We start from the raw sequence: 57,671 nt of genomic DNA, 5'->3' as shown, positions 1-57,671 counted from the left end.
CACCCACCATGAACCCACAGAACCGCATGATCACAGCGTATGCGACCATTGAGCCGAATAACCAAGCTCGTGCTGGCATGTTTGCCACTGGGACGCTTCAACTCAATAAAACATCAGCACTTGTTGTACCCGCTGCCAGCGTGGTAATCCGTGATGGCCGCAGCTATGTGTTTGAGCTGGTTGCGGCAACCCAGCAAGTAATACAACGCCCTGTCGAAGTAGCACGCCGTCAAGGCGATTTTATCGAGGTCACAGGTAACATAAAGGCCGAGGCTACCATCATAAATCAAGGAGCAGGCTTTCTTAGTGAAGGCGACATTGTAAAAGTAGTAAGTGAAAACACATCAAGCACTGACTCTGCAATACCTCAAAAGCAGGAAACACTATGAGCAAGTTGACTGAAAATTTCGCTACTTGGTCTATTCGTAACCCTATTCCGACCATTTTACTGTTTGTTTTATTATCTATCGCAGGCATAAAAAGCTTCCAACAACTGCCTATCGCTGAATTACCTGATGTTCAATTACCCACTATTTTAGTGACACTATCACAGCCAGGCGCGGCACCAGCCCAGCTTGAAACTGAGGTAGCTAGAAAAGCAGAGGATGCATTAGCGACATTATCGAGTTTGCGCCACATACAAACAGCTATCTCCGACGGAGTAGTCAGTATCCGCGTTGAATTCATGTTAAAGAAATCACTTTCTGACGCATTAATTGAGTCTCGTAATGCGTTGGATAGAATCCGTTCTGACTTACCCGATGATTTACTTGAACCATCCGTAAGTGCTGAAACAGTAGATGCCGACACATTACTTACCTATGCAATCAGTACGCCACATATGAATGAAGAGGCACTCTCTTGGTATGTCGACAATACAATTAGTAAAAGGGTTCTAAGCGTTCCAGGACTAGGACGTTTCGAACGGGTCGGAGGTGTACAGCGCGAAATACACATCGAACTGGATCCAACTAAGTTAACAGGACTTGGCGCGACAGCAAGTGATGTGTCCCAAGCTCTTCGCAATGCGCAGTTGGAATCATCTGGCGGCAGAATGCAGCTTGGAAATACGGAGCAATCGGTTCGTACCATATCAACTGTTAAAACAGCGGCAGAATTGAACGCCTTTTCGATTGTATTGGCGGATGGCCGTCAATTACGACTAGACCAAGTGGCCAACGTAAAGGACACAACTGCAGAGCGCAGCCAAATAGCGCTTTTAGATGGCAAAGCCGTCGTGGGCTTTCAAGTTTATCGAGCAAATGGTTTTGACGAGACAAAAATCGCGGCAGGCATTAAGAAAGAACTTGAAGACCTAAAAGCTAAAGACGCGGTTGACTTCACTTTGGTTTATGACAAGGTTTCTGAAACGGAGGAGCAATACAAAGGTTCAATCAATATGCTTTTCGAAGGAGCCTTTCTCGCAATATTAATTGTCTGGTGGTTTTTACGTGACTGGCGCGCAACACTAATCGCTGCTACCGCATTACCTTTATCAATCCTCCCTACTTTTACCGCGATTTACTTTCTCGACTATTCATTAAATACCTTAACTTTACTGGCGCTTGCAGTCATTGTTGGCATCCTAGTAGACGATGCCATTGTTGAAATAGAAAATATCGAACGTCACGCTAGCATGGGGAAAGACATCAAGAAAGCAGCGGGAGACGCTGTTACGGAAATCGCCTTAGCGGTTATGGCAACCACCATGACACTTGTTATGGTATTCGCCCCAACCGCCATGATGAGCGGTGTAACAGGACTGTTCTTCAAACAATTTGGCTGGACGGCAGTGGTCGCCGTGTTGTCATCCTTGTTGGTCGCGCGGTTATTAACGCCTATGATGGCCGCCTATTTACTAAAACCCAAAGTACATAAAAAAGACAAAAAACAAAGCAAACTGCTGACGCTTTACTTGTCTATTGTGCAGTGGACTTTAGCCCATCGCCTTACCACACTGATCGCTACTTTTGTGCTTTTTGCAGCCTCTATTTCCTTAGTGCCACTGTTAAATACCGGGCTTATGCCCGCCTCCAACACAAATTATACCAGTGTTAATATTGAACTCGCGCCAGGCAGTGCCTTCAATAAAACGTTGGAAAAGTCAGAGGAAGCGAGAAAAGCACTCATGGAAGTTGCTGGCATTGACCACGTATTTACAACCGTTGGTGTTGCCGGTGGCGAAGACTCAAGTGGTGATATCCGCAAGAGTAAATTGACATTGATTTTAAAAAAACGCGGTGAGCGAGCGACACAAAGTGAGATTGAAAAAACCTTACGTAGCGTTTTAATTAATGTACCGGGTGCAAGGTTTTCTGTCGGTGGTGGGCTAGGACAAGAATTATCACTCATTCTTGCCAGTGACGACAACGCTGCACTTAAAGCCAATGCGGACAGTCTTTTAAAAGAATTACGTGGTGTAAGCGGCATTTCAAACATTGAATCTACAGCAAGTTTAGAACGCCCTGAAATCATTGTGCGACCCAACTTACAGCGTGCTGCAGAACTTGGTGTATCAACTTCCGCCATTGGCGATACGATCCGCATTGCGACCAGTGGTGATTACAACTCTCAGCTTGCTAAACTGAATTTAGATGCTCGACAAGTTTATATTCGTGTGCAGTTGGCTGACAGCCATCGACTCGATATAGAGACACTGAATAATCTGCGTGTGCCAGGACGTGACGGACGCCTTATCCCTCTTTCCAGTGTGGCCTCCCTTTCCTTTGAAAGCGGGCCATCGCAAATAGATCGATATGATCGTGAGCGCTTTATTACCATCAATGCAAAACTCAATGGACGCGCATTAGGCGATGTGGTCAGTGCTGTTTACGAGTTACCTACCATCAAAGGACTGCCTGACAACGTACACCTCACTGAAGCGGGTGACGCAGAACTGATGAACGAACTCAGTTCTGGTTTTAGTACCGCTATCATAACCGGTTTACTATGCGTGTTATGCGTACTTATCCTGTTATTTAAAGATATGGTACAACCAATAACTATCTTATCTGCCATACCTTTGTCTTTAGGTGGTGCTTTTGTCGCCTTATTGTTAACAGATAGCGAATTAGATATCCCCTCAATGATTGGGCTCATTATGTTAATGGGCATAGTCACTAAGAACTCTATTTTGCTTGTGGAATATGCAGTGATGTCGATAAAACAGCATGGGGTAACCATGCATGACGCTTTGCTAGATGCCTGTCATAAAAGAGCAAGACCTATCATCATGACCACCGCGGCAATGATTGCCGGCATGTTGCCGATTGCCATTGGTTTAGGCGCTGATGCAAGCTTTCGACAACCCATGGCAATTGCTGTTATTGGAGGGTTAATCACCTCTACTCTCTTGAGTCTAATTGTTGTCCCTGTGGTATTTACCTATATGCATGGCTTAGGAAAAAAAATCACAACCTTCTTCAAAGGCGAGCCACCTATAAACAGCAAGAATTCCAATAATGGAACGACTAAGACAGAAAGCCCGTAAAAGTAATTCAGATTATAACTCTAAAAAACAAGCTCGTAAGTGTTCCGTAATATTCTACGACTTACAGTAAAAATTCGTCTTTCAAGAATTGAGGAAAACATGAAAAACAAGGCTAAAACAAAAGAAAAACACACAAAATCCATTATATATGCTCGATTAAAACGAAATAGACTATTTTTTAAATATAGCCTTGCATCTTTTGCATTGACACTTTTGACAACAGGGGAGGCGCTAGCAGATGGCACAACATCAGTTGCGTTAGGGATTGCCGCTGGCGTTAGTGGTTCTGAATATCGTGAAGTAGATAGCGACCTCGCAGCTATACCAATAGTGTTGGTTGATAACTCTTGGATATATCTTCTGGGTTCGACGTTAGATTTAAAAGTCGCCGAGACCAATAGCATCGCTTTTACTATACGCGGTAAATATGGACTCGGTGATGGTTATGACAGCTCAGATTCTTATATTTTTGATGGCATGGACAGCAGAGATTCTAGTCTCTGGGTTGGTCCAGCAATGACATGGAGTAACCCTATGTTTGATTTAAAACTTGAAGCTCTAGTAGACGCAATGAACAACAGCGACGGTCAACAGGCCTCCTTTTCAATTTCAAAAGGCTTTAGCATTAGTGAGCGCCTACAAGTCGAGCCGAGCATTGGCACAACATGGTATAGCGATAAATACGTTAACTATTACTATGGTGTAAAATCCTCTGAAGTAAATGCAAACAGATCACAATACGATGGAAAATCTACAACAGTTTTAGATGCTGGCGTTCGTTTCAATTACGCTATAGATAAACAGCAGTCATTAGCATTAGATGTTAGTGTAAAACAATTCGGTGATGAAGTTGAAGATAGCCCCTTGACCGATAAAAAGACGACAGCGGCGGCCTATCTAGGCTACATTTATCGCTTTAAATAATGCTTCTTTGACAAAAAATAGAAGCTAAAAAGAAGAACAGCCCTGCTTTATGACATCGTTCGTTATAAAGCAGGTTTTTTATTTTTACCTAGTCGTTTATTTTTATGAATCGAATCATCTTAGTTGAAGACAATGCTCGCCTAGCTCAAATGGTATCAACGGCATTACAAAAGGTCAGTATCGAGTTGGATATTTTCGCTAATTTAGCGATGGCAAAACATGCCCTAGAAGCACAAGATTATGGCTTAATCGTACTTGATAGAGGGCTTCCTGATGGGGATGGATTAAGCTTACTTAAAACCTTACGTCAAAGAAACGTAACAACCCCATGCCTCGTATTAACCGCCAGAAATGCTGTACATGATCGAATAGAAGGCTTGGAAACAGGAGCAGATGACTATCTTGTAAAACCTTTTGCCATGGATGAATTAGTCGCCAGAGTTCGGGCTCTGCTACGAAGGCCTACCGCTATAAAACCCCTATCTCCCATTTATGAAGATATTACCTTAGACGTAGACAACGCTCAGCTTAAATGCGGCACTCAATCTGCCACTCTCGCAACTGCAGAAGTTCAAATTCTATACATTTTGATGCGGTCTGCAGATACAACAATAAGTCGAACGAAGCTTGAACAAGGAGCATGGGGCTTAAATCAAGCAGTCACTCCTAATGCGTTAGATGTCGCACTACACAGAATACGCAAAAAATTAAGTACCTTAGGCTCACAGGTAGTCATCTCAAACACTCGAGGGCTTGGTTATGCTGTCTCTAAAAAATCGCTTTAAACACAGCCTCAAGTATCGATTAATCATTACTTTTTTTGCCGCACTAACATTATTAATCAGCGGTATTTACAGCTATTTATTTGTCATGAACCCTAATCTGCTTATTAATCATATTTTAAATGAACAAGCAGAATTTTTAATCGATGAAATTTACACAAATAGCATGGGAGCACCAGAACTCTCCATACAAAAAAACAACCAAGATGAGCACTGGGTATGGATTTATGAGACATTAAGCGAGGATCTTTTTTACCAAATTATCAATCCACAAGGAGAAGTTATATTAGCATCAACGACGCACACAAAAACATTCGCTCCAGACAATATTTCATACAATAAAAACACAAGCTATTTCACGTTCACCCATAATAACAAGCTTTTCTATGCCCTTAACGAGCCTTTGAGTGCGATGTATACTGGCTATTACATACAAGTAGCAACAAGCCTAAGGCTTCTAGAAGTATTTCAGATAACAAAAAGATCGCCTATATCAAAAACCGTTTTACTCGTCTCTATACTGTCGTTATTTATTGTCAGCTTTGCAGTCATAATTACCATACATTTCATGTTACGACCGTTAAGAGAGGCTTCTAACATTGCGACCAAGATAACACCCCAAAATCTTCAAGGTCGCTTATCCATGATAGAAATGCCAAGCGAGTTAGTACCGCTAATCAGCGCCTTCAATGCAACGCTTGAGAGATTAGAGCAAGGCTATAAAGTTCAGCAAGAATTTTTGGCAACAGCAGCACATGAATTAAAAACACCTTTATCACTCATTCGTGGCGAAATAGAAATGCTTGAAGGGGTCAACTCTAAAAATATAATGCTTGAAGACGTTGATCATATTTCACGCCAAATTCACCAATTATTGCACCTGGCTGAAGTTCGTGAATCACACAATTATGCTTTTCAAAAAGTAGCGCTTATTGATGTGGTCAATGATGTCTCTCATTATTTATCACGTCTTGCCAAAAAACACGACACTTCCATTCAAATACTTGATGATGTCAAAAGCCTTCATCTCAACGCAGACGCAAGTACACTTTTTATACTGCTCAAAAACCTCATTGAAAATGCCATTTATCACTCTCCCGCCGGAACCACTATCGATTTAACTATGACACAAAGTACAGTGAGCGTTCGAGATTATGGCCAAGGAATTGACGAACAAGACATGGCTTTACTCTTTAATAGATTTTGGCGTGCTCCCAAACAAAAAATTAACGGCGCGGGTTTAGGTTTGGCTATTTGCTTGGAAATTGCTTCGATTCATGGCTGGAAAATCACCGCACATAATTCATCGCCAGGTGCTTCATTCGTTTTAGATACGTCACCTCAAGAGCCAGAAAACGAACCAACGAGAGAGCCCTAATCTAATTTTACGTAATCTTTAGTGATATCTCCGTATACTGTATAATCGCGTTCCATCTTTTATTGATCCAGATACGCGAATGACTCTAAAGTCTTATCTTGCCTTAATTACTCTCTCCACCATTACTCTTATAGTACTGGCAGTCGGTGTGGTGCTGGGCTATTCCCTACAAAAAAGCTATCTTGATAGCATTAGCCAACGAGGCTTAGAACTCGGCCGAGTCATAGCGCACAATGAAAAGGTCATTCAGGCCGTCGAGTTAAGCAATCAAGATAAAGCCAATGATATTCAATCCTACGTAGAAATGCTTCGCGCTCAAACCGACGCATCTTATATCGTTGTGGTGAATAAAGACGCCATTCGTTTAAGCCACCCAGAACTAAATAGAGTGGGTAAACACTTTGTCGGTGATGATATTTATCAAGCATTGAGGCAAGGTAAGGATTACACAAAAGTCGCCGTTGGCACGCTAGGTCAAGCGATTCGAAATTCAGTCACCATCCGAAAAGATGGCCAAATCATTGGGGCCATTAGCATTGGTTATCTGTCCCAACCCACCAGCGAGTTAATCTTCAAACATTTGCAAGAAGCAGGACTGCTAGTCGGCTTTGTGTATCTTCTTGGTATCGTCATAGCTGGCTTTTTAATCCTAAAACTAAAACGGACTTTTTTAAGCTTAGAGCCAGAAGAAATCGTTCAGAAATTCAAAGAACACGAATTAATTTTAGACAGTATTCGTGACGGCATTGTAGCCATTGACCATGAGCAAAACATTACAGCGATCAATAGTATGGCCATTGAATGGTTAACCATGAATGTACTCAGTGCGTCTCAGGTTGTCGGAAAGCCGTTAAGCAATCAATCTCAAAGCCTTTCTCATTTTGCCCTAGAGGCTCAAGGGCAAATTACGCAAAACCGTTTCAATTTAGGCAAGCTAGAATTCATCGCGACCTTATACCCAATAAAGGTAAAAAATGGTGATGTGGGTTACGTTATTGTATTTTTTGCAGATCATGGAGAAAAATCACTAGAACAAGAACTAACCGCCACAAAGAACTACGCGGACTTATTACGCGCTAAAACCCATGAATATTCAAACCATCTCAATGTTTTGTCAGGTATGTTACAGGCAGAGCGCTATGTGGATGCTATCGAATTTCTTCAACAAGAAAGTGACGGCGACCAAGTCGTGCTAAGACAGATTATTAAAACCATTGAAAATAGCGCGGTAGCCGGCCTTATTTTCGCCAAACACAACAAAGCTAAAGACCTTAAAGTCGACATGCTTATTGAAAGCGATTGTCAGCTTGGTCGATATCCCTCCACAACTAATGAAGCCCTCGTCACATTGGTAGGGAACCTTATAGATAATGCCCTATTAGCCGCATGGTCAAACAGATTACTTACGTCACCTTTTGTTAAGCTGTATATTAGTGATCGTAATGCTCACATCATGATTCAAATAGAAGACAGTGGAGCTGGTGTAGATGAAAAATTAGAAAGTCGGATTTTGGACTTTGGTGTCAGCAGTAAGCACAACTCTGAACAACATGGTATCGGGCTTTATTTAGTGAAAAAGGTTGTCGATCAATATCACGGCAGCCTTGATTGGGAACGCAGTGAGATGAATACCACTGTTTTTAGTATTTATTTAGACAAACGAGCGCTAACAAGATGAATCGCATTCCGGTCATGATAGTGGAAGATGATCTACGTGCTAGCTACGTATTAGAAAACACCATCAACCAACACTCAGATTTTTATGTAGCCGCTGTCTGTGAAAGCATGCTAGAAGCAGACCTAAAAGCAGAGGCTTTTGACCCTGAACTTATTATGGTAGATATTTCCCTACCCGATGGTAGCGGCATCGACTTAGTAACATCCTTAAAAAGCAAAGGCATCAGAGCCGCTTTTATGATGACCACAGCGGAAAGAGAAACCGCCACTATCGAAAAAGCCATCCAGCTAGGCGTAATGGATTACCTAGTAAAGCCCATTCGAATGTCACGAGTGCTGCAAGCCCTCGACGATTATTTAGACTTCAGAAAGCGGATAACGAAAAACGATAAAATAGATCAGCAAGACATAGATGCTTTATTTAGAAAAAGCGCATCGATAGACAGCACTCGAAAAACACCAAAAGGCATTGATGAAAACACGCTAGAAAAACTAACTCAGCATCTTGATACTATGGGGAACGCCCCATTCACAGCTGAAGAAATAGGTGATGCCATTAACCTCAGCCGCATTACCGCCAGACGCTATCTTGAATACTTAGAGGCCCAAGGCCAAGTCAGCATGGCATTAGATTACAAAACCGGTGGCAGACCTAAGCAACGCTACACCAAGACTGTGTGATCTGACATGTTTCAAGCAATGCAGCTATTAAAACAATTTTTCAGGTATAGAATCGCGCCCAAAAAAGTTATTTTTATTGGTATAGATTACCTGTGTTTTTCTTTGTCGAAATCCTTAATCGACAACAATAAAAGCTCGAAACAACCTATTGAAATCACGGCATTTATTGATGACGAACCTTGGAATAATCGCACTCAAGTTCACGGTGCAACCGTTTTCTCACCAAGTGAAATATCTGCACTTGTTCGAAGGCACGATGTTGCCTTGATCATACAAATAGAGGGAGAATCAATCAGCATTGCTGACAACATTTGGGAAGGCATTTTAAAAACAAACGCTACACTTGTCACCTTGAAGCAAAACCAAGACCTAACAACAATGCAACAAACGGTTTATCAAGCATGCCTAAAGAGCTAACGTAAGCCCTAAACGAAAGACAGCATCCATCAGCTTAAGACTCAAACCCTTTATAAATTAACCGCTACCCTTCTAGTTTAATAGCGGCTAACTGTGTTTAATAATTTAATAGGCCTTAGCAGAAGCAACTTGCTCGTTAGACATATTCATAGCGGTTTTAAGAGATTGAGTTGAAGACATCGCCATCACATTCAATTTATCTGTGTAAGCATCCTTTGGCAGTTTAATATCGCTACGTTGTGCTATTAAGGTTTTAAACTTTTCAACATCTATTGAGTCAGGACCATTTTTAATCGAGTTCAACTCATCTTCGGTTAAACTTGCCATGCCACCACCAGGTAAGTAAATAGCACCGGTAATAAAGTCCACACCAAATGCAACAACGCCAGGAACAAAGAAAAACAATAAGCCGATAGCATCCAATGCAGCGACGCCGACATCGATTTGACCATTTGTTTGACCGCGACGCTCAGGGTAAAGCAAAGTACCACATGCCGTCACTTGCGTAATAAGCAGCGCAGCGGCAACACCTCGCGCTAAATGAGTAAAGCCTCGATTTTTCTTCAAACCTGTCATACTTATTCCTTATCAATGATTAGCACTCTCTTACTCTAGCTTGAATAAGCTACAAAGCACAAACCTCATCATTTTTATTTCACAATGCTTTCGTACTAAACAAACAGGGCTTACTTATGAAATACAGAAAATAGTAGGATATGACGAAAAAGGTAACACTACGAAAGTGCCTAGATACACTTAAAAACACTATTAATTATTAACGCTGAATATGGAGAATCCCCCAAGCCTACTAGCTTGGGGATTCTCCATTCCTATCAGATATCCCCCATACACAAGTATTTGATTTCTAAATAGTCTTCTAGTCCATATTTTGAACCTTCGCGCCCCTGACCTGATTCTTTTACGCCACCAAAAGGTATCATTTCAGAACTGATGGCAGTTTCATTGATCCCCACCATACCGTACTCAAGCGCCTCACCAACACGCCAGATACGTGCGTGATCCTTAGTGTACATATAAGCTGCAAGTCCAAATTCAGTATCATTAGCCATGGCAACGGCTTCTTTCTCTGAACTAAACTTAAACACAGGTGCGACAGGACCAAACACCTCTTCTTTGGCAAGACGCATTGAAGCGCTTAAATCTCTAAGAACTGTTGGCTCAAAGAAATAATCTCCATTACTGCCAACACTGCCCCCGATACAAACCTTCGCCCCGAGACTTACCGCATCATCCACCAAAGAGACAACACCAGCCACCGCCTTTTTCGTAATTAAAGGTCCCATTGTACTAGTAGAAGAGAGTCCATCGCCCAGTACAAACTCAGATACACGTGCCGTAAAACGACGGATAAACTCTTCGTAAATAGAGTCCTGAACCAAAATACGATTGGCACATATACAAGTCTGACCTGCATTACGAAACTTCGCTATCAATGCACCTTCAACTGCTTTATCTAAGTCAGCATCTTCGAATATCAAAACAGGTGCATTCCCACCCAGCTCCATTGATGTTTTCTTAACGGTTTTTGCAGATTGTTCCATCAATATCTTGCCTACTGCCGTAGAGCCCGTAAATGTGATTTTTTTCACAATAGGGTTAGATGTCAGTTCTGCGCCAATCGCCTTTGAATCCGTTCCTGTTATGACATTAAATACACCCGCTGGAAAACCAGCTCGATCGGCCAATTCAGCCAATGCCAAGGCTGAAAGCGGTGTTTCAGATGCGGGCTTTAATACAATCGTGCAACCTGCCGCTAATGCTGGAGCCACTTTACGAGTGATCATAGCATTGGGAAAATTCCATGGTGTAATCGCGCCGACCACACCGACAGCTTGCTTAATCACTAGTGAACGTCGGTCTGAGGTAGTGCTTGGAAGAATATCACCATAGATACGTTTCGCTTCTTCAGCAAACCATTCAATATAAGAAGCACCATAAGCCACTTCACCACGAGACTCTGCAATCACTTTCCCTTGTTCAAAGGTCATAATTAAAGCCAGATCTTCTTGATTCTCCATAACAAGGTCAAACCAGCGACGCAAAAGAGAAGACCTTTGCTTGGCAGGTACTTCTCGCCACTTTTCAAAAGCGGCTTGAGCAGCATCAATGGCCAGCTGTGTTTCTTTAACCCCTAGATCCGCGACATTGGCAACCACATCACCAGTCGATGGATTAAACACCTCAAATACTTTTTCAGTCTTGGTTTGCACCCACTGTCCATTGATAAATCCTGCGCATTTAAGTAATGAAGGATCTTTTAATTTTTGTTGTAACATATTTGCTCCATTGAGAAATCATCCTCAGTAAATAGCTTAATTTGACGCAAGCTCTTCTTTTGAAGAAACAGACTTTTCCTGAGAACCACTACCTGCAAGATCATTTTGGTTGTAACGGATGCCATTAGCTTCATCAGCCAAGCCTTTCACCAACGCCCAACACATAAACAATAAAACAACAGAGAAAGGTAAAGCGGCGATAATTGACGCAGTTTTTAAAGAGTCCAACCCACCAGCAATCAATAGAATAGCTGAGACAGCACCAAGCCCGATCCCCCAAACAAGACGCAACACTTTAGATGGGTTCTTATCACCAAGTGACACTATTGTACAAATGACCAAGGTTCCTGAATCCGCAGAGGTCACAAACCATGTAACAATAAGGAAAGTAGTAAGACCTGCCACCAAATTCGTTAAAGATGGCACATTGATCGCCTCAATGGTGCTGTACAAAGCCAATGTAATATTGTCATTCACAACGCTAGCTAGAGAACCATCACCAAGCACCTGAATATGAAGAGCTGTTCCACCGAACACAATAATCCAAATAAAACCGCCTAATGGAGGAATGACTAAAGCAGTCAATAGGAACTGGCGAATAGTGCGGCCACGAGAAATACGCGCAATGAACATCCCAACTAATGGGCCCCAAGACAACCACCAGCCCCAGTAAAATATTGTCCACCAGCTCTGCCATTGACGATTAGGATCCGTATCAACCCAAAACCCCATAGGAATGAAGTTAGTAAAATAGTCACCTAAACCTGATACGGTCATTTTTAGTAAAAACACCGTAGGGCCAGCTAGAACGAAAAACGCAATGACGAGTACGCTTAATCGAATATTCCAAATACTCAATATTCGAATACCTCTACCTACCCCTGAAATAGCGGAAATAGTCGCTATAATCGAGACAATGGCGATTAATATTACCTGAGATGTAGAAGATATTTCGATTCCAAAAAGATAATTCAGGCCGGCGTTCATTTGCGACACCCCAAGACCTAACGTAGTAGCAGTTCCGAAAAGCGTGCTGAATATAGCCAAAAAATCGACAGCATGACCAATAGGACCATAAATTCTATCGCCCAATAGCGGGTACAATCCAGAACGGACGGTAAGCGGCAGCCCTCTTCGGTAGCAAAAATACGCTAAACAAAGACCCACTAAAATATAAACAGCCCAACCGTGAAGTCCCCAATGAAACATGGTTATACGCAATGCCACTCGTGCTGCTTCTAGCGTATTAGGTTGTATCTGCTCCATATCCAAAAATGGATTGCCCTGTAAATAGGTAATAGGCTCTGCAATACTCCAGAACAATAGCCCAGTACCAATCGCACAACTAAACAACATTGAGAACCAGGCGGTAAAACCGAATTCAGGTTTCTCATCATCCCTACCAAGACGAATATTACCGTAGCGACTGAATGCCACCCATACTGAGAAAAATAGTACAAAGCAGACAACCGCTATGTAATACCAACTCATATTAGTTTGGATCCAATGATTAATTCCATTAGCTATATCGTTAGATAGCTTTACATTTAAAACCGAAAAGAGAACAAACGCCCCGACCATCAAAATGGAACCGTAGGACATAATGTTGCGCATTCTCTTATGACTCATATCTTGTTCTGTACTGCTTGGTTTCATTACAACTCCTAAGCATAAGCCTTCAAATATAATATTTGAGTTTATTTTTATTGATTTAGGCTGTTACAGCGCTTTCTTTCTAACATCTTTAGAAGCTATTTATTAGCAATCACATGGCGATGAATGCTTGAATTCATTGCAAATCGAATTCGATTCATTACAAACACCATCCACTCGCTAAAATGCAGATTCAAGATAATTAAAAGGCACAAATAACCTGTATTTATCGCATTACAAATGGATTACCCATAGGTTCACTTGATGTACTAATCCAAGTGGTACGAACCCTGATGTAATCCTGAATAGCTTGAATACCCGCTTCACGTCCATAGCCTGATTGGTTAACACCGCCAAAAGGAGCCATGGGCGAAACGGCCCGATAAGTATTCACCCAACAGATACCAGATTTAATTTGTTGGGAAACACGCATCGCACGAGCTAAATTCTCGGTAAAAAGGCCTGATCCAAGCCCGAACTCAGAGTTATTTGCTAACGTAATCGCTTCTTCTTCCGAATCAAAACAAGCGATAGATAAGACAGGGCCAAATAGCTCGACATGCAGTGTTTCAATATCGTAAGTCGGACACTCAACGATAGTGGGTGCGAAATAATAATCAGACCCAAGATCCTTTAGACGTGTTCCTCCTGTTAAAATTTTACCGCCTTGATTTTTAGCTTTATCCAACGCTCGCTCAATGCCTTCAACTTGTGCCAAGGTGCACAAGGGACCGATATGACTTGTCGCATTCAAAGGATTTCCAACAACAATAGCTGCGGCTTTTTCTAACAAACGCGCCAAAATTTTTGGGTATATATCACGTTGAACATAAACACGAGAACCCGCAACGCAAGACTGGCCAGATGCACCAAAATTTCCTGCGATAATGCCATTTGCAGCACTTTCAATATTGGCATCATCAAAAACTAAAATCGGTGATTTACCACCTAACTCTAATGACGTCACGGCGAAGTTGTTTGCGGTATTTCTAACCACATGTTTTGCTGTTTCTGGGCCACCAGTAAAAGCAAGACGATCAATATCAGGATGGGATGTCAGTGGAATTGCACACCCTTCAGCATCCCCAGTAATGACAGAGACAACACCACTTGGAAACCCTGCCTTTTCAATCAATTTAGCAAATTCTAAAATGGCAATTGGAGCAACTTCTGACGCTTTAATGATCACCGTACAACCTGCAGCTAACGCAGGCGCCAACTTAGTAGCGGTTAAAAACATTTGCGCATTCCAAGGCACGACGGCAGCAACCACACCGATCGGTTCAGGCTTGGTAAAGACATGCATATCTGGCTTGTCGATTGGTAATGTATGGCCTTCTATTTTGTCGGCTAGTCCGGCGTAATAACGGTAATAGCTCGCTACGTATTTGGCTTGACTCTGTGTTTCTGCAGCCAGCTTGCCACTGTCTGTGGTTTCAATTTCGCCTAATGCTTCTGAATGCTGCTCCAATAGATCAGCCAACTTATGCATTAAAACACCACGCTGCGTCGGGCTTAATCCGCCCCATTCTTTCTTAGAAAGCGCATTGCGTGCCGCTTTAACGGCGCGATCAACATCTTCGGCTTCCGCCATGGCAAAGGTTGCCCAAGCTTCACCCGTTGCAGGGTTCGTTGTTGTCATAGAACGAGCATTGGCACCATCGGTCCAGACACCATCAATAAGCAACTTAAAGTGCGGTAATTTATTTTTATTAGACATGAGCCTATTCCTTATTTAAAAGCTGGCATTACTTCATCAATAAAGCGACGTAAAGACGCTTCTTTTTCTTCACGAGTCATGCCGGAATCAGACCAATAAGCAAATTCATCATAACCAAGTGCTTCATAATGCTTGAGACGCTCAATAATCTGTTCAGAAGTGCCTATCATGAGATCGTTTTTAATGGCTTCTTTTTTATAGAATGGGTGATTATCAATTTCCTCTTGAGTAAGAGACTGAATCAATCCCTGATTAATTGGGCGTTCATTCTTAAACCACGCGCCAAAATAACAATAGAATTCATGCAACTTAGTCGCTGCTTTGTCTGCTTCAATCTCATCCTTTGCGACATACGCATGCTGCAAAATCATAATTTTGGTACGACGATCAAACTTGGTGCAGGCTTCGTTGTACTTTTCGATAAGCCCTTCAACTTCCTCTAAACCCAGCCAAAGAGGAGTTACTTGCACATTACAGTCTTGGCTAATAGCGAATTCATGGCTATTAATGTCTCGCGCTGCAATCCAGATTGGAGGACCGTCTTGTGTTAATGGCTTTGGTGAAGACGTGGTTTTCGGAAAGTTATAATGCTTACTTTCTTGTGTGTGATTCCCTTTCCATAACCCCTTGATAGCAGGTACCATTTCTCGTAAACACTCACCGGCTCCCCAAGCGTCCATTCCACCTGGAACCATACGCTCGTACTCAAAAGAATAAGCACCACGTGCAATACCTAATTCAAGACGGCCTTTAGTGATGATGTCTGTCATCGCCGCTTCGCCCGCCAGCTTTATTGGGTGCCAATATGGCGCCACTACAGTTCCTGTTCCCAAGCGAATATTTTTAGTTTGATGAGAAATATCAATTAAATTCAAGAATGGGTTTGGCGCAATAGTAAAGTCCATGCCGTGGTGTTCACCCGTCCAAACCGTCGTCATTCCGCCTTCATCCGCCATTTTACAAAGCGACATAAATTCATCATAAAGATCTTTCTGACGCTGTTGTTCGTCTACCCGCTCCATATGAGCAAAAAGTGAAAACTTCATCGTACATCCCCTTCCAATTCATTACCGACGTATAGGCGAAAAACGCCATTACGCTTTTCTTGAGCGAAACGTGTCACCATAGAGGTTAAGTCTGAAGAAGCAAAAGCCACATCAGCCAAGTCATCAATGGCTACATACTCATAACCATCAGGCGTATTTTCAGAGGCACTCTCAGCACGATAAAAAGCGACAAAATTACCCGCTGTTGACTTCTCATACACAGAAAACACCTGACCTACTTCCGCTTCGATACCAAGCGAAACAAGCATGTTTTTTAGGGTTTGAAGAGAGGAAATATCCGCCTGCATCTTGCCTTGCGGTAAACTAAAGCCTTGATCGGTTTGTTTAAGTAAGAGTTTGCCATTACATTCCAATAACGCTCCGACTTGAGCGAACTGATCATGAGCAATCTCTTCCGCCTTATGCTCCATGCCTAAGCTAAAGTAACCGCCTTTTGCATAGCCTAATCCAAACTTTTCATTACTTGAGAACTGCTCAACTTTGCCCATCAACAGCAAGTGATCACCAGCTTCAACTTTTTGAAATGACGAGCAAGAAAAATGTGCAACTGCCCCCGTAATCAATGGTGTTCCAAACTCATTAGCATGCCATTCCACCTCAGCAAAACGATCCCCTTTAGAACCCGCAAATGTATTCGAAGCATGCTGCTGATCTTCCGCGAGAACACTCACCGCGAAATGGTCACATGACTCAAAAATATCGTAGCTAGATAAGCGCACAGCAGGACATACCAATAACAAAGGTGGATCCATGGATACCGACGTAAATGAGTTCGCAGTAAAACCTACCTTTTCTCCGGTTTTACTTACTGCAGTCACTATTGTTACTCCAGTCATAAAGGAACCAAATGCATTGCGGAGTTCACGTACGTCAAAATTACTCATAAGACATCTCCTTTGATTGAATAAAGCAGCGTGAGGCGAAATCAATCATAATCGGGTTTATTTCATTTGAATGAGTCAACGGGGCCATATGTCGTGCATCTTCAACAACATACGATTCACCTTTAGGGCAAATAGCGGCCATATTCTCAGACATAGAAGGTAAAGAGTTCGGGTCATTACGACTGGTAATAAACATTGCAGGTACTTCAAGCGCATTCAGATCACTTTCAGCTGGACCATCGTTTAGACAAAACACTTCGTAGGCTTGTCGATAGCCATCTAAAGGTGCCTGACTAAGCCATTGGCAGCACAAATCAGCGTAGACAACATCATTGCCTTGAACCGGATAATCAAACCAACGAGCCACAGGACTCGTGACATTTTGCGCGTTAATGTCATGTTTAATTTGCTGAACTCTCGCCAAAACAGCTTTCTTAGCTTCTGCAGATCGACGATAAACCGAGTTAAGAGCAAGCACTCCAGAGCAAAGCTTTGAATATCGAATCGCAAAATTCAGCGCAATCATCGACCCCATTGAATGACCAACCATAACAACAGAGGACTTCAATTCTGTTTTTACCCAACGGGCAATAACATCTGTGTATTTAGAGATATCCGTGCATTCTTTCATCAAATTACTCTCTCCATGACCAGGCATATCGACAGCATAAACGGTATAGTTTTTAGACAAGGTCTCTAATTGATTAACCCAAGCTTCCAGCCTAAGCCCTACTCCATGAATAAGAACAAGGGATGGCCCTTGCCCTAGCTTCACGTAGGAAAGACCTGTCGGAGATTTAAACCGCTGCAGGGTTTTCAATGTCATGCCCTAGCTCCTTCAACTCTTGATAACGGTCACCAATACGATGATGCGGTCTACCGCCTGTAGCACCACCCAACACAACGACAACTTCATCGGCACCTGGTGCATCATTAATATTGAATTGCAGTGTCAAATAGTGAGATCTCTTACCGCCATCGTTCTTATCCATCATAGGAACAGAAATAGACGCGTTGGCAGGACCACGAGTATTGGTAAACGATAAGAAGGATTTCGCTTCTACCGCTTCTCGATAAAAATTACCGAAATGTAGGGTATGAATAAGAGCGGAGGCATGTTCGATCTCACCATTAAGACCAACAAGTGCCGCTTTACCAAAGGCTTCTATCTTGTCAGCGCCGCCAGCTAATTCACAAATTCTATCCGTTAATAATTTTCCAAGCTGTGGGCCGTACTCTAGAACGATTGGTTTTAGGTCTTCAACATACTTACCAGCCCATGGGTTTTTAATGACAGCGGCAACAGCGAACATACGTAAAGGCGTATCTGCTGCTTTAAAACCTTCAACCAGTGTCTCTTCTTCAAAACTAACGATTTTGCGAATTTCTAAAGTCATATCCATTCCTACAATGAAACATTTAATTTGTCATATGGTATACCATATGACACAATAGTAAACATACTATCTTATTAGGTGCAACAAAAAATGTGCTACCATCTTTAAAAATTTTGTTAGGACATTGTTAGAGGAAAACTGGATGCAAAAAGTTGAGCGCCCTAAAACACTAAAGGAAAATGCGCTGGAATCATTAAGGGGAGCCATCACTAGCAACCTATTGAAGCCTGGAGATAGGCTTGTAGAAAGAACCTTATGTGAAAGCATGGGGGTTAGCCGGACCATCGTCAGAGAATGCATTCGCCATCTTGAAAGCGAAAGGCTCGTTGTTGGCATTCCCAATGCGGGGTTTATCGTTGCTTCCATTAGTAATGCGGAAGTCAAAGAAATTTATGAAATTCGAACCTTACTTGAGTGTTCAGCCGTAAAAGCCTGTAGCCAAAAAGCCACTCCAGAAATCATTGAAAAGCTCTATCTACTTCATGACGATATTGCGAACTACCTGCTTAATGATGATGTAAAAACAGGACTAAAAATGACTAAGGATTTCTATGAACTCATTTTTAAGACCGCTGAAAAGCATGTTTCATGGGATCTGGTTGAACAACTAAACTCTCGCATTTCAAGGTTAAGAGCTCTTACCCTCAGCTCAACGGGTCGCAAAACATCTGGCCCTAAAGACCTATTTGATATCGTCAAAGCGATGGAAGAAAAAGATGCGGAAAAAGCGGGTGAGATTTGTACCCGCCACTTACAAGAAGCCTACGACATTGCCATGCAAACTGAACAAGGAAACAAGCTATGAATAAAGAGTTATTTGAACTAGGAATTAGCAAGCGCAAAGCGACACTAGGCGCTGAATATGTTGAAAACAACCTATCAAAAGCCGATGCTTTTAACCTTCCATTTCAAGAAGCCATGACCGAGTGGTGCTGGGGCTTTGGCTGGGGAGATGAAACCATTGAAGCAAAGACCCGTTCAATGATGAATCTAACCATGATTGCCGCATTAGGAAAAATGGAAGAATGGGAACTTCACCTAAAAGGCGCCATTAATAATGGCGTCAGTGTAGAAGAAATCCGCGCCATTATTCATGCAATTGCCATTTATTGCGGTGTACCACAAGGTGTTGAATGCTTCCGAATTGCTCGTGTCGTATTGACCGAAAAAGGCTTACTCTAATCAAATAAAAATAAGGCTATTGAGAATGAAAGGATACTGGGTTGCATTTGTAACAGTCGAAGACAAAGAAAAATATCAAGATTATTTGGCACTTGCCCCTGAAGCGCTGAAAAAATATGGTGCAAGGCTACTATCAAGAGGTGAAGATCTGACTGTCATCGAAGGCTTTGACAGATCACCAGATAGAGCCGTAGTCTTTGAGTTTGATAGCTATGATACGGCTCTTCAATGTTATCGATCTCCAGAATACCAAGCTGCCCGTGAACATCGTATCGATTGTTCACAAGCGAATATACTCATACTTAAAGGTCTTGCGTAACGGCACAGATTTAGAACACATCATGACACCACCCAGCATACTACATAATTGCTTGGCGGTGTCGTCTAGCCCCCCCCGCCCTATCTACAGCGGCTAACAGTATTATTCGAGCAATCAAGTGAGCCATTGGAATATAAAACACTTTATTCCTTAACGAACGGATGTAATCTGCTCATCCAGTTTATCAATAATATAAGCACCAATAGGAAAAGCACTGGTAGCTGCTGGAGAAGGTGCATTACATACATGTAAGGTTCGAGTACTTTGTGCAAATAAAAAATCGTGCACTAAGCTGCCATCTTTCATCACTGCCTGAGCTCGTATTCCCGCTGGGTATTCTTGTAAATCATCCAATGAAACAAGACCACAGTATTTCTGTACTTGTGCTAAATAGCCCGGTTTATACCAAGAGTTTTTAGTCTCAATGAGCCCTGTTTTCCAATGACTTTTTAGCAGCTTCCAAAAACCGGGAAAACGGACCATATCAAACACGTCTCGAAGATTTATGTTAATTTTACCATAACCCTCTCGCTTCCATCCTTGCACGGCATTGGGACCTACCGTCACAGACCCATCAATCATACGAGTCAAATGAACCCCTAAAAATGGTAAGTCAGGATCAGGGATAGGATAAATAAGGTGATTTACAATCTGATTGTGTTTTGTTGGCAAGCGATAGTATTCACCACGAAATGGAATAATCTGAAAGTCAGTTGGTATATTAAGCATCTTAGTCAGCCGATCGGCCATCAAACCACTGCAGCTGACCAAATAGGATGTATTCACAACATCATTATTCAATGTGATCGCCACACGTTCGCGGGTTTCATCAAGACCAACCACCTCGGTACCTAAACGTAGCTCTCCCCCCTTACCAACAAAAAGTTCGGCAAGCTTCTGACAAATCTCTCGGTAGCTCACGATTCCAGTAGAAGGTACGTAAAGCGCAGCAAGGCCTTTTATATTCGGCTCACGCTCTTTAAGCTGTGTTTGATCTAGCCTATGTACTTCTAAGTTATTTTCTTGACAGCGTAAGTACAGAGCTTCCATACGCTCTTGCTCAGCAATATTTGTTGCGACCAGTAGTTTGCCACATTCATCGAACTTGATATTGTATTGAAGGCAGAAAGCTTTAGTGGCTTTCGCACCTCGCTGGCAAAAATCTGCTTTAAGGCTGCCCGGCGCGTAATAGACGCCCGCATGTATTACACCAGAATTGTGGCCCGTTTGGTGCAAGCCTACCTCAGATTCCTTCTCGATGAGCAAGATACGATATTTAGGATAACGCTGAAGCAACTGCCACGCAGTAGAAAGCCCAACAATGCCGGCACCAATCACAACAATGTCATAAATTGAAATTTTTGGCGCTTCACTCATTATCTTTATTCCTTTTTTATTATTGATTAAAAACACAACTCAATACTAATACGCTAGTGAAAAGAAGGGTAAAAACAGAAGTACTTTAATCTAAATCAAACTTCTTTAAGAAGCCTAGCTTATCAGTACGATAAAACTCGATGCATCGCTGACAAACACACACAACACCTTTTTGCTTTACTGGAATAAGCACCATCATGTCTTCAGGGACTATGACATTAAAACACCAACAAGTCTGGCTTTCATCAAGCTCGCAACCATTATCATTCAAACAAAAAGGACACCGCATTTTCTCACCCATTTATATATCAATAGCGCAAAAAAAATCCCTGCCGAAGCAGGGATTTTATAATCAGTCACACTTTAAAATACTCGCTTACCAGCCAGTGATTTCTTTAAGTGCAGTACCGATATCCGCTAGAGAGCGAACAGTCTTAACACCAGCGTCTTGTAGTGCTGCGAATTTCTCGTCAGCTGTACCTTTACCGCCAGAAATGATCGCGCCAGCGTGACCCATACGTTTACCAGCAGGTGCAGTTACACCAGCAATGTAAGATACAACAGGCTTAGTTACGTTTGCTTTGATGTAAGCAGCCGCTTCTTCTTCAGCAGTACCACCAATTTCACCGATCATCACGATCGCTTCAGTTTGTGGATCGTTTTGGAACATTTCCAATACGTCGATGAAGTTAGTACCTGGGATTGGATCACCACCGATACCTACGCAAGTAGATTGACCGAAGCCAGCATCAGTAGTTTGCTTAACAGCTTCATAAGTCAAGGTACCAGAACGAGATACGATGCCTACTTTACCTGGCATATGAATGTGACCTGGCATGATACCAATCTTACATTCGCCTGGTGTGATAACACCTGGGCAGTTAGGGCCGATTAGACGTACACCTAGCTCGTCACATTTAACCTTACAGTCAAGCATGTCAAGAGTTGGAACGCCTTCAGTGATACAAACGATTAGTTTGATACCAGCATTAGCCGCTTCAAGGATAGAGTCTTTGCAGAAAGGAGCCGGAACGTAGATAACAGATGCTTCTGCACCAGTTTGTTCAACGGCTTCTTTAACAGTGTTAAAAACAGGTAGACCTAGGTGAGTTTGACCACCTTTACCAGGAGTAACACCACCGACCATTTTCGTTCCGTAAGCAATCGCTTGCTCAGAATGGAACGTACCTTGTCCGCCAGTGAAACCCTGACAGATTACTTTAGTATCTTTATTAATTAAAACAGACATTATTATTTGCCCTCCGCAGCTTTAACAACTTGTTCAGCTGCGTCTTTTAGACTTGTTGCAGCGATGATGTCTAGACCAGAGTTTGCTAGAACTTCACGGCCTTTCTCTGCGTTAGTACCTTCAAGACGAACAACAACAGGCACATCTACACCTACTTGTTCTACAGCACCAATAATACCTTCAGCGATCATATCGCAACGAACGATACCACCAAAGATGTTAACCAATACGGCTTTAACATTGCTGTCAGAAAGGATGATTTTGAATGCTTCAGCAACACGCTCTTTCGTCGCACCGCCGCCTACATCTAGGAAGTTAGCAGGTTTGCCGCCATGTAGGTTAACGATATCCATTGTGCCCATTGCTAGGCCGGCACCGTTCACCATGCAGCCAACGTTACCGTCTAGAGCTACATAGTTAAGTTCCCATTTAGCAGCATGTGCTTCACGCTCATCTTCTTGAGATGGATCGTGGAACTCTTGCATTTTCTTCTGACGGTAAACAGCATTGCTGTCGATACCGATTTTGCCATCTAGACAGTGAAGGTTACCTTCGTCTGTGATAACAAGAGGGTTGATTTCAAGAAGTGCGAAATCGTAGTCGTGGAACATTTGAGACAAACCAAGGAAAACTTTAGTGAATTGCTTGATTTGAGTTGGGTTAAGGCCCAATTTAAATGCCAATTCACGAGCTTGGTAAGGCTGAGCACCCACTAGAGGATCGATGATCGCTTTGTGGATTAGCTCTGGAGTTTCTTCAGCCACTTTCTCAATTTCAACACCGCCTTCTGTAGACGCCATGAAAACAACACGACGAGTAGAACGGTCAACAACGGCACCTAGGTACAATTCGTTCGCAATGTCAGTGCATGATTCAACAAGAATCTTAGCAACAGGCTGACCATTTGCATCTGTTTGATAAGTAACTAGGTTTTTGCCCAACCAGTTTTGTGTAAAAGCTGCAACTTCTTCATAAGAATCAACAAGTTTTACACCGCCCGCTTTACCGCGACCACCAGCGTGAACCTGAGCTTTAACAACCCACTTATCACCACCAATTTTTTTCGCTGCTTCAACTGCCGCTTCAGGCGTGTCTACTGCGTACCCTGTAGATACTGGCAGGCCGTATTCAGCAAAAAGCTGTTTAGCCTGATATTCATGTAAGTTCATTTGATTCTTCCGCTCATCTGAATGGTTGACATAAGCTCTGCCCGTTAAGACAGAAATTGCCGGCTCGAAGCCGGCAAATCTAATTTATTAACGCTTTTTACGGTTTGCGATATGGATCGCGTGGTTATCTACCGCTAGCGCCGCTTCATGTACTGCTTCACTTACTGTTGGGTGAGCAAAGACAGTCAAAGCAATATCTTCTGCTGTAGAACCGAATTCCATTGCAATAACCGCTTGTGCGATCAAATCAGCCGCATGACCACCAATAATATGGCAACCTAAAATACGGTCAGTTTCTTCACAAGCAATGATCTTAACGAAACCATCAGTGTCATTCGCCGCCATTGCACGACCAGACGCTGCAAATGGGAATTTACCCACTTTAAACTTAACACCTTCTGCTTTTAGCTCTTGCTCATTTTTACCAACCCAAGCTAGTTCTGGGTGAGTATAAATAACGGAAGGAATGCAGTCATAATTCATTTGTGCTTTATGGCCAGCAATAATATCTGCAACCATCACACCTTCTTCTGACGCTTTATGAGCCAACATTGGACCACGAACGATATCACCAATAGCGAAAACGCCTGGTACAGAAGTACGGCACTGCTCGTCAACAAAGACAAAACCACGCTCATCTAGCTTCACGCCAGAATCTTCAGAGAAACAACCTTGAGTGAATGGCTTACGACCAACAGCAACAATCAATTTGTCGAATGTTTGCTTTTGCTCTTCACCCTTTGCATCAAGGTATGTAACTTCAACTTCTTCACCATTGATTTGGCTACCAGTTACACGAGCACCAAGACGAATATCTAGATCCTGTTTTTTGAAGATTTTAGCCGCTTCTTTCGCAAGATCTTGATCACAAAGGCTTAAGAAAGAATCTTGAGCCTCAAGAACAACAACCTCAGAACCTAGACGAGCCCATACAGAACCAAGCTCTAGACCGATAACACCAGCACCGATAACGCCAAGTCGTTTTGGTACTACGCGGAAATCAAGTGCACCTTCGTTATCAACGATGATATCACCAGTGCGTGGCGCAGGTGGAATGTTAACTGGCACAGAACCTGTCGCTAGGATTACGTTTTCAGTTTCAATAACAGTCACAGTGCCGTCATGTGCAGTAAATTCTACTTTTTTATTCGCTAGAACTTTACCGAAACCTTCAAAGCTAGTTACGCCATTTGCTTTGAACAAACCAGTGATACCACCAGTCAATTGATCTACGATTTTATCTTTACGATCAACCATAGTATCAACGTTCATAGCAACGTCTTTCATGCTAATACCGTGCACACCAAAAGTGTCTTTTGCATCATGGTATTTTTGAGAAGAGTCTAGCAATGCTTTAGAAGGAATACAGCCAACGTTCAAACAAGTACCGCCAAGGCGAGGCTTGTTGTCTTTGTCTAACCATTTTTCGATACAGGCTGTTTTCAAACCTAACTGAGCAGCTCGGATAGCGGCTACGTAACCGCCAGGTCCGCCACCAATTACAACAACATCAAATTTATCAGACATAAGAGGTCCCATTATTCAGTCAAACTGAGCAGCACATACAGTGCCACCCAGTATTCAATTCATACAAAATAGTTGGTACGAATACTTAGATTTCAAGCAAAAGACGCGCTGGGTCTTCAAGCAAATCTTTGATTGTTACCAAAAATTGTACGGCTTCTTTGCCGTCAATCATACGGTGGTCATAAGACAAGGCCAAATACATCATTGGCTGAATTACAACTTGACCATTAACAGCCATTGGGCGCTCTTGGATTTTGTGCATACCCAAGATACCTGTTTGTGGTGGATTGATAATTGGCGTAGATAGCAAAGAACCGAAAGTACCACCATTAGTAATAGTGAATGTACCGCCCTGCATGTCATCCATACCTAATTTGCCATCACGGCCACGAAGTGCGAAATCCATGATTGCAGACTCGATATCCGCTAGACCCATTGCTTCAGTGTTACGAAGAACAGGAACCATCAAACCACGATCAGTAGAAACAGCAACACCGATATCTTGGTAGCCATGGTAAACCATATCATTACCATCGATTGATGCGTTTACTGCTGGGAAGCGCTTAAGTGCTTCAGTTGCCGCTTTCACGAAGAAAGACATGAAACCAAGCTTAGTACCGTTATGAGCTTTGATAAACTCATCTTTGTATTTCTTACGAAGCTCCATGATTGGACCCATGTTAACTTCGTTGTAAGTCGTCAGTAGAGCTGCTGTCTGCTGAGCTTCTACCAAGCGCTTAGCAATGGTCGCGCGAAGACGAGTCATTGGAACACGTTTTTCAACGCGACCATCTGCACCTAACGCAGCCATTGGCGCTGCAGCAGCCTTAGGAGCTGGTGAAGAAGCGGCTTTAGCAGGAGCAGCAGCTGGAGCAGATGATTTTGCTTTAACAGCCGCATCGACGTCTTCCTTAGTGATGCGACCACCTTTGCCTGTTCCCTTAACTTGAGAAACAGTTAGGCCAGCTTCAGAAAGCGCTTTGCGAGCAGCAGGGCCTGCAACACCGTCTTCATCACCTTCTGTAGCGGAAATAGACTCAGCTTGTGCAGGTGCTGCTTCTGAACCAGAAGCACCAACCAAGAAGTTAGCTAGAACCTCATCACTAAGAACGGTATCGCCTTCGTTTTTCAAGATTTCGCCAATCACACCATCAGCTGGTGCAACCACTTCTAGAACCACTTTATCTGTTTCGATATCGACAATATGATCATCACGAGTACAGGCTTCACCTGGCTGTTTGTACCAAGTAGCAACCGTACCATCGGCAACTGATTCTGGGAAACTTGGCGTTTTAATCTGAACCGTCTCTTTTGAAGAAGCCGCAGCTGGTGCTGCAGACTTTTCAGCTGGAGCATCCGCTTTTTCAGCAGGCGCTTCAGAAGCCGAAGCTCCAGATTCAAAAATCGCCAATACTTCGTCACTTAATACAGTGTCGCCTTCACCTTTTAGGATTTCTTTCAACACACCATCAGCAGGAGCAACAACTTCCAAGACAACTTTATCAGTCTCGATGTCTACAATATGCTCATCACGTGCACAGGCTTCGCCTGGCTGTTTGTACCAAGTAGCAACGGTGCCGTCTGCTACAGATTCTGGAAAAGTAGGTGCTTTAATTTCAATGCTCATTTTATACCCTTATCTCTTTGACAGGCTATGGTACTAACCAACTAATGCGTCGTTGACCAGCGCTTCTTGTTCTTCAACATGGATAGACATGTAACCAGCCGCTGGTGCAGCAGACGAAATTCGACCTGCAAAGCGGATTTTTAATTCAGGATACAGTTTTTCCAATACTCGATTCATACGGTGACGATTGGCATGCCAAGCACCTTGGTTTTTCGGCTCTTCTTGACACCATACCAAGCTCTCAACATTTTTGTACTGTTCTAACTCAGACTCTAAATCTGCGTATGGGAACGGATACAATTGCTCAACACGTATTACAGCAACATCATCTTTTTGCAGTTCTTCACGACGGTTAATTAAGTCGAAATAAACCTTACCGCTACACAGGACAATACGTTTTACTTTATCCGCAGTGACAGTTTCAGATGATTCCGGCAGTACCGTTTTGAAACTTCCTTCCGCCAACTCTTCTAGTGTCGAAATCGCCTGCTTATGACGTAGCAAACTCTTCGGAGACATGATGATAAGCGGACGACGCATAGGACGAATCGCTTGACGACGAATAATATGGAAAATTTGTGACGGTGTTGTTGGCACACAAACCTGAATATTATATTCAGCACAAAGCTGCAAGAAGCGCTCTAGTCGTGCTGATGAATGCTCAGGTCCCTGACCTTCATAACCGTGCGGCAACAGCATGGTCAAACCACATAGGCGACCCCACTTGTGCTCACCACTGGTGATAAATTGGTCAATTACAACTTGCGCACCGTTAGCAAAGTCACCAAACTGCGCTTCCCAAATAACTAAACCTTTCGGTGAAGTACTTGCATAACCATATTCAAAAGCCAATACCGCTTCTTCTGAAAGATAAGAGTCGTACAGATCCAACGTAGGCTGATCTTCAGACAAATGTTTCAGCGGAATATAAGTACTACCATCTTTTTGGCTATGAATGACCGCATGACGATGTGAGAAAGTACCACGACCAGAATCCTGACCTGTAATACGAATCGGGTAATCCTGCTCAAGCAAGGTAGCAAACGCCAATGTTTCTGCGTAACCCCAGTTTAGAGGTAGAGCACCTGCTGTCATCTTGTCGCGATCTTGGTAAATCTTCTGAACTTGGCGCTGAATCACAACACCATCAGGAACAGTCGTTAGTTTGCGAGCGACTTCCTGCAATTTAGCCAATGGATATGTGGTATCACCAGCATCAGTCCATTCAACACCAAGATAAGGTTTCCAGTCGACAAATGAACCAGTTTGAGATTCAAGAACAAGACTCTTCGCAACATGACGAGCATTATCCAAATCTTCACGGTTTTCGCTGACCATCTGATCTGATTTTTCTTGGGTAACGACAGATTCAGCAATCAAACGCTCAGAGTAAAGAGTACGAGTCGTCTTCAAATTGCTAATAACGCTGTACATCAGTGGCTGAGTACCAGAAGGCTCATCCGTTTCGTTATGACCACGACGACGGTAACAAACCATGTCAATCACAACATCACGGCCGAATTCATAACGGTAATCCAATGCTAGCTGAGTAACAAACAATACCGCTTCTGGATCATCGCCATTAACGTGAAAGATAGGCGCTTGAATGATTTTAGCAACATCAGTCGCATATTCAGTAGAGCGTGAATCTTCTTGACGATTGGTAGTAAAACCAACTTGGTTGTTGATAACAATATGTACGGTACCGCCAGTACGATAAGCGCGAGTTTGGGACATCTGGAATGTCTCCATAACCACACCTTGACCAGCAAAAGCCGCATCACCGTGAATCGAAATCGGAACAACCGTTTTACCTGCTGTATCTTTACGGCGATCTTGGCGAGCACGCACGGAACCTTCAACAACAGGAGAAACAATTTCCAAATGCGATGGGTTAAAAGAAAGAGCAATATGAACTTCCCCACCCGCCGTCATCACATTAGAAGAGAAACCTTGGTGGTACTTAACGTCGCCCGAAGTATTAACAAGCTTCTTACCTTCAAACTCATCAAACAAGTCCTTCGGGTTTTTACCTAGCGTATTAACTAGTACGTTTAGACGACCACGGTGAGCCATACCGATCACAACTTCTTTCGCACCGAGTGCGCCAGAACGTTGAATCAACTCATTCACCATAGGAATTAAGCTTTCGCCACCTTCAAGGCCGAAACGTTTTGCGCCTGGGTAACGGCTAGCAAGATACTTTTCCAAACCTTCTGCTGCGGTTAAACGCTCAAGTAGGTTTTCACGAGTTTCTTGTGAGTATTCTGGACGAGAGCGAACAGACTCTACACGCTGTTGAAGCCACGCTTTTTCTTGCGTATCAACAATGTGCATAAATTCATAACCAATGCTACCGCAATAGGTTTTTTCAAGCTCAGATACAATCTCACTTAATTTCAAAGACTCTTTATTAAAGAACAAAGAACCTACATTGAATGAGGTATCTAAGTCTGCACCTGTTAATTGGTGATAACCAATATCTAGGTCAGCTACTTTTTCTCGTTTTTGTAATCCAAGTGGATCAAGTGTCGCATGTTGATGCCCACGTACGCGGTAAGCATTAATCAACTGCAAAACATTAATTTGTTTTTGCTCATGTGCAGAACTAGCTACCACACCCGTAGAAACAGGCATTGAACGGAACTTATTCTTGCCGATTTGCAAAAACTGTTCTTGAATCACTGAATGAGGAAGATCAGTTGATTGCGCTTCACTTACGCGAGGCAATTGATCAAAACATTTACGCCATTCTTCCGACACAGAGTTCGGATCGACGAGGTAGCTTTCAAACAACCCTTCAACATATTCCAAGTTTCCACCTGAAAAATGAGAGGTGCTCCACAGCAACTCCATTAAACTTTCGTGCATTCTCGATCACCCTTATGTTCGAGCCAGCTACCGGGGTCCCGGTATCAATCTATATTAAGATCGATCATTTTATCAGGCCCGTAAGGCTATTAAAGCCTCGATTTTTTGTTTATTTCCAGCTACTTTCGCCCTTTTACGTTCAATACTAAACCACTAAGAAAGCTTCATTTTAATAAAACAAAACCCTCTGAATCCTTAATCACTAAGTTAGTGGTTTTTCTTTGTACATCCCTGCTCGTAAAGATCGAATTTTAAATTCTTTTCGTTGCATTCTCTATATTAGAATATGCAAAAATGGCGGCATTGAATCAACATTCAAGCCGCCTACTTTCGGTGATCACATCAACATACCACAATGGATCACTCGGAGCATTATTAGGTCGCTCTCTGCAAAAGCATAGTACGAATATTACCAATTGCCTTAGTAGGATTTAACCCTTTCGGACAAACGTTTACACAGTTCATGATACCGTGGCAACGGAAGACACTGAATGGATCATCTAAATCGCTAAGGCGTTCTTGGGTTGCCGTATCACGACTATCTGCCAAGAAACGATAAGCTTGCAACAAACCAGATGGGCCAACAAACTTATCTGGATTCCACCAGAAAGAAGGACAAGCTGTTGAACAACAAGCACACAAGATACATTCGTAAAGACCATCAAGCTTTTCACGCTCTTCAGGGCTTTGCAAGCGTTCAATTGCTGGTGCAGGCGCATCATTAATCAAGAATGGGCGAATCTTCTCATACTGTTTATAAAATTGCCCCATATCAACAACAAGATCACGAACCACTGGCAAACCAGGAAGTGGACGCAGCACCAACTTACCTTTTTTAACTGCTTCTGAAACTGGCGTAATGCAAGCCAAGCCGTTTTTGCCTGACATATTCATACCATCAGAACCACATACACCTTCACGGCATGAGCGGCGGTAAGAAATACTAGGGTCTTGAGCCTTCAACAAGTTTAAAACATCAAGCACCATTAGGTCTTTACCTGCTGGCAAATCAATCTCGTAATCCTGCATATAAGGAGCGTCGTCCTTCTCAGGATTGTAGCGATAAATACTAACTAACATTGACACAACTCCTTAGTATGAACGAATTTTAGGTGGGAAAGCTTCCATAGTTTTTGGCGCAAAGTTTACATCACGCTTAGTCACTTTCTTATCTGCTGGATGGAACAAAGAGTGCTTCAACCAGTTTTCATCGTCACGTTCAGTAAAGTCATTACGCGCATGCGCACCGCGGCTTTCCTTACGGAATTCAGCAGGAATAGCAGTCGCTTCAGCAACTTCCAATAGGTTTTCCAACTCAAGAGCCTCAATACGTGCAGTATTAAAAGCTTGACTCTTATCTTCAAGGTGCAAGTTTTCAACACGTGTACGAATTTCTTGAAGTTGAGCCAAACCTTTTTGCATTGCCTCACCATCACGGAACACACCGAAATAAAGCTGCATCACACGCTGAAGGTCGGCACGGACAGCAGCCACACTTTCACCACCAGTCGAGTTATTTAAACGATTCAAGCGAACCAATGCTTTCTCAACATTAGTATCGTCTGCGTCTAAAGATTCAAAACCTTCATCCAAAGATTTTTTAACTTGAATACCAACAGCACGCCCAAATACAACCAAATCAAGTAGCGAGTTGCCACCAAGGCGATTTGCACCGTGTACAGACACACAAGCCGCTTCACCACAAGCGTAAAGACCATCAATAATGATATCTTCGCCCGCTTCGTTAATTTTAATAGCTTGACCGCCGATGTTGGTTGGAATACCACCCATCATGTAGTGACAAGTAGGGATAACTGGAATAGGTTCTTTAACTGGATCAACGTGAGCAAAAGTACGTGAAAGCTCAAGAATACCAGGAAGACGTTTATTCAAGGTTTCTTCACCCAAATGATCCAATTTTAGCAACACGTGATCGCCATCAGGGCCACATCCACGGCCTTCCAAAATTTCTAGGACCATTGAGCGGGCAACAACGTCACGACCTGCAAGATCTTTCGCATTTGGAGCATAACGCTCCATGAAACGCTCGCCGTCTTTATTAATTAGGTAACCACCTTCACCACGACAACCTTCCGTTACAAGCGTACCAGCACCGTAGATACCTGTTGGGTGAAATTGCCACATTTCCATATCTTGCATTGGGAAACCAGCACGCAATGCCATACCTACGCCATCACCTGTATTGATGTGAGCATTGGTAGTTGATTGGTAAATACGACCAGCACCGCCTGTTGCGATAACTGTTGCCTTAGCTTTAAGGTAAACGGTTTCACCATCTTCGATACAGATTGCAATAACACCGACAACCGCACCTTCGCTGTTTTTCACAAGATCTGTTGCATACCATTCATTCAAGAATGTCGTGCCGCCTTTAAGGTTACCCTGATACAGCGTATGAAGTAGAGCGTGACCTGTACGGTCAGCAGCAGCACAAGTACGCGCAGCCTGACCGCCTTTACCGAAGTCTTTAGACTGTCCACCGAATGGACGTTGGTAAATACGACCTTGCTCTGTACGAGAGAATGGTAACCCCATGTGCTCAAGTTCAAAAACAGCTTGAGGACCTACAGAACACATGTACTCAATAGCGTCTTGGTCACCAATATAATCAGACCCTTTTACGGTGTCATACATGTGCCAGCGCCAATCATCATTCGGGTCATCACTTGCTATTGCACAGGTAATACCACCTTGTGCAGACACTGTATGTGAACGCGTCGGAAATACTTTCGTAACACATGCGGTATTTAAACCAGACTCAGTTAACTGAAGCGCTGCACGCATACCTGCGCCACCGCCACCGATAACAATGGCATCAAAAGAAATAGTACGAATATTTGCCATTACTTAAAGCCCCCAAAGAACCTGAACACCCCATACGATGTAAATAAACATTACAAGACCGCATAGAGATTGAAAGAAGAAACGAGCACCAGTTGCTTTTATATAGTCAGTAGAAATGGACCACAAACCGATCCAAGAGTGCATACCAATAGACAAAAGCACCATTAAGCTGAAGATGCGCATCCAAGTAGCTTCAAATAAAGCACTCCACTGATCGTATGTAAGATCAGGATTTAGAAGCAAATAACCGATAATAAAGATTGTGTATAAAGACAACACAACAGCAGAAACACGCTGCATCATCCAGTCGTATAAACCCGAACGACCAAAACTTGTGATTTGAGTTACCATATCCAAACTCCTGCTAACACGATTAGAACAACTGCAATGACTATGTTTGCGATTGCAGCACTGCGTCCGCTTTCCAATTCTTCAAAGTACCCCATATCCATAAACAAGTGTTTAACACCTGCCACGAAGTGATACATCAATGCAGAAACTACACCCCAGATAACAAATTGAACAAGGAAGTTAGTTTGTAATGCATTAACTACCTGATCAAATCCTTCCTGGGACTCTAGTGAAAGATCAAACGCGTAAAACAAGAAGGCCAATCCTACAAAAAGGATAACTCCTGTTATACGGTGAAGAATTGACACGATTGCTGTGACTGGTTGAGATATGGTTAACATATCAAGGTTGACTGGTCTCTTTTTATTCACGACTTTTACACCATTTTATCGATTGAATGGTCAATCACGACCCAATGTCTATACGCGGTTACATAAACCCTAAAAAAGAGTAAGGTAACAACGTCATAGGCCTACTTTGAAAATCTCATCGATTTGCAAACAAATGTTTAAAAGCGACTTTCTTTTATCCACTAGCATCAACAAATCAATGAAATCGTCTGAGGCGCAATTATAGACCACCCCAAAATATTAAGACAAATAGACTGAACAAGAGGTTTTTAATGGTCGCCATTCATCAAATGAATGTAACCATAAGCCGAAACAATAATGGTACAAAATTACAATATTTTGACACTAGAGAAAACAAATAAAACCTTTATTTTTCAATTGTATAAGTCGGTTTTATTAAAAATTTGACTTTATTCAATATTACGTTTCTGTCAGATAATTACAAGATAACCTAGCATTATGTAAATAGGGTGAAAGTGAACAAGATTGACTTTTATAGCCTAGAGACAGTATTTTTTGCGCACCTTCTGAGCCAGTTAGTGTCAAACATACAACTAATTAGCTCCGAACCGGAATACGAAGGAGACCATAAATGGCTGATAAAAAAGCGACACTCAAAGTGGATGGGATCGATAAAACTATCGAACTTCCTGTTCTTTCAGGTACTTTAGGCACTGATGTTATAGACGTTCGAGGCTTAGGTGCCAACGGTGCATTCACATACGATCCAGGGTTTATGTCTACCGGCTCTTGTGAGTCCTCTATTACCTTTATAGATGGCGACGCAGGAATCCTTTTGCATCGTGGTTACCCAATAGCTCAACTTGCTGAGCATTCAGACTACCTAGAAACATGCTATTTGTTACTTTACGGGGAACTTCCTAGTAAAACAGAAAAAGAAGACTTTGAAAAAATGGTTGGTAAGCACACCATGGTCAACCAATCCATGCATAAGTTCATTGAAGGCTTCCGAAACGACGCCCACCCAATGGCAATCATGTGTGGTCTAGTTGGTGCACTTTCTGCTTTCTACCAAGATCACATGGATATCAATAATCCTAAGCATCGTGAGATTGCCGCATTCCGTCTAATTTCTAAAATGCCAACATTGGCGGCAATCTGCTACAAGTATTCAAAAGATCAGCCTGTTATGTACCCTCGTAACGACCTATCTTATGCCGAAAACTTTTTGTACATGATGTTTGCCACACCATGTGAAGACTATGTCGTAAACCCAGTTTTCGCAAAAGCCATGGATCGTATTTTTATTCTCCATGCAGATCATGAACAGAATGCATCAACTTCTACAGTGCGTTTAGCCGGTTCATCTGGCGCAAACCCATTCGCTTGTATTGCAGCAGGTATTGCAACACTTTGGGGGCCTGCTCATGGTGGCGCCAACGAAGCTGTGTTGACTATGCTTGAAGAGATCGGTGATGTTGAAAACATCGATGAATACATCGCGAAAGCAAAAGACAAAAATGACCCATTCCGACTAATGGGCTTTGGTCATCGTGTTTATAAGAACTTTGATCCACGCGCCAAAGTAATGCGCGAAACTTGCGACCAAGTATTGGAAGAACTAGGCCAGTCTAATGACCCATTACTAAAAATTGCAAAACGTCTTGAGCAAATTGCCCTAGAAGACCCTTACTTCGTTGAGCGTAAACTTTACCCTAACGTGGACTTCTACTCTGGCATCATCATGAAAGCAATTGGCATCCCAACCAGTATGTTTACGGTGATTTTTGCTATGTCCCGCACTATCGGCTGGATCTCTCACTGGAATGAGATGATCAGTGGACCATACAAAATTGGTCGTCCTCGCCAGCTGTATGTAGGTAAGCCAGAGCGCGATTACCCAACTAAAAAGTAATACATTGAAATAATGCATTACAAAAAAACGCGCCTAAGGGCGCGTTTTTATTGGTTAAAACTTATTCAAATAAAAGCTAAGCGCTACTCTTCATCCTCTTCGACTATTTCAGTTACAGTCGAATTACCACACTTAACGCAATCACCTTCTATCCACACCCTATCCTTACCCTCAAACTCCTTAGGGTTAATCATGCCTAAATCCACTTCCATGCAGTGATTACACCAAGTTTGCGCCAAGAAATCGCTTTGCTCCTCCACTGGACGAGCAAAAAAATCTCGCTCTATAACTTTTTCATCCAATAGATCTGTCATTTAATTTACTCCACTATATTGGTAAGACGTAACACGGTTTGCATCTGGGTCCAAAGCATTTAACGGCGCATTAATCAGCAATCGGCTTAGGGATATACTGTTAAATAATTTCTGTTTATCACCATCAATCTCAATAGAAAACTCTACTTTATTACCAACAACTCGAACCAACATAACGTCGCGAACGACACCGATACTTTCAAAATAAGACTGAACTTTATTCATAATACTGTAATTGGTTACGCCCACCACTTGCACATTAACCTTACTGGCAGAACTATTGTTACGCACCGAAGCGTAACGAGAAGAAAATACTTTTGCCAAATCAGAGCTAGCCTGATCAATTAAGTCGTTAAGATTTTCACCTCGCAAAACAAATCGCTCTGTTTCACCATTTTTCAGTAGTACTAACAAGTTACCACTCACCTGCCCTGCGTAAGTACTAACCCTTAAAGCGGCAACAGAGTCAGTCTGATAACGTTTACTAGCGTTTAGTATGCTGTCTTCAAAGAACCCCCACACATCGGATGCTGCAAGACTTCGTTTATCAACCTCATCAAGCAGAGGCGCATAAACGGGCACACCAATTTCGCCGGCTGATTGAGCTAATAAGTTCAGTGCTTCAGAAGGCGCTTTTGAGCCAGATAAAGACCTAACACCATTATTTTCGTCCACTAACCAAACTAAGACCGAAGGTCGATTATCCCCCCAAACAGGCAGATTATTTTGTGATAAAAAACCATCAATTGATGCTTGATAAAAGGTCACCTTTACCTGTTTACCAGGAACCAATCCATCATCAGAAGGTAGCAACTCACTAAGTGAAGCCACAGAGTGCTGCGCAACCCAAGTTGGTGCCTTCTTCTTAGCTTGCTCTAAAAGCTCACCTGTAATGGCATTTTTATCACCAGAGACTTTAACCAACACATTTTCAGCAGCCAAACCAAATGCTTCATTTAGCATCTGCGCCTCAGATTGTGTTACTGGCAATTTAATTTCAGCACTATAAAGTCCCTGAATAGGGACGGCATTGGCTGACGAAATACAAAAAACACTAATTAGTAGTAAAAATATACGAGAATTCATAACCCTTCCTTCGTTTATTTGCCTATTCTACTGTCTTAATTGCAAAGAACCATAGCCCTAATGCGCCACTATGCTAAAATGCCTTTTTTTTCCTCGTACCATGATAAGGCATAGGCAATGACCAAGTCGGATAAACCATCCATTAGCTATAAAGACGCAGGCGTTGATATCAACGCTGGCAATCAACTTGTTGAACGTATTAAAGGCGTAAGCAAAAAAACTCGTCGCCCTGAAGTAATGGGTGGTCTGGGTGGATTTGGTGCTTTGACACGCCTTCCAACAAAATACAAAAACCCTATTCTTGTTTCTGGCACCGATGGTGTTGGCACTAAGCTTCGTCTAGCGATGGACCTTAACCAGCATGACACCATTGGTATCGACCTAGTTGCAATGTGCGTTAACGATCTAGTAGTAGCCGGTGCTGAGCCACTATTATTCCTAGATTACTATGCAACAGGCAAGCTAGACGTTGACGTTGCTGCAAACGTAGTAACTGGTATTGGCGAAGGCTGTCTACAAGCAGGCTGCGCGCTTGTTGGTGGTGAAACAGCTGAAATGCCGGGTATGTACCATGACGGTGATTACGACCTAGCAGGCTTCTGTGTGGGCGTTGTTGAAGAAGAAAGCATCATTGACGGCAGCAATGTAAAAGCTGGCGACAAATTGATTGCTTTGGGTTCTTCAGGTCCTCACTCAAACGGCTATTCACTTATTCGTAAGATTCTTGAAGTCAGCAAAGCAGACCTAAATCAAGATATCGATGGCGTACCATTAAAAGACGCTCTTATGGAGCCAACTCGCATTTACGTGAAGTCTATCCTCAAGTTGATGGAATCCATTTCTGTAAACGCACTAGCTCATATTACTGGCGGCGGCTTACTTGAAAATATTCCTCGTGTTCTTCCTGAAGACGCTGCAGCTCGTATCGATGCAGCCAGCTGGAAACGCCCTGCTGTGTTCGATTGGCTGCAAGAACAAGGAAATGTTGAGCAAGAAGAAATGTACCGTGTTCTAAACTGTGGTGTCGGCATGGTACTGTCTATCGATGCAGAAAAAGCAGACGAAGCACTTGCTATTCTAAAAGCTGAAGGCGAAAACGCTTGGATCATTGGTGACATCTGTCCTCGTAACAGCGGAAAAGATGTTTTAATTTCTGATCTAGAGACGCAGGCATGAGTTTTCCTATCGTTGTCTTAATTTCTGGCAGCGGCAGCAACTTGCAAGCTTTGATTGATCAAAGCTTGCAAGGACTACTTAATATCAAGATCTGTGCTGTTATTAGTAACAAAGCAGAAGCTTATGGCCTAGAAAGAGCTAAAGCGGTGGGTATACCAACGCACACTCTTAACCATAAGTCATTTGATAGCCGAGAAGAATTCGATGCTGAGCTACAAGCACTTATCGATCAATACCAACCAAAGTTGGTCGTTCTTGCTGGATTCATGCGTATTTTAACTGAAACTTTTGCGAAACATTTTGAAGGTAGAATGCTAAACATTCACCCCTCTTTGCTTCCAAAATACAAAGGTTTGAACACACATCAGCGCGCAATTGATGCCAACGAAAAAGAGCATGGGGTTTCGGTACATTTCGTTAGCCCTGAACTGGATGCTGGTGCCGTTATCCTTCAAGCAAGCACGGAAATCGCACATACAGAAACAGCAGAAACTTTAGCTAGTAAAGTTCACTCTTTAGAACATATTATCTATCCATTGGCTGTAAAATGGTTCAGTGAAGAAAGATTAACATTCCATGACGGAACGGCTTTTTTTGATAACAATGTCCTCCCTGAAAGCGGCATTCTTTATAACAAAGCTCTAACATGATGTAGGAGAAAGTATGAGAACTCGTAAAACCCCAATGTTTTTAATGGCCATTTTTATGAGTATCCCCATACTTTCTCTTTCCTCAATGAAGGTAAACGCCACCGAAACCACATCTCAAAAAACCTTCCTCAAACCTTATTCCGCTGTTTACAGTACCATCTGGAAAAAAGGCATTAGTCTAAAAGTAGAAGGCAAACAAACCTTATCCCAAAAATCAGACAATTTGTGGCAATTTGTATTTACCGCAGACAGCATGATTGCTTCACTTAATGAGTCATCCATTTTTTACGTTGAAGACCACCAAATCATTCCAACAAAATACGAATACCAAAGTTCAGCACTAGGAAAAAAGAGAAGCGCGATACTCACGTTTGATTGGGAAAACCACCTTGTCCAAAATGATGTCAAAGACAAACCTTGGAACCTTTCAATCAACCCAAAAACATTAGACAAACTGTCTATCCAACTGCAAGTTAGACAAGATCTAAAAATGGGTAAAAATGACTTCGATTATCAGATCGCAGACGGCGGCTATATTAAAAACTGGCGTTTCAAACGCGATAAAATGGAAACAATCAACACCAAACTTGGTCGAGTTTCTGCGATTAAAATTATCCGAACCGACAATCTAGAAAAAGGCAAAAAGACATCATTTTGGTTTGCACCAAAATTTGACTACTTATTGGTCAAGTTAGAGCACAAAGAAGATGGCGAATCTTATCACTTAGACATTGAATCGATGAGCCAATCCTAAAAACAATTATTGATAAGTTTAAGCTAACTCATCAGGCGTATTAACATTTAACAACTCGGAGCTGTCCTCCCAAGCAACTGATTGACAGCCAAACGCCTCATAAAATTTCAAAACGCTATGTCTCTGCTCCTTATCTAAAAAAGACGTCAAAGCATTAAGCGTGGCCTCTACAGGCAGGATGGCATGCAAAGGATGAGCATCAGCAGCATTACTTAAATAATGAATTTTTTCTGGCGATAATCGACAGGCTGCTGTCAGCTTCACAAATGCAGCACTACTAATACGAGGCGTATCGCAAGGAGAGATCACTAGGTGCGATGTTTGCGCAAAAGCTAAACAAGTCAATAAGCCAGATAATGGCCCTTTCCCTTGATGATCTTGATCATCGGCAACCACTTCATAACCAAGCTTTGCATAAGCTTCAAAATTTCGGTTGGCATTGATAAACACTCTTTCAGCAACTTGCTGCAAAGCTCGGGCTACCGATAACGCCATTGGTTCATCCTGAAAAAACAGCAAACCTTTATCTTGACGAGACATTCGCTCTGCTTTTCCACCAGCAAGCACTGCTGCTGATAAAGATATAAACGCCATACTACTTTCTCTTCTACAAAACAGTATCAAAATACCTTTTGTCTCGTTTGGCCCAAATTTCATCAGCCAAAACAAGACACTCTTCATGGGAAGTCACACCATAAAGAAGTCCGGCAACTGACGCAATGGTTTGTCGAACCGCTTGCTCGCCAAATTGATCAAGTTGATCTCCACGCCAATGATCCGTCAATCGCGACAAATCCAAATTGTCTTTTAAGCGCTTATGTTCTTGTTCAGCTTTTGGCCAATCAGACCAACTGGCTACGCCATTTTGCCACTTACCCAAGGTGACATCTCGCTCAGGATTCACTTCTGTTTCACCATTGCCGCCACGAAATACCAACACCGACGCATCACCTAATTGCTCACAAGCAGAAAGATGAAGCTGATCATAACCACGATGAAACACCCCATGCACACTATGATCAGCTGAAAATGGATTCATCATACGTACAACCGTGTTTACAGGCGAGCGCAAACCCAATACGTACTTAAGATCCATCATGCCGCCTAACTTTTTATCTACTTCAGCCAACGGCATATAAGCAAAACACCTAACTTCAAGCTCTTGTGTTAACTGAGTCCTAGAATGACAAACAGCTAAGCCCAATTGATTAATAGCATGCTCTACATACATTCGATTTTCCCCTTCAAACGTATGTCCATGCATCACAATTTTGATCCCTGTATTAGCAAGTGCAAGCGCCGCCAGCAAAAACCAAGGCAACTCATTGCGCTTACCAGCATAAGCAGGCCAATCCAAATCAACCTTAATTCCCAATGATTCTTTCTTCGACAAATAGTCTCTTGTCGCCTTGGTAAAACCAACAGTTTCTTCTACTGTCTCTTCACGAATTCGAATCAACATCCAGAATGCACCAGACTGTTCTGGCGCTACCTTACCAGACAGCATCAAACTCATGGCATGTTCAGCCTCTTCCACCGTCAAACTGCGTGCGCCCTTTTTGCCTCGCCCTAAAATTTTTACATATTGGGTAAAATCATTGGCCGTTCTAATTACCCTTCTAATAGTTGCTCTGCCAGTCATACCGATAACTCCGCCACAGTGGGAATAAAGCGCTTTAATTCAGGAAGGCAAGAACCACAATTGGTACCGCATTTTAGCTTGCCCCCTAATTCATCGACGGAACAAATACCAGACGCAATCGCCTTTTCAATCTGCTTACTACCAACTTGGTAGCAAGAACAAACGATCTCTCCTTTATCTTCCATATTAGCGGGAGAGCCCACCAGAATAGCTAAACGATCTTGTAATGATAACGACGTGTTTATCTCTAATTTAGAAATAAGCCAATCCGCCATGACGGATTCAGGCTGAGGATGCAAATACATAAGCAAAGTAAGTTTTTGATCCATCAACTTGGCCAATCGAATTTGCTGCGTAACGGGGTTCGAATATTCCAACCACTCAACCCTTTCTGCCAAACCTTTACTCTGCTCTATATATATTGCCTTCAAAGAAGCTAGTGTTTGCCCATTTGGCCAAACTACTTCGTAGTGAAAACCTTGCTCAGAAGGTACTTGGCACCAATACAGGCACTCTGATAAAACAAGCGGCACTGCCGAAACAAGCAAGCCATAGCAAATATCACTAACCGCTTCGAGCTGAACCTGAGCATGTTTCGATTCCGGTTGACCTGATAAGGGATCAACCACTTGCGGGATAAGATTTGATACCACAGACGCATTGGCAAATTGCTGCGTCCAGTGAATAGGGGCAAATACATTATCTGGCACAACCGCCCCACTCACTTTAGCTTTTAGCAAAGCCTCTCCGTACGGTGAAGTAAGACGCACTAAGGCTTTATCTTTAATACCAAGACGTTTCGCATCCTTGGGATGAATTTCCACATAAGGTTGCGCGGTATGCTTAGCCAAAGAGGCTGCATCTCCGGTTCTTGTCATGGTATGCCACTGATCGCGTACTCGTCCGGTATTTAAGGTAAAAGGCCATTCTTGTGAAGCTTGATACTTCGGCAAACTTGGTGTGATCGCAACAAATCGTGCTCGGCCGTCTGGGGTAAAAAAACGCCCACCTTCAAACATGCGTTTGGTGCCTTCTGGTCGACCTTTTGGTACAGGCCATTGCACTGGTGTCAAAGCATCATATTCAGCCTTACTTATCTGGCTAAAATGGCCGATATCAAAATCACGCCTGCCATTATTTTCGAACGCCGACAAAGCCGCATGCTCAGCAAAAATTTCATAGACATTTTGATAAGAAAAAGCCGATTGAAAGCCCAAACTTTTTGCGACTTCACAGATTGCCCACCAATCATGCTTGGCTTCACCTGGTGCAGGCAATAAACCTCGTTGGCGAGAAATACGTCGCTCTGAATTCGTTACCGTACCGTCTTTTTCACTCCAGCCCGTCGCAGGAAATAGAACATCCGCCATGGCGGTTGTATCAGTATGCGCTTTGCAATCACTGACAATCACAAGCTCGCATTTTTCCAGCGCACGTCGGACTTGAGCGGTATCAGGTAAGCTCACCATAGGATTAGTCGACATAATCCACACCACTTTGACCTTACCTTCCTCCATGGCCTGAAATAAGTCGACAGCTTTTAAACCGTCCTTTGTTGCCATATTCGGCGCTTGCCAAAAGCGCTGCACCAAATCCTGTGCGCCCGGTGTGGCAAAATCCATATGAGCGGCTAATTGATTGGCCAAACCACCGACTTCTCGCCCACCCATGGCGTTCGGCTGACCCGTAATAGAAAAAGGCCCTGCACCTTCTTTACCAATACGCCCCGTCGCCAAATGACAATTAATAATCGCATTGCACTTATCAACGCCAGAGGAAGACTGATTCACCCCTTGGGAGTAAAAGGTGACTGTCTTTGGTATATCGCGCCACCAGCTCGCTAAACAAGCTAGATTCTGCTCACTGATCCCGCAAAAGTCTGCGGTATAAGATAAGCTTGGTGTCGATTCGCTCGCCTCTACTAAAGCAGCCTCAAATCCATTGGTATGATTCGCAACAAAGCCCTGATCCAAAATACCAGTCTGAACAGAATCACTTAATAAAAAGGAAAAAATCGCCGCGTCGCTTCCAGGCTTAATTGCCAAATGCAGGTCTGCAATATCACAAGTCGCCGTTTCTCTTGGATCAATTACCACCACTTTCATATTAGGCCGCTGTTTTTTCGCAGCAGCAATGCGCTGATATAAAATCGGATGTGTCCATGCGGCGTTCGACCCAACCATGATCAATAAATCGCAGAGCTCTAGATCTTCATAATTACAAGGCACAGTGTCCGAGCCAAAAGCACGTTTATAACCGACAACAGCAGACGCCATACACAAGCGAGAATTGGTATCTACGTTGGCTGTACCAATAAAGCCCTTAGCCAGTTTATTCGCAACATAATAATCTTCTGTCAAAATTTGCCCAGAAAGATAAAAAGCAAAGGCATCAGGGCCATGATCCCTTACAACTTGAGCAATTTTCGCGCTCACTGTTTCAATGGCTGCCCCCCAGGCGACAGATTGACCATCTACCATGGGCGTTAATAAACGATCATCTGATTGGATCGTTTGCGCAAGACTGCTGCCTTTCACACACAAACGACCAAAATTCGCGGGATGGCCCTCATCACCAGACACAGGAGGAACGGCTTCGCTTGCCGAATGTGGAAGAGTCAAATTTACACCACAACCAACACCGCAATATGGACAGGTCGTTTTTACGCTGGCTGCTGTCTTCATTGTTGTCATCATGGACCTACCTCGCGCTTTTCACTTTTTTAAAAACAAAAAAGGCCCAATCACTTTTCTAAAAAAGTGATTGGGCCTCGTTGCCTTTTGTAATATCTGTATGCTTTATGTGTAAGCCATCGTCGGTTTACGGTGCATCAGTAATCTATATAAAGCAATTAGTAAGCCAACTTTTAAAAAAACACATTAAGCTGGCCATGACTAAGCTTTGCTAGGCTTGCAACTGACTCTCTTCGAATAAGCTATAAAATACCAGCGATACGAAGCGTTCAAACAGTGCAGAGAGATCATTTTGGTGCGCCGCTTTTTGATTAGTGTGCCGCAACAAATACATTACCGTCTTCTAATTTGGCTGGCCAATGGGGCACCTGAACAGTTTCTTCAAGACATTGACCCGATGACAATACGAAATGCTGCTTATACAAAGGACTGGCCACTACCCATTGCGCCTGTAAATGGGCGACTAGGCCTCGGGACAAAACATTCGCCTTGCCGACAGGATCCCAATTTCCGATGGCAAATACTTTATTCTCGGATTCAGGAATATAAAAAATCGCCACTTGCTCGCCATTTACCATAGCAGCGACTCCAGCACCTTCAACCAAGTCTTCTTGTTTACAAATTAACTTCCATGGCATCGTCATCGTATTAACCTACCTTCGCAATTAATTGCTGTTTTTCTGATTCGGTTGCTGGACGCATTTGATCGCGCTCTTCAACAAACACCACATTGTTATCACTGCCCTCATAATTCACAAATTGGCGGAAAGTTTTGATCGCTTCTGGATCGTCCAACGTAGTTTTCCATTCACACTGGAAGGTATTTACAACGTGCTGCATACTCGCTTCAAGTTCTGCGCATAAGCCTAATTTGTCGTTAATCACTACTTCTTTAAGATAGTCCAATCCTCCCTCTAGACCGTCCATCCAAACAGAAGTACGCTGCAAGCGATCCGCGGTTTTGGTGTAAAACATCAATACCCGGTCGATGTATTTCACCAAGGTTTCATCGTCCAAATCTTTGGCAAACAAATCTCCGTGGCGTGGCTTCATACCACCATTACCACACACATATAGATTCCAACCGCCTTCTGTGGCGATTACACCAATGTCTTTACTCTGAGCTTCGGCGCATTCCCGCGTACAACCAGACACCGCAAATTTTATTTTATGAGGCGAGCGCAATCCCTTGTAACGATTCTCCAGATCGATCGCCATCTTCATGCTGTCATTCACACCATAACGGCACCAAGTACTGCCCACACATGATTTCACCGTTCGCAAAGATTTACCGTAGGCTTGCCCCGTTTCAAAACCCGCAGCAATTAACTTTTCCCAAATTTCAGGTAATTGCGGCAGAGTAGCACCAAACAAATCGATACGTTGACCACCCGTTACCTTGGTGTATAAGCCGTATTCTTTTGCCACTTCGCCCAATACAATCAATCTATCAGGGGTAATTTCACCGCCAGGAATACGCGGCACAATGGAGTAAGTTCCGTCTTTTTGCATATTGGCAAGGAAGCGATCATTGGTGTCTTGCAAGCTAATGTGTTCTTTTTTCAACACATAATCATTCCAAACACTGGCAAGAATAGAGCCCACAGCAGGTTTGCAAATTTCACAGCCGTGACCTTTGCCGTGTGTTTTTAATAGCTCATTAAAAGTTTTGATTTCGCCAATTTTAACCAGGTTGTATAAATCTTGGCGTGTGTAAGCAAAGTGCTCACAAATATCGGTGCTGACCTCGACTCCCAACGCCAACAATTCGTTATCGACGACTTTTTTCAATAAAGCCGCACAACCACCGCAACCCGTTGCCGCTTTGGTTACACCTTTCACATCACCGACTGACAAAGCCCCATTGCAAACGGCGTCGTTAATATCCTGCTTGGACACATTATGGCAACTACAAATCGATGCTGTCGCAGGCAAAGCATCCACACCTAAGCCAACAGGGGCATCGCCCATCGCTGGTAAGATAAGCGCTTGGGCTTGCTCCGGTAAATCAATGGCATTGAGATAATATTGCAACAAGGTATCGTAATAACTGTTGTCACCCACCAAGACAGCGCCTAATAGCTTTTTACCATCTTCAGAGACCACCATTTTTCGGTAGCTCTGACTTATTTCATCTTGGTACACAAAGACTTTGCAACCTTGAGACTGAGCATGTGCATCGCCAACTGAACCGACATCGCAGCCTAAAAGCTTCAATTTAGTGCTCATGTCTGCGCCAGTAAAAGTCACGCCAGCATGCCCTAAAAAATCTGCTAACAAATGCCCAGCGGCAGATTTAGCCATCGCGTAACCCGGTGCGACCAAACCAAAAATACGATTATTCCACAGTGCACATTCGCCAATGGCATAAATGTCCTCATCACTGGTTTGGCAATGATTATTGACACTGATACCACCACGCTCACCCACGCTTAAACCGGACTGATGAGCCAACGCATCCTGCGGGCGAATACCAGCAGAGAACAAAATCAGGTCGGTTTCAAGGTGAGAGCCATCAGCAAAATTCATTCGGTGAAAAGCAGATTCTCCATCAACAATCTCTTTCGTCGCTGTGTCGGTATACACCTTCACATCTAGGCCTTCGATCATTTCTTTCAGAACCGTACCACCCTTTTCATCTAATTGAACAGGCATTAAACGCGGTGCGAATTCCACTACACTGGTTTCCAAGCCAAGGTTTTTAAGTGCATTAGCCGCTTCCAATCCAAGTAAACCGCCGCCAACCACCGTGCCTCGTGTCACTTTTTTTGCACAGGCTCTAATAGCATCCAAATCATCCAGAGTACGATAAACAAAGGTGTTATCACGTTTATGGCCTGGAATGGGCGGAACAAATGGGTAAGAACCCGTCGCCAGAACAAGCTTTTCATAAGATAATGACTCACCGTTTTGCAATATTAGCTGTTTAGCCTCACGATCAATCTCGGTCACCAAACTATTGATAAAATAACGCACACCATGTTCGCTATATAAAGAGCCATCTGTCATGGCCAAATCCGCTGCACCTTTGCCTGTAAAATATTCACTTAGATGCACACGGTCATAGGCTAAGTACGACTCTTCACCAAACACCGTAATTTGGAATGCTTCATGGCCTCCTTGGGCAATCATTTGCTCGACAAAATGGTGGCCAACCATACCATTACCGATTACCACTAGATGAGGTTTAGTATTAAGAAAAGACACGGTAGAAGTCATTTTATTCCCCTTGCAGAAACTCTTGTTTTGGTAATATGCCTAACGGCTAGCAACGTCTAAAACGGCTTAATTCAGGCCACTTGAGGACAGCAATACGCTTCACCAAATACCAGTAAATCAAGTATGTCAGAGACATTGGTCTTATTTTGAATAAGCTGGAAATACCAGCTCCCATCGGCGACGTTGCCATATAGAATTGCGCCAACCAGTAAGCCATCGTTGACTACCAGTTTGCGGTAATGATTTGCGCTAACATCTTTGAAAAGGATGCAGCTGTCTTCTTCTGAGGGTTGAATCTTACCGACCGAAAAAAGATTGATGCCCGATACTTTCAATTTGGTCGGTGTAGGCTCTATGGCAAACGCAGCCTCTTCTCCAACCAACACCTTCATCAAAACGTTAATTTGTGTCCAAATAGGGGCAACTAAACCAAAGGTTTGCTGATCAAATTCACAACACTCCCCCAACGCAAATACATCAGCATGAGAAGTTTGCATTTGCTTATCGACTAAAATCGCTCGATTGGTTGCCAATCCTGCCGCCTTAGCTAAAGCGATTTCTGGCGAAATTCCTGCCGCCATAACGACCAAATTAACCGCCAGCGACTCACCATTTTGACAAACCACATGAGACACTCGACCATCATCTGTTTGTAAAAAAAACTCTGGTGACTCACCAAGACGAAACTCAATGCCCATTTGCTCAAGTCTATTCAGCAAAAGCCCAGCTGATTCTTCATCTAGCTGACGATTTAACAACCAATTAGAACGATGAAACACCACAACCTTGTGGCCACGCTTCACTAAACCCACTGCTGCTTCCAAACCCAGTAAGCCACCACCTATCACACAAACAGGTTGCCTGCCTTCCAGTTGTGTCATGACATCCACATCTTCCCAAGTACGAAAACCCATAACATTGGGGGCAGACGAACCATGGATTGGCAACACACTTGCCCGAGAGCCTGTCGCTAGCACTAATTGGTCGTATATAATGCTTTTTCCACTGGCTAATAAGATCGTTTTATTTTTCGAGTCCACCTTAATAGCGGGATCATTGGACACAATATCAACGCCATCTTCTTGCATCTTCTGTGTATCGACTAATGGCATTTCGGTATCAGAAATATCATTCGCCAACAAAGAAGACAGCATGATTCTGTTGTAGCCAACTCTGGATTCCTCACCAATCAAAACTATTTGGTACTCATCGCCATGCGCTTTTTCGAAGTCATGCGCAAGCTTGCTGCCAGCCATACCAGCACCGACAATGACGAGACGGCGTTTCTCCGACTGAGAGATAAGACTAGGCATTGGCAACCTTGGCGCTAGTAGCCGATTTTTTATTTCTAGCAACTGCTTGAATCGGCTCTACTTTGCGTTGTTTTTCATACAAGAAGGTCAACACTTGGGTCCGATAATCCACGTACCTTGGGTCATTCGCTAAGGCCAGACGTTCACGAGGACGCTCAAGATCAACATGCAGAATTTCCCCTACGGTTGCTGCTGGGCCATTAGTCATCATCACAATACGATCCGACAACAACACAGCTTCATCCACATCATGAGTAATCATAATCACGGTATTGTTTAAGTCTTTTTGGATTTCCATTAGTGAGTCTTGCAAGTGCGCTCGAGTCAAAGCATCCAATGCTCCGAAAGGTTCATCCATCAGTAAAACACTAGGTTCCATCGCCAAGGCTCTAGCAATACCAACACGCTGTTTCATACCGCCAGAGATTTCATCTGGGCGTTTGTCCGCTGCGTGCGTCATGTGTACTAACTCTAAGTTATGCATGATCCAGTCATGCATTTCTTTCTTTGATTTGGTTTTACGAAAAACCTGTTTTACCGCCAATTCAACATTTTGGTAAGAAGTTAACCAAGGCAGCAAAGAATGGTTTTGAAAAACCACCGCACGTTCTGGACCCGGCCCTTTTACTTCACGACCATCCAATAAAATGCCGCCTTCTGTTGCGTCATACAAACCAGCAACGATATTAAGGACAGTCGATTTACCACAGCCAGAATGTCCAATAAGAGAAACAAACTCGCCTTTCTGTATTTTCAGGCTGACATTATCAAGGGCTTTAAAAGGCCCTTTTGGTGTAGGAAACTCAATAGAAACATGGCTGATGTCTAAATGTGTTGTCATCGTATTCTCCTATTAGCGCATTCTAAGTTAATCTATTTTCGAGCTATCGCTTCTTAGCGAAGCACCTGTGTCTTATCCCAAGATGCGAAGCGCTGGAATGCCAACATCACTCGGTCCAACAAATATCCGATAAAGCCAATCATCAGAACCGCCACCATAATTCGACCCAACGAGTTCGAGCTACCATTTTGGAACTCGTCCCAAACAAACTTCCCTAACCCTGGGTTTTGCGCCAACATTTCCGCTGCAATCAACACCATCCAAGCGATACCCAATGACAAACGCAGGCCGGTGAACATCAAAGGGATGGCTGAAGGGATGACGATCTTCATCACATGCGTCACCCAACCAAGGCGCAAGACTTTCGATACGTTAAGCAGGTCTTTCTCGACTGCCGCAACACCCACCGCGGTGTTAATCAGGGTTGGCCACATACAACATAAGGTGACCGTGAACATAGACGTCAGAAAAGATTTCGAGAACATAGGATCATCGGACACGTAACTCGCACTCACTACCATGGTGACCAAAGGCAACCAAGCTAACGGAGAAACCGGTTTAAATACCTGAATAACTGGGTTTAGAGCACTGTAAACAGAACGATTCAAGCCGATCAAAATCCCTACAGGAATAGCAATAAGGCTGGCCAGACCAAACCCTGCTAGAACGGTGTACAAGCTGGTAAATATTTGATCAAAGAAAGTCGGCTTACCAGTGTAATCCCGGATAATGCCAGCATAACTAGGATCTTTAGCCTGACGCTCTGCAATACGCTCTTCTTGGCGGACGTAAAACTTGTCCGCCTTCACCCGTTCATTCTGATGTTCTGCAACGAGACTATTCCATTGCTCATACACCACAACTGGACCAGGAAACTCTCCCAAAGAGGTATGAACTCGACTTGCTCCAACTTGCCATAACAAGATAAACACAAGAATGCCGAAGACGGGCAGCAGGATTCCCTTAACAGAAAAGGCGCTGATCTTGTCCTTTAAAGAAGCCATAGTTATGTTTGATATCATCATCTTTTTCTCACTTAATCTTGTTTGGTTTAGACCTGATCATCGCCTTTTAGACCAATCTTAAATCGTTTCAGATAATCGTTTGGGTGCTTACCGTCGTACATGACACCGTCAATGAAATCGCTTTGAGGTGGTTTAAAGCCGTCTTCTTTATCAAAATCAGGAAACTCGTCTGCCGACATGACACCATCCTCTAATAGGGATTGTGCCGCTTGCGCATAAATATCAGGACGGTAGACATCTTTAGCGATCTTCATGAACCATTCGTCAGACTTAGGTTCGGAAATTTGTCCCCAACGACGCATTTGTGTGAGATACCAAATAGCATCACTGTAATAAGGATAAGTGGCGTGATGACGGAAGAAGACGTTGAAATCGGGAATATCACGCTTGTCGCCTTTTTCATACTCAAATGTGCCAGTCATACTGTTAGCAATAACATCGTAATCGGCACCAACATATTGGCTACGAGAGAGTATTTTTACAGCTTCAGGACGATTAGCGTTGTTGTTTTCATCTAACCATTTCGCTGCGCGAATCATGGCTTTTACAACACGAATATGAGTATTGGGATATTCTTCCGCCCAGTCACTGCTGACACCAAAGACTTTCTCAGGGTTATTCTTCCAGATTTCATAATCTGTGATGACTGGTACTCCAATGCCTTTAAACACGGCTTGTTGATTCCAAGGTTCACCAACGCAATAGCCGGAAATCGTTCCCGCTTCCATGGTGGCTGGCATTTGTGGCGGCGGTGTCACAGACAACAAAGCATCGGCGTTAATTTGACCACTGGTGTCGCCTCGAGCTGGCGCGTAATAACCTGGATGAATGCCACCAGCAGCCAGCCAATAACGCAGCTCGTAATTATGAGTGGAAACAGGAAATACCATGCCCATTTTGAATGGCTTACCCTGCGCTTTATAACCGTCAATCACAGGTTTTAACGCACTGGCACTGATTGGGTGAACGGGATTGCCGTCAGAACCATTTGGAATATTTTTCTTCATTTCATCCCAAACATCATTAGAAACCGTAATACCGTTACCATTCAAATCCATACTAAAAGCCGTCACTATATGAGCTTTCGTTCCGTATCCAATGGTGGCGCCAAGTGGCTGACCCGCTAACATATGAGCGCCATCCAACTGACCATCAATCACTCGGTCGAGCAGAACTTTCCAATTAGCTTGTGCTTCCAAAGTGACGTACAAACCTTCGTCTTCGAAATAGCCCTTCTCATAAGCAATCGCTAATGGCGCCATATCTGTTAACTTTATAAAACCAAATTTAAGCTCTTCTTTTTCGGCATAACCTACTTCAGCATGAGCAACGCCAGATAAAAGAGCAGACCCCATCAGTACAGAAGCCCCCATTTTAGGAAGGGGAATTAAGGCTTTCAAAAATCTTAGGTTCATTGTCATACTCCGCATCTAAATACATTTCAAAAAGTAGAAAAACAAAAAAGGCGCATGCAAATCACAATTAACATGTGTTTGCAGGCGCCTTTGCCATTCAAAGAAAATCCGACTTTGGATATTCAGTAATGTGGGTGACAATTAACGATCGTTGCCAATTTCACCATTTTTAAAAATACTTTATCTCTATGTGATTTATAAAGCACGCAATGTGCCAAGTAAAACAAACGACTGATTTATATGATTTTTTGTATTTTATAACCCAGCTTTTTAAATACCGACATATTGAAAATCTTTACTTTTGCCCAATTATCTTGCACAGCGCACTAAAACATCACACCATCAGATACGCTTTACGCAAATGTTTCAAACCCCTTTAAGATCCCCTCTGGATGTAAACGTACCTTCCCATGTGACACCAAAGAAAGCCAAGCAGCTTCGTCAGCCTCTGGCAACTGCCACTCTATAGTGTTTTTGTCTTCGACCAAGCCAAGCGCGTTATAATAAAGATCTTTACGATAAATCTGCTCGGCTAACTGGTTAAGCTTGGAAACATTATTGCCTAACTGTTGCCAACGATGCATCTGAGCCATGACCCATAATGCATAACTAGGTAGCGGCTTATTAATGTCGCTACCAGAAAAGCGTTGAAACGCTTCCATTGGCCAATCAAACTGACTCTTTGGCTTAATAGAGCCAAACCCATATACCAACTGTTGCACAGTACAGTTTAAATAATCGGGATGACTCAAGATGCTAAGTAGTTCTGCTTGATTTTCTGCTTCATCAACCCACAGACATGCTTTTTCTAAAGCTCGAATAATTGCAAGGTGTTGCGCTTGATTCTGTTCGGCCCAAATAGTATTTACTCCAAACACTTTTTCTGGAGTGCTTCCCCATATTTCATAGCCAGTAACCAGCATATGGCCAACACCTTGCTCAACCGCTAAGCTGTTCCATGGCTCACCAACACAATAACCATCTATGTCGCCACACCTTAGATTATCAACCATTTTTACCGGAGGAATGACCACTATCTGAACGTCTTTATCTGGATTGATACCAGCACGACTTAACCAGTCCCGTAACTGATAATTATGAGATGAATAGGGATAAACCATCGCAAAACGCAGCGGCGCGACCTTATCACCCCGACTCTCTATTAGCCTTTTTAAGGCGACACCCGTTCGGATGTCCAAAGAAGAGCCCGAAAAATGTTGAAGCTGGTCGTACAGAGAGTTACCAATAGTAATACCGTTACCATTATGGCTTACAGTAAAACTGGTTTGCATGGCCGTTTTGATACTGCCTATTCCTAAGCTAGCAGCGATCGGCATAGATGACAACATGTGCGCACCATCTAACAAATTGAACGCCACTTTATCGCGAATACTCGCCCAAGACGCTTCTTTTGAAAGCACAGCATTAACACCTTCACTGGCAAAAAAACCCTTCTCTTGAGCGACCACAAAAGGCGCACAATCGATCAGTGGGATAAAACCGATACGAACAGGTTCGCTATTTTGAATAACATTATTTGGCTGTATCAGGTTCATTTTGAACCTCCCATTAATTCCATCACAGATATGATATTTCGAGCTACATCAGTCATACGCTGACTACGATCCATCGCGAGTTTTCTCAACGCTTTATAGGCAGCAGGCTCATCACATTGTTGATGCTTCATTATCAGTCCTTTTGCTTTATCTATGAGCTTCCGATCTTCAAGCTGGCTTTTTACGGATTCTAACTCTAACCGTAATGCCTGAAACTCTCGAAACCTTGCAATGGCAACTTGCAATAATGCCTTAACGCTGCCACTATTCACACCATCAACCACATAAGCACTCACCCCTGCTCTAATAGCGGCCTCTACATACTTAGAGTCGTCCTGTTCAGCAAACATAACAATTGGGCGAGGATTATCTTGAGTGAGGCGAGACATATTTTCTAACATGTCTCGATCCGGCGACTCAATATCAATAATAACCATATCTGGTTGAAATTCTGCCACCGCTTCTGTCAGGTTTTTAGCATTCTCTAACCGTCTAATGACACGATAGCCACTATCAATCATAGCTTGCTCTACAATGGCCGCTCTCGCTGGCTCATTATCAACGAGCATCACGGTTAATTCTTTTTCTGGGGGCGCAGGCATGGTGCATTCTCTTAAAAACGTAAAGTGATAATCAGAAAAAATGCAAGATATGCGCCATTAAGACACACTAATCCTCAAGGCTCAGATACAAAAAAAGGCTCTAAATAGAGCCTTTGAAAGTGATAAGCTAGATAAATAATACGTGGGTTATGATTCTACGAGCAGAATCAGTGCAAACGTTTAATATCTATGATCCAATTTAATGCACAGCGTATCTAGTCTGTGCTAGTAATGCTAAAGCCAAACGATCTTTGGTGTTGGTCTTCTTGAAAATAGAGGTCAAATGGGCTTTGACGGTGCGTTCAGTAATGTCCATTTCTAGTGCGATTTGCTTGTTCGATAATCCTCTTGCAACATGCAGAGCAACGTTTAATTCACGCTCAGATAAATCATCTAGTTCATCGTTGTGAATTTCTTCTGGTGCGGCAGATTGCTGCATAATGAGCTGCTGAATGAAGGCTTTTCCACCCCAGATTTCACCAGAATCAACCACAGACAGCACTAAAGAAAGCTGCTCTTGACCAATATAAGGCGCACACTGGCCACAAACGCCAACAGAGAAAAGTCTTAATGCCGCGGCTTGGCTTGATTGATTAGGGAAGACAATGACCTTTTGGTTTGGAAAGGCTGAGCAAAGTGCAACAACTTCCTCAACCTGTTTAGGTAAAGATATATCTTCCAAATAAATAAAGCAGTACTGGAAACCGGACGCAGTTTCAAGCGCGTGATGCACCTCTTCTAATGTTTTCACTCGAACCAAAGAATCGCTCACACTGACTATTTGATTCCAATGTTTCCATACGGCATCGTCTGTATTCCAACACAAAGTTTTCAAAGTAAGTCTCGTTCTATCAAGTGCGATGAACCATTCTAACCAGCAAACGATAACACATTGTTAACATTTGTAACCAAGCACTGTGCCCAGAAAGATTTTTGTAATTACCGCTCACGAAGCGCATTTTGTTTTGCTTTTAGAATAGGTTTCAGTAAGTAGTCTAGCAGTGTTTTCTTACCAGTAATGATATCGACTGTCGCCTGCATACCCGGAATGATCGGCAATGGCGCTGCTTTAGTACCTAAATAGTTTTTATCTGTTCTTACCCTTACTAAATAAAAGCTATTCCCTTCTTCATCAAGAATAGTATCAGCACTAATGTTTTCAACCACCCCATGTAATCCACCAAAGATGGAAAAATCGTAAGCTGACAGTTTCACCACAGCGCTCAGATCAGGCTTAATAAAACCAATATTTTCTGGGCGAACTTTTGCTTCAATCAATAGGGAATCTTCTATCGGCACTATCTCAAGTAAGTTCATTCCTGGTTTTATAACACCGCCAACGGTATTAATCTGAATCTGCTTTACAATGCCTTTTACTGGCGAACGAACTTGCGTTCTTGATACTTTATCCTCTAAAGACACGTTGCTTTCACGAAGCTGATCCAGCTTACTTTTTACACCCGTTAAATCTTCTTGTGCATCCGCTCTAAATTTTGCTTCTGCTTCATCAAATTTACTCTGAGCTTCTTTTAATGCTGAACGAGCGCGCGGCATTGCTAACTGAGTCGCTTCCAAATCCCCTTGCAACTGATTAACCTGCCGCTCTAGCTGCAACAATTCAACCCGAGAGACAGCACCTTGCTCAAAGGCTGGTCGAGTTAATGCCAATTCTTCTTTAGAAAATGAGTAGCTCTGCTTTAAATTGTCTAATTTTGCCTGTAACTCAACAATTTCTTGTTTCTTTTGTTCAATTTGCTGTTGAAAGCTAACCTGATTAGTCCGCAAAGACTCCAATCGGTTTTTATATAAATCTAACTCTCGATTTACAACTTGCGGATATTCTTTAATCATTTCCGGATCGAATTCTGGTTTAACACCGTAAGATTCTGCCTGTAAACGCGTCGCACGAACCCTCAAATTAATAGACTCGACTTGTTGCTCACGCAATGACGACAAAGCTTCAGTATTTTCGATCGTCATCAACACCTGACCACTTTCCACCACTTGCCCTACTTTGGCGTTGATCTCTTTTAAAATACCGCCTTCAAGGTTTTGAATCTGTTGCACTTGACTAGAGGGAATGACTTTTCCTTCGCCCACAGTCACTTCATCTAATGCTGTATAATGTGCCCACACCAATGCAGAAATAACGAATATAAAAACCACCCAAAGGATAATTCTCCCACCACGTGGTGTTTTCAACATCAAGGCCGCATTTCGGTCCGTCAAGTACTCTAGATCATCTTGTGAAATCGAATTTTTATTACTCATTATTAACTGACCTTCAACTTGCCTTGACGAAGCGCTTCATGCACTTGCGCTTTTGGACCATCAGCAATTAAGCGACCATTATCCATAACGATAATACGATCAACCATATCTAGCATAGAGGCCTTGTGTGTAATTAAGATAAGGGTTTTGTCTTTCACTCCCTCAATTAAACGACGCTTCATCCTTGCTTCTGTCGTGTTGTCCATCGACGCTGTCGGTTCATCCAAAATCAAAATTGGCGGATCAAAAAGCAACGCCCTTGCAATAGCAATACTTTGGCGCTGACCTCCAGATAACAAGGCACCACGCTCTCCGACAATACTGTCTAAACCGCTCGGCTTACGATTCGCAAATTCAGATACACCTGATAAGTCCGCGGCACGAATAACAGCGTCGTCTTCCATGTAGGGAACCCCCATGACAATGTTATCTTTGATAGTGCCATAGAATAAATTTACATCTTGTGAAACAGACCCAATATTTCGACGTAGATCTGTTGGATTTACCTGACGTAAATCCACTCCATCAACTCTTATCGCACCACTATCCGGTGTATAAAGACCGGTCATTAACTTACCAAGAGTCGATTTACCTGATCCGATCCGACCAATGATAGCGACTTTTTCGCCTTGCTTAATATTAATATTAATAGCACTGACTGCAGCTTGTTCTTGCTCAGGATAAGCGAAGTTAACCGCTTCAAATTGAAAGTCCCCTTTAAACACTGGTCGATGAACAAATTTGACGTCATCAGGATTTTCAACAGGGGAAGCCATAATTTCGTTTAAAGAAGTAAAAGCCGACTTTGCTTGATTGTAGCGTGTCGCTAAGCTGGCCACTTGTGCCATAGGGCCAAGCGCCCTTCCGGTCAACATCACAGACGCCACTAAAGCCCCCATACTCATATTGCCTTCCGATATTTGATACACCCCAACAATAACAATAATGACAGTTGTTAACTGTTGAGCAACCATGGCAAAAGAAGAAGACGATTGTGACAACTGACGAGTTTTCACCCCCCAATCAGCAATATTGCCAACCGCATTTTCCCACTGTTTCTGCATCACACCTTCCGCATTATTGAGTTTTACGCTTTCTGCGTTGTACAAACTCTCAATCAAAACCGCATTTTTTTGTGATGCCGTCTTTTGCCCTTCTTCAATAGAGCGACGTAAAGGAATTTGTATGATGACACTATAAAGAACGATTAAGGCAATAGTGACAATAGGAATGTAACCAACGGGGCCACCAATTAACCAAATCACCCCAATAATCAAGAACATAAAAGGAATATCAACCAAAGTGGTGATCGATGCCGACGTAATAAAATCTCGAATACTTTCAAACTCTTGAAGGTTCTTAGCAAAAGCCCCAACAGACTTGGGTCTTGATGCCATAGTAATGTTACTTACCCGAGAAAAAATAGCCGCAGAGATCAAGATATCGGACTTTTTACCTGCAATATCGATGAAATAAGCCCGTAAGGTGCGCAATAAAAAGTCAAATAAATACACTACTGCCGCCCCGATGGCCAACACCCAAAGAGTATCAAACGCGTTATTTGGTACAACGCGATCATAGACGTTCATAACAAAAAGAGGACTGGCAACGGCAAAAATATTGATTAACAAGGACGCGATAAAAACGTCTCGATAGATTCGCCAAGAACCTGCAATGGTTCCCCAAAACCAATGACCCTTTTTATTTTCTTTTTCATCACTTTTTTCAGAGCGTTTATCAAATTGATACAAGGGTCGAACGAAGAAGCAATAGCCAGTACAAGATTCTGCAAGCTTCTCTATTGGGAGTGTAATTTCACCTTCACCCGATTCTGGACGAAGTATTGTGGCGGTGCCTTGCTTTTTATTCAATTCAAGCAAAATACAGGCTTGCTGATCTTTTAGCAGCAACACCGTCGGCATAACCATATCCGGAATTTTTAAGAGGGACCGCTTAACAAAGCGAGTGCTAATGCCAATACGTT

The 57,671-nt window shown here is 42.9% G+C and carries 50 protein-coding genes (2 of these 50 cut by a window edge); 15 read left to right on the top strand and 35 right to left on the bottom strand.

From position 1 onward, the window contains the following. From KDW99_RS07480 to KDW99_RS07445, 8 genes are all read left to right on the top strand, one after another. Positions 1–389, top strand: partial view of an efflux RND transporter periplasmic adaptor subunit gene (locus KDW99_RS07480; RefSeq protein WP_255828675.1) — the 3' portion only. It extends 787 nt beyond the left edge of the window; the window shows 389 of its 1,176 coding nt (coding positions 788–1,176); its start codon lies beyond the left edge, outside the window; its stop codon occupies positions 387–389. Beyond that, the gene (locus tag KDW99_RS07475) at positions 386–3,490 is read left to right on the top strand and encodes an efflux RND transporter permease subunit (protein ID WP_255828674.1); all 3,105 of its coding nucleotides are present in this window, start codon (positions 386–388) and stop codon (positions 3,488–3,490) included. Before KDW99_RS07480 ends, KDW99_RS07475 begins: the two co-directional genes overlap by 4 nt. Before the next feature lie 99 nt (positions 3,491–3,589). Next, a complete protein-coding gene (locus KDW99_RS07470) occupies positions 3,590–4,414 on the top strand; it encodes a MipA/OmpV family protein (RefSeq protein ID WP_255828673.1) in 825 nt (274 codons plus the stop codon). A gap of 104 nt (positions 4,415–4,518) precedes the next feature. Then, positions 4,519–5,199, top strand: a complete 681-nt coding sequence (locus tag KDW99_RS07465; RefSeq protein ID WP_255828672.1) for a response regulator transcription factor — start codon at positions 4,519–4,521, stop codon at positions 5,197–5,199. Beyond that, a complete protein-coding gene (locus tag KDW99_RS07460) occupies positions 5,174–6,574 on the top strand; it encodes a sensor histidine kinase (RefSeq protein WP_255828671.1) in 1,401 nt (466 codons plus the stop codon). Before KDW99_RS07465 ends, KDW99_RS07460 begins: the two co-directional genes overlap by 26 nt. Positions 6,575–6,653: 79 nt before the next feature. Then, positions 6,654–8,252, top strand: a complete 1,599-nt coding sequence (locus tag KDW99_RS07455; protein WP_255828670.1) for an ATP-binding protein — start codon at positions 6,654–6,656, stop codon at positions 8,250–8,252. Next, positions 8,249–8,932 (top strand): response regulator, encoded by a 684-nt coding sequence (locus KDW99_RS07450; protein ID WP_255828669.1) that lies wholly within the window; start codon positions 8,249–8,251, stop codon positions 8,930–8,932. The genes KDW99_RS07455 and KDW99_RS07450 overlap by 4 nt, the downstream gene beginning before the upstream one ends. A gap of 102 nt (positions 8,933–9,034) precedes the next feature. Then, positions 9,035–9,349, top strand: coding sequence for a nucleoside-diphosphate sugar epimerase/dehydratase (locus tag KDW99_RS07445; RefSeq protein WP_255828668.1), 315 nt, complete (start codon positions 9,035–9,037; stop codon positions 9,347–9,349). Positions 9,350–9,454: 105 nt separating this feature from the next. On the opposite strand, the gene KDW99_RS07440 is transcribed toward KDW99_RS07445, so the two are convergent. From KDW99_RS07440 to KDW99_RS07405, 8 genes are all read right to left on the bottom strand, one after another. After that, complete coding sequence (locus KDW99_RS07440; protein WP_255828667.1) at positions 9,455–9,925, bottom strand: hypothetical protein; 471 nt, start codon at positions 9,923–9,925, stop codon at positions 9,455–9,457. 257 nt (positions 9,926–10,182) lie between these two features. After that, a complete protein-coding gene (locus KDW99_RS07435; protein WP_255828666.1) occupies positions 10,183–11,646 on the bottom strand; it encodes an NAD-dependent succinate-semialdehyde dehydrogenase in 1,464 nt (487 codons plus the stop codon). A 36-nt stretch (positions 11,647–11,682) separates the two neighbouring features. Continuing rightward, complete coding sequence (locus KDW99_RS07430; RefSeq protein WP_255828665.1) at positions 11,683–13,302, bottom strand: BCCT family transporter; 1,620 nt, start codon at positions 13,300–13,302, stop codon at positions 11,683–11,685. A 223-nt stretch (positions 13,303–13,525) separates the two neighbouring features. Beyond that, complete coding sequence (locus KDW99_RS07425) at positions 13,526–15,019, bottom strand: aldehyde dehydrogenase (protein ID WP_255828664.1); 1,494 nt, start codon at positions 15,017–15,019, stop codon at positions 13,526–13,528. An 11-nt stretch (positions 15,020–15,030) separates the two neighbouring features. Further along, a complete protein-coding gene (locus KDW99_RS07420) occupies positions 15,031–16,065 on the bottom strand; it encodes an LLM class flavin-dependent oxidoreductase (RefSeq protein WP_255828663.1) in 1,035 nt (344 codons plus the stop codon). Beyond that, a complete protein-coding gene (locus KDW99_RS07415) occupies positions 16,062–16,970 on the bottom strand; it encodes a flavin reductase family protein (protein WP_255828662.1) in 909 nt (302 codons plus the stop codon). The genes KDW99_RS07420 and KDW99_RS07415 overlap by 4 nt, the downstream gene beginning before the upstream one ends. Further along, positions 16,963–17,796 (bottom strand): alpha/beta fold hydrolase, encoded by an 834-nt coding sequence (locus tag KDW99_RS07410; protein WP_255828661.1) that lies wholly within the window; start codon positions 17,794–17,796, stop codon positions 16,963–16,965. The genes KDW99_RS07415 and KDW99_RS07410 overlap by 8 nt, the downstream gene beginning before the upstream one ends. After that, positions 17,768–18,367 carry an amino acid synthesis family protein gene (locus tag KDW99_RS07405; protein WP_255828660.1) on the bottom strand — a complete coding sequence of 200 codons (600 nt, stop codon included), beginning with the start codon at positions 18,365–18,367 and terminating at the stop codon, positions 17,768–17,770. The genes KDW99_RS07410 and KDW99_RS07405 overlap by 29 nt, the downstream gene beginning before the upstream one ends. A 142-nt stretch (positions 18,368–18,509) precedes the next feature. On the opposite strand from KDW99_RS07405, the gene KDW99_RS07400 reads away from it, so the two are divergent. Genes KDW99_RS07400 through KDW99_RS07390 form a run of 3 tightly spaced genes read left to right on the top strand, consistent with a single transcriptional unit; the run spans position 18,510 to position 19,868 of the window. Next, positions 18,510–19,172 (top strand): GntR family transcriptional regulator, encoded by a 663-nt coding sequence (locus tag KDW99_RS07400; RefSeq protein ID WP_255828659.1) that lies wholly within the window; start codon positions 18,510–18,512, stop codon positions 19,170–19,172. After that, positions 19,169–19,549, top strand: a complete 381-nt coding sequence (locus tag KDW99_RS07395; RefSeq protein WP_255828658.1) for a carboxymuconolactone decarboxylase family protein — start codon at positions 19,169–19,171, stop codon at positions 19,547–19,549. Before KDW99_RS07400 ends, KDW99_RS07395 begins: the two co-directional genes overlap by 4 nt. A gap of 25 nt (positions 19,550–19,574) precedes the next feature. Beyond that, entirely contained in the window at positions 19,575–19,868 is a 294-nt protein-coding gene (locus KDW99_RS07390; RefSeq protein ID WP_255828657.1) for a DUF1330 domain-containing protein, read from the top strand. A gap of 150 nt (positions 19,869–20,018) precedes the next feature. Here KDW99_RS07390 and lhgO read toward each other — a convergent pair whose 3' ends face one another. From lhgO to sdhC, 11 genes are all read right to left on the bottom strand, one after another. Next, positions 20,019–21,245, bottom strand: a complete 1,227-nt coding sequence (gene lhgO / locus KDW99_RS07385; protein ID WP_255828656.1) for an L-2-hydroxyglutarate oxidase — start codon at positions 21,243–21,245, stop codon at positions 20,019–20,021. Positions 21,246–21,330: 85 nt separating this feature from the next. Further along, positions 21,331–21,534: a cysteine-rich CWC family protein gene (locus KDW99_RS07380; protein WP_255828655.1), complete on the bottom strand. Its 204-nt coding sequence runs from the start codon at positions 21,532–21,534 to the stop codon at positions 21,331–21,333. Between the two features lie 87 nt (positions 21,535–21,621). Further along, positions 21,622–22,494 (bottom strand): succinate--CoA ligase subunit alpha, encoded by an 873-nt coding sequence (sucD, locus tag KDW99_RS07375; protein ID WP_212915727.1) that lies wholly within the window; start codon positions 22,492–22,494, stop codon positions 21,622–21,624. Positions 22,495–22,496: 2 nt separating this feature from the next. After that, the gene (sucC, locus tag KDW99_RS07370; RefSeq protein ID WP_255828654.1) at positions 22,497–23,663 is read right to left on the bottom strand and encodes an ADP-forming succinate--CoA ligase subunit beta; all 1,167 of its coding nucleotides are present in this window, start codon (positions 23,661–23,663) and stop codon (positions 22,497–22,499) included. 87 nt (positions 23,664–23,750) lie between these two features. Continuing rightward, entirely contained in the window at positions 23,751–25,190 is a 1,440-nt protein-coding gene (gene lpdA, locus KDW99_RS07365; protein WP_255828653.1) for a dihydrolipoyl dehydrogenase, read from the bottom strand. A gap of 85 nt (positions 25,191–25,275) precedes the next feature. Further along, positions 25,276–26,817: a 2-oxoglutarate dehydrogenase complex dihydrolipoyllysine-residue succinyltransferase gene (gene odhB / locus KDW99_RS07360; protein ID WP_255828652.1), complete on the bottom strand. Its 1,542-nt coding sequence runs from the start codon at positions 26,815–26,817 to the stop codon at positions 25,276–25,278. 33 nt (positions 26,818–26,850) lie between these two features. Then, a complete protein-coding gene (locus KDW99_RS07355; protein WP_255828651.1) occupies positions 26,851–29,688 on the bottom strand; it encodes a 2-oxoglutarate dehydrogenase E1 component in 2,838 nt (945 codons plus the stop codon). Positions 29,689–30,063: 375 nt separating this feature from the next. Beyond that, positions 30,064–30,768 (bottom strand): succinate dehydrogenase iron-sulfur subunit, encoded by a 705-nt coding sequence (locus KDW99_RS07350; RefSeq protein ID WP_255828650.1) that lies wholly within the window; start codon positions 30,766–30,768, stop codon positions 30,064–30,066. 12 nt (positions 30,769–30,780) lie between these two features. Continuing rightward, positions 30,781–32,553, bottom strand: a complete 1,773-nt coding sequence (sdhA, locus tag KDW99_RS07345; RefSeq protein WP_255828649.1) for a succinate dehydrogenase flavoprotein subunit — start codon at positions 32,551–32,553, stop codon at positions 30,781–30,783. 3 nt (positions 32,554–32,556) lie between these two features. Further along, positions 32,557–32,904, bottom strand: a complete 348-nt coding sequence (gene sdhD / locus KDW99_RS07340; protein ID WP_255828648.1) for a succinate dehydrogenase, hydrophobic membrane anchor protein — start codon at positions 32,902–32,904, stop codon at positions 32,557–32,559. After that, positions 32,898–33,275 (bottom strand): succinate dehydrogenase, cytochrome b556 subunit, encoded by a 378-nt coding sequence (sdhC, locus tag KDW99_RS07335; RefSeq protein WP_255828647.1) that lies wholly within the window; start codon positions 33,273–33,275, stop codon positions 32,898–32,900. The genes sdhD and sdhC overlap by 7 nt, the downstream gene beginning before the upstream one ends. A 571-nt stretch (positions 33,276–33,846) precedes the next feature. Here sdhC and gltA point away from each other — a divergent pair. Further along, a complete protein-coding gene (gene gltA, locus KDW99_RS07330; protein ID WP_255828646.1) occupies positions 33,847–35,130 on the top strand; it encodes a citrate synthase in 1,284 nt (427 codons plus the stop codon). Between the two features lie 83 nt (positions 35,131–35,213). Here gltA and KDW99_RS07325 read toward each other — a convergent pair whose 3' ends face one another. Then, complete coding sequence (locus KDW99_RS07325; RefSeq protein ID WP_255828645.1) at positions 35,214–35,444, bottom strand: hypothetical protein; 231 nt, start codon at positions 35,442–35,444, stop codon at positions 35,214–35,216. Beyond that, positions 35,445–36,530, bottom strand: coding sequence for a DUF2066 domain-containing protein (locus tag KDW99_RS07320; RefSeq protein WP_255828644.1), 1,086 nt, complete (start codon positions 36,528–36,530; stop codon positions 35,445–35,447). 117 nt (positions 36,531–36,647) lie between these two features. Here KDW99_RS07320 and purM point away from each other — a divergent pair, with 117 nt between their 5' ends. From purM to KDW99_RS07305, 3 genes are read left to right on the top strand one after another with little or no spacing between them, the layout of a single operon-like run. Beyond that, positions 36,648–37,706 (top strand): phosphoribosylformylglycinamidine cyclo-ligase, encoded by a 1,059-nt coding sequence (purM, locus tag KDW99_RS07315; protein ID WP_255828643.1) that lies wholly within the window; start codon positions 36,648–36,650, stop codon positions 37,704–37,706. After that, positions 37,703–38,356 (top strand): phosphoribosylglycinamide formyltransferase, encoded by a 654-nt coding sequence (purN, locus tag KDW99_RS07310; protein ID WP_255828642.1) that lies wholly within the window; start codon positions 37,703–37,705, stop codon positions 38,354–38,356. Before purM ends, purN begins: the two co-directional genes overlap by 4 nt. A 13-nt stretch (positions 38,357–38,369) precedes the next feature. After that, positions 38,370–39,110 carry a DUF3108 domain-containing protein gene (locus tag KDW99_RS07305; RefSeq protein WP_255828641.1) on the top strand — a complete coding sequence of 247 codons (741 nt, stop codon included), beginning with the start codon at positions 38,370–38,372 and terminating at the stop codon, positions 39,108–39,110. A gap of 18 nt (positions 39,111–39,128) precedes the next feature. Here KDW99_RS07305 and mobA read toward each other — a convergent pair whose 3' ends face one another. The 14 genes from mobA to KDW99_RS07235 form a co-directional block, all read right to left on the bottom strand. Further along, positions 39,129–39,704: a molybdenum cofactor guanylyltransferase MobA gene (mobA, locus tag KDW99_RS07300; protein ID WP_255828640.1), complete on the bottom strand. Its 576-nt coding sequence runs from the start codon at positions 39,702–39,704 to the stop codon at positions 39,129–39,131. 13 nt (positions 39,705–39,717) lie between these two features. Further along, positions 39,718–40,752: a glycosyl transferase family protein gene (locus KDW99_RS07295; RefSeq protein WP_255828639.1), complete on the bottom strand. Its 1,035-nt coding sequence runs from the start codon at positions 40,750–40,752 to the stop codon at positions 39,718–39,720. Next, entirely contained in the window at positions 40,749–43,448 is a 2,700-nt protein-coding gene (locus KDW99_RS07290) for a nitrate reductase (RefSeq protein WP_255828638.1), read from the bottom strand. Before KDW99_RS07290 ends, KDW99_RS07295 begins: the two co-directional genes overlap by 4 nt. A gap of 308 nt (positions 43,449–43,756) precedes the next feature. Next, positions 43,757–44,089 (bottom strand): nitrite reductase small subunit NirD, encoded by a 333-nt coding sequence (gene nirD / locus KDW99_RS07285; protein ID WP_255828637.1) that lies wholly within the window; start codon positions 44,087–44,089, stop codon positions 43,757–43,759. Between the two features lie 4 nt (positions 44,090–44,093). After that, the gene (nirB, locus tag KDW99_RS07280; protein ID WP_255828636.1) at positions 44,094–46,664 is read right to left on the bottom strand and encodes a nitrite reductase large subunit NirB; all 2,571 of its coding nucleotides are present in this window, start codon (positions 46,662–46,664) and stop codon (positions 44,094–44,096) included. 71 nt (positions 46,665–46,735) lie between these two features. Then, complete coding sequence (locus tag KDW99_RS07275) at positions 46,736–47,977, bottom strand: NAD(P)/FAD-dependent oxidoreductase (protein ID WP_255828635.1); 1,242 nt, start codon at positions 47,975–47,977, stop codon at positions 46,736–46,738. Then, positions 47,970–48,818 (bottom strand): ABC transporter ATP-binding protein, encoded by an 849-nt coding sequence (locus KDW99_RS07270; protein ID WP_255828634.1) that lies wholly within the window; start codon positions 48,816–48,818, stop codon positions 47,970–47,972. Before KDW99_RS07270 ends, KDW99_RS07275 begins: the two co-directional genes overlap by 8 nt. 53 nt (positions 48,819–48,871) lie before the next feature. After that, a complete protein-coding gene (locus tag KDW99_RS07265) occupies positions 48,872–49,822 on the bottom strand; it encodes an ABC transporter permease (RefSeq protein WP_255828633.1) in 951 nt (316 codons plus the stop codon). Positions 49,823–49,869: 47 nt separating this feature from the next. After that, positions 49,870–51,198 (bottom strand): CmpA/NrtA family ABC transporter substrate-binding protein, encoded by a 1,329-nt coding sequence (locus KDW99_RS07260; RefSeq protein WP_255829265.1) that lies wholly within the window; start codon positions 51,196–51,198, stop codon positions 49,870–49,872. Positions 51,199–51,611: 413 nt separating this feature from the next. Further along, complete coding sequence (locus tag KDW99_RS07255) at positions 51,612–52,814, bottom strand: CmpA/NrtA family ABC transporter substrate-binding protein (protein WP_255828632.1); 1,203 nt, start codon at positions 52,812–52,814, stop codon at positions 51,612–51,614. Further along, positions 52,811–53,416, bottom strand: coding sequence for an ANTAR domain-containing response regulator (locus KDW99_RS07250; protein ID WP_255828631.1), 606 nt, complete (start codon positions 53,414–53,416; stop codon positions 52,811–52,813). The genes KDW99_RS07255 and KDW99_RS07250 overlap by 4 nt, the downstream gene beginning before the upstream one ends. Positions 53,417–53,615: 199 nt before the next feature. Further along, the gene (locus tag KDW99_RS07245; RefSeq protein WP_255828630.1) at positions 53,616–54,251 is read right to left on the bottom strand and encodes a response regulator transcription factor; all 636 of its coding nucleotides are present in this window, start codon (positions 54,249–54,251) and stop codon (positions 53,616–53,618) included. A gap of 104 nt (positions 54,252–54,355) precedes the next feature. Beyond that, complete coding sequence (locus KDW99_RS07240; protein WP_255828629.1) at positions 54,356–55,687, bottom strand: HlyD family type I secretion periplasmic adaptor subunit; 1,332 nt, start codon at positions 55,685–55,687, stop codon at positions 54,356–54,358. 2 nt (positions 55,688–55,689) lie between these two features. After that, positions 55,690–57,671, bottom strand: partial view of a type I secretion system permease/ATPase gene (locus KDW99_RS07235; RefSeq protein WP_255828628.1) — the 3' portion only. The gene runs 307 nt beyond the window's last position; 1,982 of the gene's 2,289 nt are visible here — the last part of the coding sequence; its start codon lies beyond the right edge, outside the window; it ends in the stop codon at positions 55,690–55,692.

The organism is Marinomonas rhizomae, assembly GCF_024397855.1.
Taxonomy (GTDB): Bacteria; Pseudomonadota; Gammaproteobacteria; order Pseudomonadales; family Marinomonadaceae; genus Marinomonas; species Marinomonas rhizomae_A.
This window is presented reverse-complemented; position numbering and strand designations above follow the sequence as displayed.

Coding starts and splice junctions, on each gene's coding strand:
- KDW99_RS07475 (WP_255828674.1), top strand. CDS start 386: ATGAGCAAGTTGACTGAAAATTTCGCTACTTGGTCTATTCGTAACCCT.
- KDW99_RS07470 (WP_255828673.1), top strand. CDS start 3,590: ATGAAAAACAAGGCTAAAACAAAAGAAAAACACACAAAATCCATTATA.
- KDW99_RS07465 (WP_255828672.1), top strand. CDS start 4,519: ATGAATCGAATCATCTTAGTTGAAGACAATGCTCGCCTAGCTCAAATG.
- KDW99_RS07460 (WP_255828671.1), top strand. CDS start 5,174: ATGCTGTCTCTAAAAAATCGCTTTAAACACAGCCTCAAGTATCGATTA.
- KDW99_RS07455 (WP_255828670.1), top strand. CDS start 6,654: ATGACTCTAAAGTCTTATCTTGCCTTAATTACTCTCTCCACCATTACT.
- KDW99_RS07450 (WP_255828669.1), top strand. CDS start 8,249: ATGAATCGCATTCCGGTCATGATAGTGGAAGATGATCTACGTGCTAGC.
- KDW99_RS07440 (WP_255828667.1), bottom strand. CDS start 9,925: ATGACAGGTTTGAAGAAAAATCGAGGCTTTACTCATTTAGCGCGAGGT.
- KDW99_RS07435 (WP_255828666.1), bottom strand. CDS start 11,646: ATGTTACAACAAAAATTAAAAGATCCTTCATTACTTAAATGCGCAGGA.
- KDW99_RS07430 (WP_255828665.1), bottom strand. CDS start 13,302: ATGAAACCAAGCAGTACAGAACAAGATATGAGTCATAAGAGAATGCGC.
- KDW99_RS07425 (WP_255828664.1), bottom strand. CDS start 15,019: ATGTCTAATAAAAATAAATTACCGCACTTTAAGTTGCTTATTGATGGT.
- KDW99_RS07420 (WP_255828663.1), bottom strand. CDS start 16,065: ATGAAGTTTTCACTTTTTGCTCATATGGAGCGGGTAGACGAACAACAG.
- KDW99_RS07415 (WP_255828662.1), bottom strand. CDS start 16,970: ATGAGTAATTTTGACGTACGTGAACTCCGCAATGCATTTGGTTCCTTT.
- KDW99_RS07410 (WP_255828661.1), bottom strand. CDS start 17,796: ATGACATTGAAAACCCTGCAGCGGTTTAAATCTCCGACAGGTCTTTCC.
- KDW99_RS07405 (WP_255828660.1), bottom strand. CDS start 18,367: ATGACTTTAGAAATTCGCAAAATCGTTAGTTTTGAAGAAGAGACACTG.
- KDW99_RS07400 (WP_255828659.1), top strand. CDS start 18,510: ATGCAAAAAGTTGAGCGCCCTAAAACACTAAAGGAAAATGCGCTGGAA.
- KDW99_RS07395 (WP_255828658.1), top strand. CDS start 19,169: ATGAATAAAGAGTTATTTGAACTAGGAATTAGCAAGCGCAAAGCGACA.
- KDW99_RS07390 (WP_255828657.1), top strand. CDS start 19,575: ATGAAAGGATACTGGGTTGCATTTGTAACAGTCGAAGACAAAGAAAAA.
- lhgO (WP_255828656.1), bottom strand. CDS start 21,245: ATGAGTGAAGCGCCAAAAATTTCAATTTATGACATTGTTGTGATTGGT.
- KDW99_RS07380 (WP_255828655.1), bottom strand. CDS start 21,534: ATGCGGTGTCCTTTTTGTTTGAATGATAATGGTTGCGAGCTTGATGAA.
- sucD (WP_212915727.1), bottom strand. CDS start 22,494: ATGTCTGTTTTAATTAATAAAGATACTAAAGTAATCTGTCAGGGTTTC.
- sucC (WP_255828654.1), bottom strand. CDS start 23,663: ATGAACTTACATGAATATCAGGCTAAACAGCTTTTTGCTGAATACGGC.
- lpdA (WP_255828653.1), bottom strand. CDS start 25,190: ATGTCTGATAAATTTGATGTTGTTGTAATTGGTGGCGGACCTGGCGGT.
- odhB (WP_255828652.1), bottom strand. CDS start 26,817: ATGAGCATTGAAATTAAAGCACCTACTTTTCCAGAATCTGTAGCAGAC.
- KDW99_RS07355 (WP_255828651.1), bottom strand. CDS start 29,688: ATGCACGAAAGTTTAATGGAGTTGCTGTGGAGCACCTCTCATTTTTCA.
- KDW99_RS07350 (WP_255828650.1), bottom strand. CDS start 30,768: ATGTTAGTTAGTATTTATCGCTACAATCCTGAGAAGGACGACGCTCCT.
- sdhA (WP_255828649.1), bottom strand. CDS start 32,553: ATGGCAAATATTCGTACTATTTCTTTTGATGCCATTGTTATCGGTGGC.
- sdhD (WP_255828648.1), bottom strand. CDS start 32,904: ATGGTAACTCAAATCACAAGTTTTGGTCGTTCGGGTTTATACGACTGG.
- gltA (WP_255828646.1), top strand. CDS start 33,847: ATGGCTGATAAAAAAGCGACACTCAAAGTGGATGGGATCGATAAAACT.
- KDW99_RS07325 (WP_255828645.1), bottom strand. CDS start 35,444: ATGACAGATCTATTGGATGAAAAAGTTATAGAGCGAGATTTTTTTGCT.
- KDW99_RS07320 (WP_255828644.1), bottom strand. CDS start 36,530: ATGAATTCTCGTATATTTTTACTACTAATTAGTGTTTTTTGTATTTCG.
- purM (WP_255828643.1), top strand. CDS start 36,648: ATGACCAAGTCGGATAAACCATCCATTAGCTATAAAGACGCAGGCGTT.
- purN (WP_255828642.1), top strand. CDS start 37,703: ATGAGTTTTCCTATCGTTGTCTTAATTTCTGGCAGCGGCAGCAACTTG.
- KDW99_RS07305 (WP_255828641.1), top strand. CDS start 38,370: ATGAGAACTCGTAAAACCCCAATGTTTTTAATGGCCATTTTTATGAGT.
- mobA (WP_255828640.1), bottom strand. CDS start 39,704: ATGGCGTTTATATCTTTATCAGCAGCAGTGCTTGCTGGTGGAAAAGCA.
- KDW99_RS07295 (WP_255828639.1), bottom strand. CDS start 40,752: ATGACTGGCAGAGCAACTATTAGAAGGGTAATTAGAACGGCCAATGAT.
- KDW99_RS07290 (WP_255828638.1), bottom strand. CDS start 43,448: ATGATGACAACAATGAAGACAGCAGCCAGCGTAAAAACGACCTGTCCA.
- nirD (WP_255828637.1), bottom strand. CDS start 44,089: ATGACGATGCCATGGAAGTTAATTTGTAAACAAGAAGACTTGGTTGAA.
- nirB (WP_255828636.1), bottom strand. CDS start 46,664: ATGACTTCTACCGTGTCTTTTCTTAATACTAAACCTCATCTAGTGGTA.
- KDW99_RS07275 (WP_255828635.1), bottom strand. CDS start 47,977: ATGCCTAGTCTTATCTCTCAGTCGGAGAAACGCCGTCTCGTCATTGTC.
- KDW99_RS07270 (WP_255828634.1), bottom strand. CDS start 48,818: ATGACAACACATTTAGACATCAGCCATGTTTCTATTGAGTTTCCTACA.
- KDW99_RS07265 (WP_255828633.1), bottom strand. CDS start 49,822: ATGGCTTCTTTAAAGGACAAGATCAGCGCCTTTTCTGTTAAGGGAATC.
- KDW99_RS07260 (WP_255829265.1), bottom strand. CDS start 51,198: ATGGGGTCTGCTCTTTTATCTGGCGTTGCTCATGCTGAAGTAGGTTAT.
- KDW99_RS07255 (WP_255828632.1), bottom strand. CDS start 52,814: ATGAACCTGATACAGCCAAATAATGTTATTCAAAATAGCGAACCTGTT.
- KDW99_RS07250 (WP_255828631.1), bottom strand. CDS start 53,416: ATGCCTGCGCCCCCAGAAAAAGAATTAACCGTGATGCTCGTTGATAAT.
- KDW99_RS07240 (WP_255828629.1), bottom strand. CDS start 55,687: ATGAGTAATAAAAATTCGATTTCACAAGATGATCTAGAGTACTTGACG.